The organism is Brevibacterium sp. AGC70 (genome assembly GCF_057334195.1).
In genome coordinates this window covers 64,803-109,068 of sequence record NZ_JBHFIH010000010.1, presented here as the reverse complement: position 1 = coordinate 109,068, position 44,266 = coordinate 64,803, and the positions used below count along the sequence as shown (strand labels likewise).

The 44,266-nt window shown below is 61.6% G+C and carries 41 protein-coding genes; 15 read left to right on the top strand and 26 right to left on the bottom strand.

Translation table 11 applies throughout. From position 1 onward, the window contains the following. The first annotated feature begins 78 nt into the window (after positions 1–78). Together ACE03M_RS08020 and ACE03M_RS08015 are read left to right on the top strand one after the other, a co-directional pair. Positions 79–603 carry a MarR family winged helix-turn-helix transcriptional regulator gene (locus tag ACE03M_RS08020; RefSeq protein ID WP_485933458.1) on the top strand — a complete coding sequence of 175 codons (525 nt, stop codon included), beginning with the start codon at positions 79–81 and terminating at the stop codon, positions 601–603. 11 nt (positions 604–614) lie between these two features. Further along, the gene (locus ACE03M_RS08015; RefSeq protein ID WP_143923618.1) at positions 615–1,037 is read left to right on the top strand and encodes an organic hydroperoxide resistance protein; all 423 of its coding nucleotides are present in this window, start codon (positions 615–617) and stop codon (positions 1,035–1,037) included. Positions 1,038–1,163: 126 nt separating this feature from the next. Here ACE03M_RS08015 and ACE03M_RS08010 read toward each other — a convergent pair whose 3' ends face one another. After that, positions 1,164–2,372 carry an NAD(P)-dependent malic enzyme gene (locus ACE03M_RS08010; RefSeq protein ID WP_485933457.1) on the bottom strand — a complete coding sequence of 403 codons (1,209 nt, stop codon included), beginning with the start codon at positions 2,370–2,372 and terminating at the stop codon, positions 1,164–1,166. 432 nt (positions 2,373–2,804) lie between these two features. Between ACE03M_RS08010 and ACE03M_RS08005 the strand changes: the two genes are divergently transcribed. Continuing rightward, the gene (locus ACE03M_RS08005; protein ID WP_485933455.1) at positions 2,805–3,347 is read left to right on the top strand and encodes a TetR/AcrR family transcriptional regulator; all 543 of its coding nucleotides are present in this window, start codon (positions 2,805–2,807) and stop codon (positions 3,345–3,347) included. Further along, a complete protein-coding gene (locus ACE03M_RS08000; RefSeq protein ID WP_485933453.1) occupies positions 3,335–4,006 on the top strand; it encodes an NAD(P)H-dependent oxidoreductase in 672 nt (223 codons plus the stop codon). The genes ACE03M_RS08005 and ACE03M_RS08000 overlap by 13 nt, the downstream gene beginning before the upstream one ends. 67 nt (positions 4,007–4,073) lie before the next feature. On the opposite strand, the gene ACE03M_RS07995 is transcribed toward ACE03M_RS08000, so the two are convergent. Both ACE03M_RS07995 and ACE03M_RS07990 read right to left on the bottom strand, forming a co-directional pair. Then, positions 4,074–4,886, bottom strand: a complete 813-nt coding sequence (locus ACE03M_RS07995; RefSeq protein WP_485933451.1) for a CoA-transferase subunit beta — start codon at positions 4,884–4,886, stop codon at positions 4,074–4,076. After that, positions 4,883–5,815: a CoA transferase subunit A gene (locus ACE03M_RS07990; RefSeq protein ID WP_485933449.1), complete on the bottom strand. Its 933-nt coding sequence runs from the start codon at positions 5,813–5,815 to the stop codon at positions 4,883–4,885. The genes ACE03M_RS07995 and ACE03M_RS07990 overlap by 4 nt, the downstream gene beginning before the upstream one ends. A gap of 224 nt (positions 5,816–6,039) precedes the next feature. Here ACE03M_RS07990 and ACE03M_RS07985 point away from each other — a divergent pair, with 224 nt between their 5' ends. From ACE03M_RS07985 to ACE03M_RS07975, 3 genes are read left to right on the top strand one after another with little or no spacing between them, the layout of a single operon-like run. Continuing rightward, positions 6,040–6,693, top strand: coding sequence for a histidine phosphatase family protein (locus ACE03M_RS07985; protein ID WP_485933448.1), 654 nt, complete (start codon positions 6,040–6,042; stop codon positions 6,691–6,693). A gap of 51 nt (positions 6,694–6,744) precedes the next feature. Beyond that, entirely contained in the window at positions 6,745–7,362 is a 618-nt protein-coding gene (locus ACE03M_RS07980; RefSeq protein WP_485933446.1) for a DUF4166 domain-containing protein, read from the top strand. 58 nt (positions 7,363–7,420) lie between these two features. Continuing rightward, on the top strand, positions 7,421–8,314 hold the full coding sequence (locus ACE03M_RS07975) for an oxidoreductase (RefSeq protein ID WP_485933445.1): 894 nt from the start codon (positions 7,421–7,423) through the stop codon (positions 8,312–8,314). Position 8,315: 1 nt separating this feature from the next. On the opposite strand, the gene ACE03M_RS07970 is transcribed toward ACE03M_RS07975, so the two are convergent. The 3 genes from ACE03M_RS07970 to ACE03M_RS07960 all read right to left on the bottom strand — a co-directional run bounded on the left by ACE03M_RS07970 (position 8,316) and on the right by ACE03M_RS07960 (position 12,398). After that, the gene (locus tag ACE03M_RS07970; RefSeq protein WP_485933443.1) at positions 8,316–9,182 is read right to left on the bottom strand and encodes a uroporphyrinogen-III synthase; all 867 of its coding nucleotides are present in this window, start codon (positions 9,180–9,182) and stop codon (positions 8,316–8,318) included. 100 nt (positions 9,183–9,282) lie between these two features. Continuing rightward, the gene (locus tag ACE03M_RS07965; protein ID WP_485933442.1) at positions 9,283–10,977 is read right to left on the bottom strand and encodes an SLC13 family permease; all 1,695 of its coding nucleotides are present in this window, start codon (positions 10,975–10,977) and stop codon (positions 9,283–9,285) included. 257 nt (positions 10,978–11,234) lie between these two features. Then, positions 11,235–12,398, bottom strand: a complete 1,164-nt coding sequence (locus ACE03M_RS07960; protein WP_485933441.1) for an enolase C-terminal domain-like protein — start codon at positions 12,396–12,398, stop codon at positions 11,235–11,237. Positions 12,399–12,513: 115 nt separating this feature from the next. Between ACE03M_RS07960 and ACE03M_RS07955 the strand changes: the two genes are divergently transcribed. Beyond that, positions 12,514–13,215, top strand: coding sequence for a GntR family transcriptional regulator (locus ACE03M_RS07955; protein ID WP_485933440.1), 702 nt, complete (start codon positions 12,514–12,516; stop codon positions 13,213–13,215). 30 nt (positions 13,216–13,245) lie between these two features. Here the strand turns inward: ACE03M_RS07955 and ACE03M_RS07950 are convergent, their stop codons facing one another. After that, complete coding sequence (locus ACE03M_RS07950; RefSeq protein WP_485933439.1) at positions 13,246–13,734, bottom strand: DUF2000 family protein; 489 nt, start codon at positions 13,732–13,734, stop codon at positions 13,246–13,248. A gap of 48 nt (positions 13,735–13,782) precedes the next feature. Here ACE03M_RS07950 and ACE03M_RS07945 point away from each other — a divergent pair, with 48 nt between their 5' ends. Then, positions 13,783–14,559 carry a helix-turn-helix transcriptional regulator gene (locus ACE03M_RS07945; protein ID WP_485933438.1) on the top strand — a complete coding sequence of 259 codons (777 nt, stop codon included), beginning with the start codon at positions 13,783–13,785 and terminating at the stop codon, positions 14,557–14,559. A 169-nt stretch (positions 14,560–14,728) separates the two neighbouring features. Here ACE03M_RS07945 and ACE03M_RS07940 read toward each other — a convergent pair whose 3' ends face one another. Continuing rightward, positions 14,729–15,337, bottom strand: a complete 609-nt coding sequence (locus ACE03M_RS07940; RefSeq protein WP_485933437.1) for a superoxide dismutase family protein — start codon at positions 15,335–15,337, stop codon at positions 14,729–14,731. A gap of 256 nt (positions 15,338–15,593) precedes the next feature. Here ACE03M_RS07940 and ACE03M_RS07935 point away from each other — a divergent pair, with 256 nt between their 5' ends. After that, a complete protein-coding gene (locus ACE03M_RS07935; protein WP_485933436.1) occupies positions 15,594–16,190 on the top strand; it encodes a TetR/AcrR family transcriptional regulator in 597 nt (198 codons plus the stop codon). Positions 16,191–16,247: 57 nt separating this feature from the next. On the opposite strand, the gene ACE03M_RS07930 is transcribed toward ACE03M_RS07935, so the two are convergent. The 7 genes from ACE03M_RS07930 to ACE03M_RS07900 all read right to left on the bottom strand — a co-directional run bounded on the left by ACE03M_RS07930 (position 16,248) and on the right by ACE03M_RS07900 (position 22,655). Next, positions 16,248–17,201, bottom strand: a complete 954-nt coding sequence (locus ACE03M_RS07930) for an alpha/beta fold hydrolase (protein ID WP_485933435.1) — start codon at positions 17,199–17,201, stop codon at positions 16,248–16,250. Next, positions 17,198–17,908 (bottom strand): TetR/AcrR family transcriptional regulator, encoded by a 711-nt coding sequence (locus ACE03M_RS07925; RefSeq protein ID WP_485933434.1) that lies wholly within the window; start codon positions 17,906–17,908, stop codon positions 17,198–17,200. The genes ACE03M_RS07930 and ACE03M_RS07925 overlap by 4 nt, the downstream gene beginning before the upstream one ends. 52 nt (positions 17,909–17,960) lie before the next feature. Beyond that, positions 17,961–18,986, bottom strand: a complete 1,026-nt coding sequence (locus ACE03M_RS07920; RefSeq protein ID WP_485933433.1) for a phosphotransferase family protein — start codon at positions 18,984–18,986, stop codon at positions 17,961–17,963. Further along, positions 18,983–20,206, bottom strand: coding sequence for an acyl-CoA dehydrogenase family protein (locus ACE03M_RS07915; RefSeq protein ID WP_485933432.1), 1,224 nt, complete (start codon positions 20,204–20,206; stop codon positions 18,983–18,985). Before ACE03M_RS07915 ends, ACE03M_RS07920 begins: the two co-directional genes overlap by 4 nt. Before the next feature lie 66 nt (positions 20,207–20,272). Next, positions 20,273–21,274: an NADPH:quinone oxidoreductase family protein gene (locus ACE03M_RS07910; protein ID WP_143923647.1), complete on the bottom strand. Its 1,002-nt coding sequence runs from the start codon at positions 21,272–21,274 to the stop codon at positions 20,273–20,275. Between the two features lie 83 nt (positions 21,275–21,357). Then, complete coding sequence (locus tag ACE03M_RS07905; RefSeq protein ID WP_260848212.1) at positions 21,358–22,134, bottom strand: glucose 1-dehydrogenase; 777 nt, start codon at positions 22,132–22,134, stop codon at positions 21,358–21,360. Between the two features lie 41 nt (positions 22,135–22,175). After that, a complete protein-coding gene (locus ACE03M_RS07900) occupies positions 22,176–22,655 on the bottom strand; it encodes a MaoC family dehydratase (RefSeq protein ID WP_114385142.1) in 480 nt (159 codons plus the stop codon). Between the two features lie 144 nt (positions 22,656–22,799). Between ACE03M_RS07900 and ACE03M_RS07895 the strand changes: the two genes are divergently transcribed. Both ACE03M_RS07895 and ACE03M_RS07890 read left to right on the top strand, forming a co-directional pair. Beyond that, positions 22,800–23,759, top strand: coding sequence for a phosphotriesterase family protein (locus ACE03M_RS07895; RefSeq protein ID WP_485933429.1), 960 nt, complete (start codon positions 22,800–22,802; stop codon positions 23,757–23,759). Between the two features lie 74 nt (positions 23,760–23,833). Next, complete coding sequence (locus tag ACE03M_RS07890; RefSeq protein WP_143923649.1) at positions 23,834–25,231, top strand: MFS transporter; 1,398 nt, start codon at positions 23,834–23,836, stop codon at positions 25,229–25,231. Positions 25,232–25,304: 73 nt separating this feature from the next. Here the strand turns inward: ACE03M_RS07890 and ACE03M_RS07885 are convergent, their stop codons facing one another. Beyond that, on the bottom strand, positions 25,305–26,099 hold the full coding sequence (locus tag ACE03M_RS07885; RefSeq protein ID WP_485933428.1) for an SDR family oxidoreductase: 795 nt from the start codon (positions 26,097–26,099) through the stop codon (positions 25,305–25,307). Positions 26,100–26,195: 96 nt separating this feature from the next. On the opposite strand from ACE03M_RS07885, the gene ACE03M_RS07880 reads away from it, so the two are divergent. Continuing rightward, positions 26,196–27,731: an AMP-binding protein gene (locus ACE03M_RS07880; RefSeq protein ID WP_485933427.1), complete on the top strand. Its 1,536-nt coding sequence runs from the start codon at positions 26,196–26,198 to the stop codon at positions 27,729–27,731. Positions 27,732–27,889: 158 nt separating this feature from the next. On the opposite strand, the gene ACE03M_RS07875 is transcribed toward ACE03M_RS07880, so the two are convergent. Next, positions 27,890–29,899, bottom strand: a complete 2,010-nt coding sequence (locus ACE03M_RS07875; RefSeq protein WP_485933517.1) for a SpaA isopeptide-forming pilin-related protein — start codon at positions 29,897–29,899, stop codon at positions 27,890–27,892. Positions 29,900–30,480: 581 nt separating this feature from the next. On the opposite strand from ACE03M_RS07875, the gene ACE03M_RS07870 reads away from it, so the two are divergent. Continuing rightward, the gene (locus ACE03M_RS07870; RefSeq protein WP_485933426.1) at positions 30,481–32,289 is read left to right on the top strand and encodes a sigma-70 family RNA polymerase sigma factor; all 1,809 of its coding nucleotides are present in this window, start codon (positions 30,481–30,483) and stop codon (positions 32,287–32,289) included. A gap of 244 nt (positions 32,290–32,533) precedes the next feature. Here ACE03M_RS07870 and ACE03M_RS07865 read toward each other — a convergent pair whose 3' ends face one another. From ACE03M_RS07865 to shiA, 3 genes are read right to left on the bottom strand one after another with little or no spacing between them, the layout of a single operon-like run. Then, complete coding sequence (locus ACE03M_RS07865) at positions 32,534–33,508, bottom strand: C-terminal binding protein (RefSeq protein ID WP_485933425.1); 975 nt, start codon at positions 33,506–33,508, stop codon at positions 32,534–32,536. Next, positions 33,505–34,398, bottom strand: a complete 894-nt coding sequence (locus ACE03M_RS07860) for an isocitrate lyase/PEP mutase family protein (protein ID WP_485933424.1) — start codon at positions 34,396–34,398, stop codon at positions 33,505–33,507. Before ACE03M_RS07860 ends, ACE03M_RS07865 begins: the two co-directional genes overlap by 4 nt. After that, positions 34,379–35,722, bottom strand: a complete 1,344-nt coding sequence (shiA, locus tag ACE03M_RS07855; RefSeq protein ID WP_485933516.1) for a shikimate transporter — start codon at positions 35,720–35,722, stop codon at positions 34,379–34,381. Before shiA ends, ACE03M_RS07860 begins: the two co-directional genes overlap by 20 nt. 172 nt (positions 35,723–35,894) lie before the next feature. Between shiA and ACE03M_RS07850 the strand changes: the two genes are divergently transcribed. Further along, positions 35,895–36,680: an IclR family transcriptional regulator domain-containing protein gene (locus ACE03M_RS07850; protein ID WP_143923654.1), complete on the top strand. Its 786-nt coding sequence runs from the start codon at positions 35,895–35,897 to the stop codon at positions 36,678–36,680. A gap of 47 nt (positions 36,681–36,727) precedes the next feature. Here the strand turns inward: ACE03M_RS07850 and ACE03M_RS07845 are convergent, their stop codons facing one another. The 6 genes from ACE03M_RS07845 to ACE03M_RS07820 all read right to left on the bottom strand — a co-directional run bounded on the left by ACE03M_RS07845 (position 36,728) and on the right by ACE03M_RS07820 (position 43,941). Continuing rightward, complete coding sequence (locus ACE03M_RS07845) at positions 36,728–37,438, bottom strand: response regulator (RefSeq protein WP_485933423.1); 711 nt, start codon at positions 37,436–37,438, stop codon at positions 36,728–36,730. Continuing rightward, the gene (locus tag ACE03M_RS07840; protein ID WP_485933422.1) at positions 37,425–39,098 is read right to left on the bottom strand and encodes an ATP-binding protein; all 1,674 of its coding nucleotides are present in this window, start codon (positions 39,096–39,098) and stop codon (positions 37,425–37,427) included. The genes ACE03M_RS07845 and ACE03M_RS07840 overlap by 14 nt, the downstream gene beginning before the upstream one ends. A gap of 78 nt (positions 39,099–39,176) precedes the next feature. Continuing rightward, positions 39,177–40,154, bottom strand: coding sequence for a LysR family transcriptional regulator (locus ACE03M_RS07835; RefSeq protein WP_485933420.1), 978 nt, complete (start codon positions 40,152–40,154; stop codon positions 39,177–39,179). A 9-nt stretch (positions 40,155–40,163) separates the two neighbouring features. Further along, positions 40,164–41,348: an acyl-CoA dehydrogenase family protein gene (locus tag ACE03M_RS07830; protein ID WP_485933418.1), complete on the bottom strand. Its 1,185-nt coding sequence runs from the start codon at positions 41,346–41,348 to the stop codon at positions 40,164–40,166. Between the two features lie 97 nt (positions 41,349–41,445). Continuing rightward, positions 41,446–42,567 carry a CaiB/BaiF CoA transferase family protein gene (locus ACE03M_RS07825; protein ID WP_485933417.1) on the bottom strand — a complete coding sequence of 374 codons (1,122 nt, stop codon included), beginning with the start codon at positions 42,565–42,567 and terminating at the stop codon, positions 41,446–41,448. Beyond that, entirely contained in the window at positions 42,568–43,941 is a 1,374-nt protein-coding gene (locus ACE03M_RS07820; protein WP_485933416.1) for an MFS transporter, read from the bottom strand. Between the last annotated feature and the right edge of the window lie 325 nt (positions 43,942–44,266).

Sequence of the window (44,266 nt, the reverse complement as noted above, 5' to 3'; positions counted from 1 at the left end):
GGGCCCCCGTTTTCGTGCTGAAATCAGCGATTCAAAATTTCAGTTGTGCACAACTTAATTGTGTGCAACCATTGCGGTATGGACCCGCTCGCACTCGACAGGCAGCTCTGCTTCGCCCTCTACTCCGCCTCTCGAGCGATGACCTCGACCTACCGTGATCTCCTCGACGACCTCGGCATCACCTATCCGCAGTACCTGGTGATGTTGGCCCTGTGGGAGCACTGCCCTTCGGGGAACTCGTCGCAGGACAACAGAGCCGAGACGAACCATGACCCCGGGACGAGGAGCACAGGCCTCTCGGTCAAGGATCTGGGTTCACGACTGCAGCTCGATTCGGGAACCCTTTCGCCGCTGCTGACTCGCCTCGAGGGTCTCGGGTTTGTCACCCGCCGACGCTCGACAGCGGACTCGCGCAGTGTGTTCGTCGATCTCACGTCGCGAGGAGCAGCCGCCAGATCCGATGCCGATTGCATTCCGCGCGAGCTGGCCGAACGCACGAAGATCGACACCGACGAGATGTCTGATCTGCTCGAGGCACTGCAATCGCTGACGCGCAATCTCCGCGAGACCCCCACGACACACCACACAATGCATCACCGATGAAAGGACTGATCATGAAGGCTCTCTACACCGCAGAGGCGCTGGCCACAGGAGAAGGACGCGACGGGCACGGACGCACAAGCGACGGGAAGGTCAATCTCGACCTCGCCACCCCAACCGAGATGGGAGGGTCCGGCAAAGGCACGAACCCGGAACAGCTCTTCGCCGTCGGCTATGCCGCGTGCTTCCACTCGGCCCTTCGCCTCGTAGCCGGACAAGCCAAGGCCAATATCGACGACTCCGCCGTCGGGGCACAGGTGAGCATCGGCAAGAACGATGAGGGCGGCTTCCAGCTCGCCGTCGCACTCGAGGTCACTCTCCCTCACCTGGAGCAGACCGAGGCCCAGGCGTTGGCCGACAAGGCTCACAAAGTCTGCCCGTATTCCAATGCCACACGCGGAAACATCGAGGTCACAATCACCGTCACCGACGACTGACCTCGTCAGCCTCGACCGATCCACCCTCCCAGGAGGGTCGCAGCGATCACAGACACCAAAAAGAGCTTCGGGCTCGGAGAGCATCTGCCCGCCGAGCCCGAAGCTCTCATCTCGTCGAATGCCGAGTCAGCGCCTCGCGACGCCTTCAGCATCCGCAGCGGCCTCAACTGCAGCAGCCACGGCTGGAGCAACTCGCTCGTCCATCGCACCGGGCACGATGTAGTCCGGGCGCAGGTCATCGCCGACCAGGTCGGCGATGGCACGCGCAGCGGCGAGCTTCATCGCATCTGTGATGTCGGTGGCTCCCACGTCCAGGGCACCACGGAAGATTCCGGGGAACGCGAGGACGTTGTTGATCTGGTTCGGGAAGTCGCTGCGTCCGGTGGCCACCACTGTGGCGTACTTCGCGGCGATGTCCGGCAGAACTTCCGGGTTCGGGTTGGACAGGGCGAAGATGATCGCGTCATCAGCCATCTGCGACAGGTGCGCCTCGTCGATGGTGCCGCCGGAGACTCCGATGAACGCATCGGCACCGTTCAGCGCTGTGTCGATTCCGCCGGAGATGGCCCGTGGGTTCGTCTCGGTGGCGAGTGCCTGCTTCGTTTCGGTGAGATCGCTGCGGCCAGCCTCCACAATGCCCTTGGAGTCGAGGACGACGACGTCGTCGACACCGGCATCACGCAGAATCTTGACGACGGCCACACCGGCTGCACCAGCACCTGAAACGACGACGCGCAGCGACTCGAATGGCTTGTCGACCACGCGCAGCGCGTTTGTCAGCGCGGCGAGGACGACGACGGCGGTTCCGTGCTGGTCATCGTGCATAACGGGCATGTCGAGGGCGGCTTTGACGCGGTCCTCGATCTCGAAGCAGCGAGGTGCGGAGATGTCCTCGAGGTTGACGGCTCCGAAGCTGGGAGCCATGCGCACAATGGTCTCGACGATCTCGTCGGTGTCGTTGGTATCAAGCACGATCGGGATCGCGTTGAGTCCGCTGAAGCTCTTGAACAGCGCGCACTTGCCCTCCATGACGGGCAGAGAGGCCTTGGGGCCGATATCACCAAGGCCAAGCACAGCTGAGCCGTCGGAGATGACGGCGACGAGGCGGCCGGTCCAGGTGTGGGTGCGAGCCAGTTCCGGCTCGTCCTTGATCGCGGTGCAGACCTTGGCCACGCCGGGCGTGTAGGCAATCGAGAGATCGCGCTGGGTCTCGAGCGGTCGAGTGAGCTCGGCGGAGAGTTTTCCGCCTTCGTGTGCGGCGAAGATCTCCCCATCGGTGATGGCAGGAGCAGAGGTCTGTGCCGACTCTGCGGCAGTTTCGGTCGTAGTCGTCATGATTGATCCCTTAAGGTCGTGTGACGGCCGGCTGAGAACCAGTGCTGTCATCGAATTTCGTCGATCACTGCTCGTGCACCGAATGGTGCTCAAGACAGCGCTCGGTCAGGACTGAAGGCCACGCGAAGGTTGGTGCGGTGACGTCTGCGATGATGCGTACTCTGACCCCTTTGTGAAGGAATCGGCGACCATGCGCAGTGCAGAAGCGGCACGCACAAGAGCGAGCTTCGACCTTGTGGGTCGCTTCCGGCAACTTGGCCAGCATAGACCAACACCGCCGCCAGGTCACCCGAAATCGTCACCGCCACCGAGGTTTACCCTCATTCCAGCGGCATGTTCATCAGACCTTTGACCACAGTTTGACCACCGCGCATCCGATCTCGCCGCCTCCGGGCGTGGCCAAAGTAAAACGTTCGTTGTACAGTTGCGATCATGCCCACTACACGCACCGACATCGTCGCCAGCTGTGAGCCCGTCTTCGACCGGAACGGCTTCGCCGCGACCGGCATGGATACCCTCACCGAGGCGGCCAACGTCTCCACAAGGACCCTGTATAAGCATCTGGGAAGCAAGGCCGGACTCACAATCGCCGTCCTCGAAGCCCGGATGGAGCGCTTTTTCAGCACGTGCACGGCGTCGACCTTCGACGAGCTGCTCGTTGGACTTGAACGATGGATCGAAGCAGAAGGTGCCCGCGGCTGCCTTTTCCTGCGCGCTCAAGGAGAAGCCGATGCACTGAGCGCCGGGGCTGAGGTCTCCACTGTGGTCGCGGAATATCGGCGACGACTACGTGAGCTCATCGGCCGCCTCGTCGTCAACGAGCTCGGCCGTGATGACGACACGCTGAGCGATGAGCTGCTCATCATTTTCGAGGGAGCAACATCGACAGCCTCATACCTGGGCCCGCGGACAATCGCTGCGGCCCGCAGCGCGGCGAGCGCCGTGCTGATGAGAGGAGATCCATGCACCTGCTGACCGTCTTCGCCCACCCGATCCGCACGAGCTACCCGGGAGCAGTGATGGATGCCTTCCACGAACCGTTCGTGGCCGCAGATCATTCGATCGATATCCTGGACCTCCACGCCGAGGACTTTGACCCACGATTCACCGAGGCAGACCACGGTCATTTCTGGGGCGGACCGATCCCGCCCGGCATCGCCGATATGCACCAGCGAGTTGAGGCCGCAGACCGGTTGGCGTTCGTCTTCCCGGTCTACTGGTGGTCGATGCCGGCGCTGATGAAGGGGTGGATCGAACGGGTCTTCACCGGTGACTGGGCCTATCAGTACGGTGCGGGTGTTGCCGACAGAGGCAAGGAGCCGCTGACCGGGCTCCTCCCCCGCGTACCGACAGCACTCCTCGGAGTCGGCGGTTCCAAGCAGCGCACGTATGACAAATACGGGTATGGGGAAGCGATGCACGCCCAACTCGACATCGGCATATTCGCCTACTGCGGCATCACGGATGTCGAAAGCCACCTCATCTACGACGTCGAGGGTGAGCACAACGCCGATAACCGAACCGCCGGAATCGCCCAGGCGCGAGACATCGCCACCGCATTCGCGCCTGAAACCCGCACTCCGAGAAACGCCAAAGAGGAGTATCTCGAGAATCGCTCAGGCCGTTCGGCCTGAGCATCATCCTCGTCCTGCTGTTCCACGATCCGCGGCTTGCCGCCTTGTCCGTCGACGGCAGTTCGACTCAGCGCAGATAGATGCGGGTGGGGTCGAGATCGTCTCTGAGCACCGCCAACTCTTCGGGCGTAGGTGCCTGAGTCGTTTCGAGGTCAGTCGCGACCTGCAGGTCCCATCCGGTCTGTCGGACAACCTCGGCGGGGTCGACTCCTGGGTGCACCGCCGTCAGCGTGAGCTCCTCGTCTTGGGCGAATCGGGTCATGATTCCCAGGTCCGTGATCACGTGTGTGACTCCCGCACCGGCGGGCATGGTGCCGACTTCAGACTGTGCCGCCCGGTGGGGGCTGGGCGAGGTGACGAAGTCGAGAGTCTCGACGAAGGTGCGCGGGGTGTGCCGACGCATAACGAGGAAGATCTCGGCCGCCCCGGCCATGGCCTCGATTGCTCCCCCGGAACCGGGAAGCCTGCTGTCAGGGTGTTCCCAGTCATCACCGATCAGAGTCGAGTTGAGGCTGCCGTAACGATCGACCTGCGCAGCACCGAGGAATCCGACGTCGATCCGCTGCCCCTGCAGGACATAGTTGAACAGGTGGGTCATCGGAATCACCGAGGCGGCTCCCGGCACCAGCACAGAGTCGGAGATGGTGCGCGGAAGGTCCGGTGGCCTGGCTCCGGTGACGCCCGATTCGTAGACGATTTCGATCTCCGGTGCCACGGTGCGCTGAGCCAGTGAGGTGGCCAGCGTCGGCAGTCCGTGTCCGGCGAAGACGACTCGGCGTCCGGCGAGGGCTCGAGCCGAATGGATCGTGAGCAGTTCACTGCTCGTGATGTCCCCACCAACGCTCTTCGTGTCGGTGTGTTCAGGTGTGCCAGCGGTCATTGCCGACCTCCATAGTTGACGGGTGTCGAATAGGCGTCACGGATGCCCAATTTGTCGAAGTGGTCGGCTCCGAGCAGGGCAAGGAACTCCTCATGGTCTGCAGTGTCATGGATGTTGGTCTGCAGCCACTGCTTGACCGACTCGGCATCACGGGCCATTGCCGACCAGTCGCGAGAGAAGGCGTCGTCGCGGTCGTAGTATCCCTGCACTGCGTGCGGGTGCGCGCCGCGTGGCACCTCAACGACAGCGTCGACGACGTGGGAGGGAACGATCGTACGGTTCGGGTCGGACCGGATGATGGACTCATCGACGATCTCTTCAACGGTGACGATGAGCTTGCGGCCCGCGAAGGCTGCCTCGGCCTGGATCCCGAGCATTCCCCAGGCCTGCACATTGCCGGCGGAGTCGGCACGTTGGGCATGGATGACTGTGAGATCAGGGTTGAGAGCGGGGACGACATAGATCGGCGGGCCGCCGAATGGATCTTCCACGGCCTTGATCCGAGGATTCTTCTGGGCGAGATCGCTTCCTCGATAGGAGGCGATCGGCTGGAATGGCAGCTTCGAGGCCCCGGCCTGGTATCTGGCCACCATTCCGCCGTGGCTGTATTCGTCGAACCACAGCGGCTCAGGATCCGAATGCTCGACTCTCCGGCGAAGTTCATAGAGGGAGCCTGCCGAGCTGTTGGCCACGAAGGCAGCGATCAGTCCCGTGAGACAGTTCGCGCCGAGGAGCTGGTCGACGATGACATCACAGGACATGCGTGCGAGGGTGAGATTCGAGAATTTCTGACGGATGATCTCGTGTGCAGCAGCGACTGGCACGAGGTGGCCGAAGCCCTCCAGCGCGACCGTGTCTCCATCATTGAGATGGGCGCTGATCGCCTCTGACAGACTCATCGTCTTGTCCATCGCGTCCTCCTTGAGCATCGATTGACTGTGACCTCGATCATCCTGCCAAAACAATTTATGCCAGTCCAATGCAGAAACTGTCCACCATTCATACATTTTGAGCATTATTTATAATTGGTCGCTGCCTCGCGAAAATGTTTCGACCGAACGATCGCTCAGGTTCAATCGGCACCGTAGACTCGAACTCGATCGGCAATTGCGCGCACCGGCTCCGATGGCGGACGGTCGAGATGAGGAGAAACATGAGTGTTCTGTATCTGGTCCGACATGGCCAAGCATCATTCGGCACCGATGACTATGACCGGCTGTCCGACCTCGGCAAAGATCAGAGCCGCATCACCGGCAAGCATCTCGCAGCACAGAGAGTCGCGCCGGTCCGCATCGTCCACGGTGAGATGCTGCGCCAGAGGCAGACTGCCGACGGCATCCAGGCCGGGCTCGGCAGCGCCCTGGATCCTCACATCGACTCGGGCTGGAACGAGTATCGGGCCTGGGAACTCACCGGAGCACTGAGTGACCCCGATCCTCGTGCGCCGAAGGATTCGAAGATCTTCCAGGCCGAGCTCGAACGCGGGGCTGCCCGCTGGGCCGGAGGAGACTACGACGGCGACTATACGGAGACGTTCACAGAGTTCACCACCCGCGTCAACACCGCCCTCGATGACGCGTGCGCGGCGATGCATTCTGGCGAATCCACGATCGTCGTCTCCAGCGCCGGGGCAATCGCGTGGACGGCGGCCAGATTGCTCGGCGGCGACTTCGACCAGTGGATGGCATTCAACCGGGTGACCGTCAACACCGGAATCACGCGCATCATCACCGGTCGCAGCGGCACCAGCCTCAGCTCCTTCAACGAACACGGCCACCAGATCCCGGAGCAGGTCACCTACCGATAATCGGCCCGGAGACAAGCTCACCCGACCTGAGCGACACATATACTCGCTGGCATGGAGCCTGAGACGAGATCACCATACGAGCGGGCCCTCGGTCCCCAACTGTCTGAGCTGCATCCGGTGCTCCAACGCTACTTTGCAGCGATTCCCGCGGGCTCCGTCGGCATCGGCGAAGGCATCTTCGAACGCTTCGGCACCGAACGCTGGTGGCTGCGGCCGCTGCTTGGGTGGTTGGCACGATGTCATGTGATTGTGCCCGGGATGCACTATAAGGTCCCGTTTCGGATCGAGAACCGAACTGTTGCGGACCAACAGACTGCGGCCCGCACCCTGGACCTGGAGTCGGGCACATGGACGATGGTCGACGCGGTCTCTGTGTCCGAGTCGGGCCACGTCATCGATGTGCTTGGCCGACCGGCCCTCGTGGAGGCTGCCTTCGATGTCGCGGCAGATGACGGTGGGCTGAACCTGACCAGCCGTGGTGTCACCGTGCGGTTGGGGGCTATTCGTCTGTCTGTCCCGAAGGTCCTTCGTCCGGTGATCGCCCTGAGTGAGCGCTTCGACACCGAGGCGGCTCGCCAGCATGTACGACTCACCGTTGACGTCCCTGTCCTGGGTCGGGTCTATGAGTACACCGGATCGTTCACCTATCGATTTGAGAAGGAGACGTGAAAGCGGAGACGTCCGTCTCTGCCTTGTTCGTGCGACGTCCACTGCGTAGCCTCGGGTGATGGTGAAATATCGATGGACCGCAGCGAACATGCCCTCAATGGATGGCCGCACGGTGGTCGTCACCGGGGCGACCAGCGGAGTCGGTGCCGCCACCGCGACCGCGTTCTCACGCGCGGGAGCGCATGTTGTTCTGGCCGTCCGCGATGTGCAGCGCGGTAGGGATGCCGCGCACACCATGGGCGGCAGCACTGAAGTCCGAGAACTCGATCTTGCCGATCTGTCCTCAATCAGATCATTCGCGCAGTCCTGGGGCGGTCCACTCGACATTCTGATCAACAATGCAGGAGTCGCCGGGCGCCGAGGTGCTCGCACCAAGGACGGTTTCGACCTCCAGTTCGGCACCAACCATCTGGGTCATTTCGCACTGACGAACCTCCTCCTGCCACATATTTCCGATCGAGTGGTGACTGTGGCGTCTGGCGCGCACAAGGCAGGTGAGATCCATTTCGACGACTTGACCTTGAGCAGACGCAGATACGGATTCGCCGAGGCATATGGCCAATCCAAGCTGGCCAATCTGCTGTTCGTCCTCGAACTCCAGCGTCGCCTGCGCAGTGCCGGTTCGAGGGTTCGCTCTGTGGCCGCCCATCCCGGCTACTCGGCGACGAACCTCGGGACCAAAGATCAGCCCACAATCCTCGTTGCCGCGGCGAATCTGGCAGGACGCCTCTTCGCCCAAAGCGGTGAACACGGTGCCCTGCCCACACTGTTCGCCGCGACTCAGGACCTCCCGGAAGCAAGCTATGTCGGCCCGGACGGTCGCGGGGAGCTGCGCGGCTCCCCCACCTTGGTGGGACGATCAGCGAGGGCCAGCGACCTCACCACCGCCTGCCGGCTGTGGGAGGTCTCTGAGGAGCTCACCGGCGTCAGCTTCGGACTCCGTACGGATTAGCTCAACCGCGGCTCTCGGCCTTTGCCTGTTTCCGGGCCGTGAGTTCGGCCACCAAGGCGCGCACCAGCGCACCGAGGCGGAATCTGTCAGGGACCAACGGCGTTATTCCGTGCTCCACCAGCGGTGCCGCCGTGACGTTGCCGACCACCGCGGCGAGCACGCCGTTCTCGTCGGCGAGAGCAGCAAGGACTTCCGGCAGCAGACCCTGGTCACGAGCTGCGTCCAGAAATGCGCTGACCCCGGGCGCCGAGGTGAAGGCCACGGCATCGCAGCGACGGTCCGCGATGAGGCCGACGGCTGCAACCACGGCCTCCGGATCGGGCGCGGGGCCCCACCGGTAGACCACCAGCGAACTGACCTCGGCGCCGGCCGCCGCGAAAGCTTCATCTAGACCATCAGCGCCGGCACCATGGTGCTGCACCGCAATCCGAAGGCCGCGCACGCCTTCTTCGAGCAGGACGTCCTGGATCTCGGAGTTGGTCTCTGATTCGGCAACCCAGGCCGGTGTCAGCCCAGCGGCTTGGATTGCGCCGCGTGCCTTGGGACCGCGGGCGATGATCCGGGCACCGGCGAGCATGGCGTGCCACTGTTCGCTGAGGCCCTCTGCCTCGGCGACTTCGGCCCAGCCGTTGAAGCCGACCCCGGTCGTGACCACAACGACATCGGGCTGAGCGTCGATGAGGGCACGCGTGCGTGCGACGAGCTCAGGGTCATCGATGTTCGGGATGACCGACAGTGTGGGCGCGTGCACGATGGTCGCACCGTGCCGTTCGAGGGCACCAGCAAACTGTTCGGCCTTCCGCTGGGCCGTCAGAACCACACGGCATCCGGCCAGCTGACTGCTGCGGTCACTTCGAGACTCGTCCATGCACACATCCTTGCTTTCGCAGGACGTCAGGGCAACTCATGGTTCGAGGCCAGGGACGCTGAAATCGGCTCGGCTGATCTCTCAGAGTCACAACGGCCTCTCACATAAATGCGGCAGGCGTCGAGAGCAGGTCAATCCCCCACAGCCAGGGAAGCACGAGAAACACTGCTGCAATAATGAACGCCAGGGCGAGTATGTTGATCCAGAATCCGGTCCTCACCATCTCCAGGATTGTTATTCTCCCGGTTCCGAACATGATCGCATTCGGTGGCGTCCCCACTGGGAGCATAAAAGCGCAGTTGGCCGCCATTGCACATGGCACCATCAGCGCGTACGGGTGGATGCCAAGGGCAAGTGCGAATGCCGCCATAACCGGAAGGATCATCGTTGCAGTTGCCGCATTCGAAGTGATCTCAGTGAGGAACAGAACGAGCGCGGTGGAGATGACGATCACAAGGAAGATGTTGATCCCGTCCAGGGTACGCAGCTGTTCGCCGATCCACTCGGAGAGACCACTGTCGACGAAGCCTGCGGCAATTGCCAGCCCGCCGCCGAACAACAGGAGAATGCCCCACGGAATCTTGGTGGAATCCTCCCACCGGAGAATTCGCTTCTCTTGGGTGCCGCGACTCGGCAGCGTGAACAGAACAATCGCGCCCATGATGCCGATGACGCCGTCGCTGATACCCGGAAGCAGGCCCTCCCAGATGAATGAGCGAGTGACCCACATAAAGGCAACACCGATGAAGACACAGAGAACTGTCTTCTCCTGACTCGACATTGCTCCGAGGGCAGCCTTTTCGTCCCTGATGAGTTCTTCTCCGCCCGGCAGCTGCCTGAAGCGGACCTTGAACTTCACGCCTGTGAGGTAGAGCCAGGTGAGAGTCAGCAGAATGATGACGATGGGGACTCCGAACAGCATCCATTGCGCGAACGAAATGGTCTCGTCGAACAACTCTCCGACCGTTGCAGAGAGTACGGCGAGGGGTGGCGTGCCGATCAGAGTTCCCAGCCCTCCGATGGTGGCCGCGTACCCGATACCGAAGATGATCGATTTCTCGAACTTGGGGAGTTCGTCGTGGTACTCGCCTCCACGCAGTGACCGCGCGGCCTGGTAGGCGACAGCCAAGCCGACGGGGATCATCATCATTGTGGCCGCAGTGTTGGACACCCACATGGAGAGGAAGCCTGTTGCCACCATGAAGCCGAGCACAATGCGGCGCGGGCTCGTTCCGATCGCTGCGACGATCGAGAGCGCGATGCGTTGGTGCAGATTCCACTTCTCCATCGCAATCGCCAGGGTGAAGCCCCCGATGAACAGGAAGATGATGTCATTGCCATAGGCGGCAACGACCGAATCTCCGTCGAGCGCTCGAGTGAGAGGAAACAGGACCACCGGAAGCAGAGACGTAGCAGGGATCGGGATCGCCTCGGTGATCCACCATGTCGCTACCCAGAGCGTGCTGGCGAGGACTGCCTGCGCCTCAGAACTCAGCCCGTCAGGTTTGAAGAAGACGAGAGTGAGTGTGAAGAGCAGTGGTCCGAGAAACAGACCCGTCAGGCGTGCAGGCGTGTAACCGGGTCCAATGGGGCCCGGAGCCTTCTCTGCCCCGGCCTCGTCGGTGCGGTCGGAGCGGTCTGTGGTCGACGTGCCCTCAGCTGCGCCGCTCATTGCCATGGCTTGGATACCGGCTGGCTTCCGGACATTTGAGAACGTGAGGATCTTCTTGATCTCATAGTGCGACGCCCACAGGCTTCCCCATATGGCGTTGAGATGAGAGTGTGCTTTTGCCATTGCTGTACCTTCTTTGGTCTCTTGCTCGGCGTATGTATTGCAGTGTCAGATCGTGAGTCACGCGCGAAGCGCTGTCCGACTTCGTCATCAGATGGAACTGTGATGCCGGGTGTGTAGAGGCCGGTCGGTGTGAGAGGAAGAGCCGGCGGCGTTGACGGCGATCGGTTGGCGACCCGGTAGAGGCAGAACGTTCCTAACAGCTGGCGGCCCCGTTCTGCCGAGAAGGCCACGGGGGCCGCCAGTCGGCTGTGGTGAGATCAGGCGTGCAGGCTCCGCAGCACCTCGTAGAACGCGGCCTTTCCTTCCAGCCCGATGCCCGGCAGGTCTCCGGGTGATACACGGCCATGGGAGATGACAGCGTCGTCGGTGAATCCGCCCGTGGGCTGGAATTCCCCGGGATATGATTCGTTGCCGCCGAGTTTGAGCGCGGCGGCAATGTGCAGTGAGAACTGGTGACCGCCGTGCGGGATGCAACGGCGCGATGACCACCCGTGCTGGGAGAGCATGTCGAGGACACGCCTGTACTCTGTCAGCCCATAGCTCAGAGCGGGGTCCACTTGGATGTAGTCACGGTCGGCACGCATGCCCCCGTATCGAATCAAGTTGCGAGCGTCTTGGACAGAAAAGAGGTTCTCACCGGTGGCAATGGGATTGCGGTAGTTCTCCGACAAAGTTGCATTGAGTCCGTAATCGAGTGGATCGCCTACCTCCTCGTACCAGAACAGGTTGTACTGGTCGATGGCTTTGCCGTATTCGAGCGCGGTGTGGAGGTCGAACTTGCCGTTGACATCGACCATGAGCCGCGAGCCATCCCCGTCGAGTACGTCAATGACGGCTGCGATGCGTTCGAGGTCTTCGGCGAGGTCGGCACCGCCGATCTTCATCTTGACGTTCTCATAGCCGGAAGCCAGGAAGCCTCGCATCTCGTCCTGCAGGTCGTTCAGTGTCTTGCCGGGGGCGTAATAGCCACCAGCTGCATAGACGAAGACGTCATCGTCGGGATTGCCATCACCGTAGTGGTCGGAGATCCAACGGTACAGAGGGACTCCAGCGATCTTGGCGGCCAGGTCGTGGAGTGCCATATCGGCAACGCCCACGGCGACAGAACGTTCACCGTGACCGCCCGGCTTCTCGTTGGCCATCATGATGTCCCACGCCTTGGCTGGGGAGAGCTCGCCGTCGTCGGTGAGCTCGTCAATCGATGCGTTTTCGAGTCGTGGCAGGATGCGGTCGTTCAATATGGCAGTGGCGTTGTACCGACCGTTCGAGTTGAAGCCGTAGCCGACCACCGGCTTGCCGTCGACAATGACATCGCTGACAAGCGCCAGGATCGTGCAGTCCATCTTGCTGAAGTCAATGTAGGCATTGCGCATCGACGAACTGATCGGAATGGTGCCCGCATGAGCAGAGACAATCCTCATGGTCCTCCTTCTTCGGATTTATATCTTATAAGACTCTTATAAGATGGTTATACCGTACACTGGCCGGACGAGCGGTACAAGGCCGAAAGGCCTTTTCTTGGGAAAGGGGGTCACCATGAATGGCGCTGGCGTAATGCCGAGCAAAGGTTCGCAGGCGTACGCGGAGCTTCGGCGCCGGATCACATCAGGCGAGCTGGCTCCCGGGTCGCGCTTGTCGCAATATGAACTCGCAGAGAACCTGGGAATGAGCATCACCCCACTTCGTGAGGCAATCCGACGGTTGGCGAGCGAAGACTGGCTCACAATAGACGCTCATCGGGACGCACGAGTCGCCCCGATGAGCGCATCCGAGGCCCGTCATCTGCTGGAGGTTCGCTACTCGCTGGAACCATCAGCCACCGAACTGGCCGCCAAACGCAGAACCGAGAGGGACATTGCCGCAATGAAGACCGCGGCCGACAACCTGCTGCCTGTGACTCGGGACTGGGGGGAGGAAGCCATCGGTGCGCACAGGGCCTTCCATCGGTCCATCTACGTCGCCTCGCACAATGACGTGATGGTCAAGCTCTTAGACGACCTGTGGGACAAATCCGATCGATACAGACGCATAGGCCTCGAGCTTCCCGCTGGCGCCAAGCCCCGCACCATCGATCAGAATCAGCACCACCAGATCCTCGAACTCGTCATCGCCGGCGATGGAATCGCAGCCGCCGATCTCGTCCGCACCCATGTCAGGAACAGCCTCGGTGCCGAAGTCACGGGAGCTCTGGAGAACCAAGAGTTCGGCTATTTCCCGTTTGCAGAGCATTTCGCCTGAGAGTCGGGAGCCACCCACCTCGGCCCCACCTCACCCATGCATCCGCGCGCCTTTCACCACCCGATCCACTGCGTTCTTCGGCCCCCGCAGAGCAATCCCCACCAGGTTGAGATCCTCAGCCGCAACCGAGGCCACGGCCTCGCGGTTGGCGGCGTCGTGTCCGGTCGAGAACAGTTCCTCCGTATAGATCGCCAGAGGAATCCCGCGGCCGATCGCTTTCTCCCGCGCTTTCGCCAGCAGCCCTCCATCTGCCGTCAAAACAAGGACCGGTTGGCGCAGCAACGGAAGATAGTCGTTGCCGTCGGCATCTCGGTAGCTCTCCCCCACCAGGTTCGGTTCGCTGGTGGCGATACCGCTGGTCAGGAACGCCGTTACGTTGAGCTCCTGCCAGGGCAGCAGGTCATCGCGGAGGACCACGACGACCTTCGTGTCGAAGCGGACCACCTCGGTGCCGGTTGCTCCGACCGTATCGGTGGAGGTGCCTGCAGCTGTCTCTGCTGTGTTCGCGGTTTCGTGCATGCTCCCACTCTGGCCGGTTTCCCCAGGTGGGTCTTGTACGTTTGTGACATGGCTGATGTGATCCATGCGTGGCACCCGGATGTGCCCCTGGTGCAGGAGGTGCTCCACGCACAGTTCGAACATCATGCCTATCCGTCGCACACTCATGACTCATGGACCGTTCTGCTCGTCGATCAGGGAACAGTGACCTACGATCTGGACCGGCACGAGCACCAGACGACGAACTCGACGGTGACGCTGCTGCCGCCCCGAGTGCCCCACGATGGCCGCTCGGCGACTCCTGATGTCCCGTTTCGCAAGCGTGTGCTCTACCTCGAACCCGAATGGCTGCCCCTGGGCGCCATCGATGCCGCAGCGCAGACACCGATGCTCGTCGACCCGAGCGTCACCTCGACGGTCGGCCAGATCCATGCCGCGTTGAATGACCCGGCCGATGTCCTCGCCGCCGAGTGCGGAGTCCTTGCGCTGCGTGACCTCGTGCAGCCGCAGCTGAAATCACCAGTCGACACGGCTTCTGACGCACCTCTTGCCCGTCGTCTGCGCTACCTGCTTGATGATCGTTTGGAAGAGACCTTCACCATCGCCGAGGCGGCCGCTGACTTAGGTGCCCACCGTAGTCACCTGGTCCGAGTGTTCACCCAGACTTACGGGATCGCCCCGCACCAGTACGTCATCGGCCGTCGCATCGACCGCGCCCGCAGGCTTCTCCTGTCCGGGTTCTCCCCCGCCGAGGCGGCCGCCCAGTCCGGCTTCCACGACCAGTCCCATCTCACTCGGCACTTCCGCCGGACGTTAGGGACGACCCCGGGGGTCTTCGCGGCCTGATCCGAGTTCTCCCAAAGACTGACAGACTCCTATGATCCGTTTCATCTCACCTGACATGCACCACCGGATGCCAGCACAGAGTCGCATTCACACCGTCAGCAGTCCACCGTTCAGTGACTCCCCGTGCACGCTGCAACCCTTTCCGCGTGAAGCGGTTACAGTCGTGGTCCTACTCGACGACTCCGCAGGCCACGCGCATCTTGGCGTCACCAGCACCCGCTGTTTCCTCATCCGCGCCCTCGGAGGCGTAGCGTTCGGGAATGTTGGCGAAGTTATCCGTTCCTGAATGAATCATGACTGCACTGCCATCGTCATCAGCCAAGTCCTCCGGGCTGAACCGGTCGGTGGTGAAAGACAGCTCACCGGTGCCGTCCTCATTGACGAGCAGGCTGGGCAGATCACCAGCGTGGTTCGGGTGCTTGGCCTCGTCGGAGCCCATATGCCCCCCGGCGGAGAGGAAGTCGCCCTTCTTCTCGGGCTTGTCCGCAGCCACGCTATCAGGTTCGCATTTACCCGTGGCATGAACGTGAAATCCATGGAATCCTGGCTCGAGTCCCTCGACTTTCACTGAAACCTCGGTCCCGCTCTTGGTCCGACCAAATGATGCGGCGCCGGCTGCTGTACCGTCAGATTTCTTCAAGTCCGCCTTAGCCTCCGCCGCGCTGGCGGAGGTGCTGGCATTGTCCGATGCGCCCTCATCGCTCGCCTGTGCTGAACATGCGGCGAGCAGCAGCGTCGCTGATGCCAAGGCGGGAAGGGCAAGGGTTCTCTTGTTCATCATGACTCCATCATCATTCGAGGCGGTATTCAGCGTCAGTGACCAATACTAGGTGGACTGATAAGGCCCGAACAAAACAAGCCGTCCTGTAATCTGCCCGAGGGAGAACGATTCGACCATCCGGGGCGCGCAAGACTCGAATTCAGGCAGGTTACGTTGCTGCAAAATCACAAAAACACCGCTCCGGCAATACAGTGTACTGGTGACTTGATGGTCACTAGCGCAATCGAACAATACGGAGTAATGGAGGGGGGTGATGGAACTTCAGCCACCAGAGGGCATCGGCAGCAGAGACAAAATCCTGTGGGCTGCCGCGACGATGCTCGGAGAAGAGCCCGGAGCGATGATGAGCGTGCGGGCAGTTGCCAAGCGGGCCGGAGTCAGCACGGGGTCGCTCCAACACCACTTCCCCACCAAACGTGCGCTCATGGATGAGGTGATCGCTCGGGTGTATGACCTGATCATTCCCGCCGACGCGATGCACGACACGTCAATACCTGCACGGGAGAGACTCGTGGCATGCCTGCGACGACTTCTCATATCGGCCGGAGCCGATCCGCGAAACGCGTGGCGTGAGACCTTCGACCGTTACATCGCAAACGAACCCTCCGAAGGCGCCAGGGCACAGTTTCTGGCCAGCGAACGAGAGCTTCACCGCCGCATCGAATACTGCCTGAATACCCTCGAGGACGAAGGCGCATTGCAATCAGGTGACAACGCTCGACGAGCCCGTATCCCCTTCACCTTCGTCAACGGGCTCTCGATCGCACAAGCACTGCCCTCTGACGACTCACATCTGCCCACCGAAATCGACGCGCTGTATGCGGTCGCCGATTGGGTGTTATCGCAATGACAATTTGGCGCTGGCGGCGCGGACACCTTCGATCGGCGCCTGCCCTGCCTGCACCTATCAAGCCGAGTGCTCCCGCGCCAAAGCGATGGCCTCACGCGCAATCTCGGCGGGGTGCGATTCCGGTAGCCAATGGGATGCACCTTCGAGGGGGACAAACCGGTAAGGGCCTTCGACATACTCAGCGGTCAGCTCCGCAGTGGCACGAGGGAAGGCGATATCTTCACTGCCCCACACGAAGGTCGTCGGCACGGTGACTGGAGTGCTCGACAATCGAGCACGACCATCCGCGGCCTGGTAGTACTTCAGCACCGAGTCCATTGCTCCAGGCGTGCTCAAGCGCGCTGCGTAGGAGGCCGCCATGTCATCAGGGACGTCACCGGTGTAGAGAGCGATGAGTATCTCTCCGTCGTTGCGCAGCAGAGTGCGGGCAACTCCGTCCGGATGGGCCTGGATCGCGCGCATGTATTCCATGCGCTCGTACTGGTCCGGGTCCGCCTGCACCTGCTTGGCATGGGCGATCGGATGTGGTGTCGAGACGACCGTGTTCGTCAGCAGACGCTCTGGATGGTTCGCAGCGTAATGCCACGCGACCATCCCACCCCAGTCGTGGCCGACGAGGTGGAAGCGGCCCAGTCCCACCGAGCGTGAGATCTCGTCGAGATCCGCGACCAGATGGGGCATCGTGTACTCGTCAACAGATTCCGGGCGCGCTCCCTGCGAATATCCGCGCTGGTCATAGGCGAACACGCTCATCCCCTGCTCCAGAAGCAGCGAGGCTGCCTTCTCCCAGCAGGACGCGTATTCGGGCCACCCGTGCAGCAACAGCGCATCTCCCAGCTGCGGATCTGGACGGGCCGGTGTCGCCTGGAAACCGGCGAACTCCCCGCCCGAGGTGCTCACCGTCAGCGCTCGCGCATCCGCAACGAACGGCAGTTCGACCAGGCGAGCGGCCACCGAAGCGTTGTCGAACGGAGCGCCAGTGCTGGCGGCAGGTGTCGCTGTTGATGTCATGGAGACTCCTCGGCGCGACGGGAACCGTCGGCGGGGATGCCCAGTGCGTTGACCCACAGCTTCGTTGCGGTCTCCACGAGGAGGTCGTCCGAGCCCCAGTCCGGTTCGTCCAATGCGTATTTGTAATAGGCCATGCGCCCGACCATGAGTGAGAGTGCACTTGCCGACATGACCGGGTCGAGACTCGGATCGGCGTAGCCCTCTGCCTGGAGCTTCTTCACCCATCGGCAGTTACGTTCGGCGAAGGCCTTCCCCCGATCCAATCGCAAGCGCCTGAACTTCGGGTCGATCGCTGCGACCTGCTCGAGCAGGAGCATGAGTTTGGCGTTGCGTTTGTATGCGTCGACATAGGCCCGATTGCCGGCCTCGAGTGACTCCACGACGGTACGGTCCGCGTGTTGTTCCTGTGGCGGCCCGGGATGGAGCATGTCTTCTTGAGCCTCGTGCAGAACTGCGGCCAGAGCCTCTTCCTTGCTGTCGAAGTAGGTGTAGAAGGTGCCGGTGGAGCACCGAGCCTCCTTCGTGATGTCCGTCAGTCGCGAATCGATGTACCCATCGCGTTCGAAGACGGTGCGGGCCGCAGCCAACAGGGACGCGCGTGTGCGGATGCCTCGTGGGGTGGACGGGAGCTCGCGGGTCAGGGTGGGGTCGACCAGTGTGGGGACGTCCTCGCCCTGCCTCTCGCCCTGTTCTTCAGTCTTCGCCATGGTCAGCCCATCATACAATCCGCCGATGCACCGACGACCGGCACCGAGGCGGTCATGAACCCAGTCCGTTCTCTCTGGCCACGTCCCACCCATGGTCGATCACCGCTTGGATGTTCTCGGGTGTGACGGGGACTCCGGCGGCGTTCTCCGGGTTGTCGAGCACCCTGCGGTAGACCCCCTCGGCGATGATGGCGACCTTCCACACTCCCAGCACATGCCAGAATCCCAACGCCTGCCCATCACGCCCCGAGGCGCGCAGATACTCTTCTGCCATCTCTGCCCGCGTGGGGAAGCCGTCCAACGCAGAGGCTGCGAACATTCCGGCGGGCATCTCACCGGCCTGTGTCCAATACGCGAGTGCGCTGCCCATATCGGCCAGCGGATCTCCCAGGGTCGACAGCTCCCAATCGAGGACGGCTCGGATGTCGCCCGTGCCCTCATCGATGATGACGTTGCAGATATGGAAGTCGCCATGGACCAGTGCGATCGCGTCAGGGTCCGGAACGGTGTCGCGGAGCAGCTCGGTCAGTGCGTCGAGGTCGGTTCTGGCCTGAGTTCTGCTCTCCTCCAGCTGTCGGCTCCACCGTTTGAGCTGCCTCGGCGCGTACGGCTTCGTCGACGCCAGATCGCCGAGCCCGACGGCGTCGATGTCGACCGCGTGGATCTTCGCCAGTGTCCGTGCCAGGTCGAGGCCGAGCCTGCGGCGCACCTCAGGGGTGAGCGACCGGGCGGTGTCCTCATCATCGACGACCGTGCCCTCCACATGGGCCATGAGAAAGACGGGGACGTCGGCAACGGCTAGATCCGTGCACACTCCGATGGTGTCGGGGACCGGCACTCCTGTTCCCTGCAGCGCCGAGATGATCCGGTACTCACGTTCGACGTCGTGGGCCGAGGCCAGCAGCCGCCCCAGCGGGGGCCGACGCGCGATCCATGACCCTCCGGCCTCGTCGTCGATGCGGTACGTGAGATTCGACTGCCCGTAGCCGACTCGAGTACCCGTCAGCGCGCCGTCGACGCTCTCCCCCGCCTCGCGCATCCAGGCGGCGAGCGCCCTCAGGTCGAGTTCGACGCTCATCCGGCTTCCCGAGCATTCTTTCGCCGGCGCAGCTCCCGCCGGGCGATCGAGCGCTTGTGCACCTCGTCGGGTCCGTCGGCCAGTCGCAGGGTGCGCAGGTGAGCGTAGAAGCCTGCCAGCGGGAAGTCGTCGGTGACGCCACCGCCGCCGTGTACCTGGATGGCGCGGTCGACGATCTTCAGCGCCATCTCGGGTGCTTTGACCTTGATGGCCGCGATCTCCGTCGCCGCTTCCCTGTTGCCCACGGTGTCCATCATCCACGCCGCCTTGAGCACGAGGAGACGGGTGGCTTCGATCTCGATGCGCGCCTCGGCGATCCACTCTTGGATGTTGGCCCGCTCGGCAACTGGCTGCCCGAAGGTCACCCGCTGTTGAGCCCGGTCGATGAGCAGGTCGAGGGAGCGTTCTGCCATACCGATCGACCGCATGCAGTGGTGGATGCGGCCGGGCCCCAATCGCGCCTGGCTGATGGCGAAGCCTTCGCCTTCACCGGAGAGCAGCGCGGACTTGGGCACCCGCACGTCTTCGAAGAGGATTTCGGCGTGACCTTCGCGGTCCATGTACCCGAACACAGGCAGTCCGCGGACAATCGTGATTCCCGGAGTGTCTTTGGGCACGACCAGCATCGACTGCTGGCGGTGGGTCTCGGCGCTGGGGTCGGTCTTGCCCATGACGATGAAGACCTTGCAGTTGGAGTGAAGCGCATTCGAGGCGAACCACTTCCGACCATTGAGCACGTAGTCATCACCGTCGGAGGCGATGCTCATTTCGATGTTCGTCGCATCGGAGCTGGCCACGGCCGGCTCTGTCATGCAGAAGGCTGAGGCGATCTCACCCGCCAGCAGGGGCTTGAGCCACTTCTCCTTGTGCTCGTCGGTCCCGAAGAGGGTGAGCACTTCCATGTTTCCCGTATCCGGGGCATTGCAGTTGATGGCTTCGGGCGCGATCTCCGGGCTTCGGCCCGTGATCTCAGCGAGGTGGGCGTACTGCACATTCGTCAGTCCTGCGCCCCATCCCTCGTAGGGCAGGAACAGGTTCCACAATCCTTGGCTCTTCGCCTCACGTTTGAGGTCGTCGAGGATCGGCGGGTGGAAGTTCGGATCTCCGGATTCCGCACGCTGCTGGTGGTAGACCGACTCTGCCGGGTAGACGAATTCGTCCATGAAGGCGTTGAGCTTGTCTTGGTATTCGCGGGTCTTCTCATCGGGTGCGAAGTCCATGGTTCCTGCTTTCTGATCAGTTCTGTTGAGTGGTGCGACGTGTATCGAAGGCGCCGAGGCGGCTGGTCATTGCGCGGCAACGGCGCCGTCATCGCCCTCACCGTTGACCTCGAGGAGCACCTTGCCCCGCACGGAGCGGGAGTCTATGATCTCGAGTGCTTCGCCTGCCTTCTCCAACGGCAGGACAGTGTGGACGGCCGGGTTGAGATCACCGGCGGACAGATGAGGCCAGAGCGATTCCCATTGCTCGGCCACCATCCCCGGGCGCACGGCCACAGCAGCACCCCAGCCGACTCCGGCGACGGAGACGTTGTTGAGCAGCAAGCGGTTGACCTTGACCTCCGGGATGGAACCAGCCGTGAAGCCGAGGACCAGGAGGGTGCCGAACGGTGAGAGACAGCGCAGGGAATCGGTGAAGCGATCTCCGCCGACGGGGTCGGCGACGAGGTCGACTCCGCGCGGGAAGATCTCCTTGACGGAGTCCTTGAACCCGTCGGCGAGGACGACATGCTGGGCGCCGAGCTGAGTCACCGTCTCCGCCTTCTCCTGAGTGGAGACGACGGCGATGACTTCCGCCCCGTAGGCCAGTGCGACCTGCACCAGTGCACTGCCGAGGCCGCCGGCAGCACCGTGGATGAGGACGCTCTGTCCTGCTTCGAGCCGCCCTCGCACACGAAGTGCGAAGTCTGCCGTGAGGAGGTTCATCGGCATTCCTGCTCCGGCTTGCAGCGAGACGGTCTCCGGCAGCGGCAGGACGCTTGAGGCGGGAACGGCCATGACCTCTGCGTACGCTCCGGTGCCCGCGACGCCGACGACCCGGTCTCCGACGGCGAAGCCGGTGACCCCTTCTCCCACGTCACGCACGGTTCCAGCGACCTCCGAACCCATGGTGTAGGGCAGAGGCGGCTTCATCTGATACTGCCCGCGCGATTGCAGCAGTTCGGGGAATGTCACTCCCGCGTAGGCGACGTCGATGAGGACTGTGCCCTGTCCTGCCGAGGGGGTGTCGACGTCGGCGAGCGCGAGTGAGCCCGGTCCGTCTGTTGCGTTGAGCTGTACTGCCTTCATGGTGTCTGCTCTTCCTGTTTCTCTGTGTCTGAGGGGCGGAATGTCTGCGGGGCGGAGAGTGCCAGCGGCGGGTTCTCGCCGCCTCAGATCCCTGTTGATGCGACGACGCCGCCGTCGACGACGATCGTTTCGCCGACCACGTAGTCACCGGCGCGCGAGGCGAGGAAGGTCGCGGCTCCTGCCATGTCCTCGGGACCGCCGATGCGCCCGGCGGGGATGCGCTGCTGCACCTCGTCGCCGTTATCGCGGGCATCCTTGTTCATTCGTGAGGGGAAGGCTCCGGGAGCGATTGCGTTGACGATCACTCCGTCCGGGGCGAGTTGAGCCGCGAGTCGCTTGGTCAGGTGGATGACTCCGGCCTTGCTCGCGTGGTAGCTGTACGTCTCGTTCGGGTTCGTCCGGATACCGTCGATGGAGGCGATGTTGATGACCTTGGCGAGGTGGTCTCCACCGGCGGCGGCTGCACGCAGCTCGGGGGCGAGTTTCTGGGTGAGGAAGAACAGTGCCTTGAGGTTGAGGTCCATGACCTTGTCCCAGCCGTGTTCCGGGAACTCGTCGAAGGGTGCACCCCAGGCGGCCCCGGCATTGTTGACGAGGATGTCCAGGCTCGACTCATGCTCTCGCAGTCGCGAGACGACGGCGTCGAGTCCCTCCGGGGTGGAGATGTCGCCGGGGATGGAGGTGCAGGTCCCCTTCTCAGACATCTCAGCTGCCGCTGCGTCGCATTCTTCGGCCTTGCGGGCGGTGATGTAGACGCGCACGCCGAGTTGGACGAATCCTTCTGCGATCATTCGGCCGATGCCGCGCGAACCTCCGGTGATGAGAGCGCTGCGTCCGTCGAGGCTGAATAGTGTTGACATGTTCATGCGGATTCCTTCAGTCGTGTGGAGAGGCTCGGGCGTCAGACTTCGGCGCCGTGTTCGGTGAAGAAACCGATCGATTCGGCCACGCACACGGGCTTGTCGATGCCTTCGGCTTCGAAGACCTGAGTCGTCGTGATCTGGGCGGACCCGGTCTTCTTTCGCTCCACCTCGGTGACGGTGGCATGCATGCGAACTCGTGAGCCCACTGGACGGGGGTTCGGGAAGCGGACCTTCCCGTACCCGTAGTTGAGGCTGTGAGCGAAACCGTCGAAGGCCATCAACTCCTCCATGAAAGCCGGGCCAAGGGAGAGCGTGAACAGGCCGTGGCCGATGGTTCCGGCAAACGGTCCTGCCGCCGCGCGCTCCTCGTCGACGTGGATCCACTGATGATCATTCGTCAGATCGGCAAAGGCGTTGATGTCGTCTTGGACCAGCACATGCCAGCCGGTCGGGCCGAGCTCTTGGCCGACGAGTGCCTCGAGGTCGGCGATCGAGGTGGGGCGAATGGGAGTTGTCATGGTCTGCCTCTCTGTGGGTGCCAAGCCACACTTGAAATTGAGTTCATATTCGATAACGTAAGAGTAGCCGTGTGAGCCGCATCACTTCAAGTGGCAGTGGCATCTGGTGCACGGTCGAGCCACGTATGCGAAGGAGCAGCACCTATGGCACAAGTGCAGACTGTCACCGGTCCCATCGACAGCAGCAGCCTCGGCAGGACCCTCGTCCACGAGCACATCTTCATCGTCAACGAGGAGATGCGGCAGAACTACGACATGGGGTGGGACGAGGAGGAGAAGATCGCCGACGCCGTGGCGAAGCTCAACGATCTCAAGGCCGCAGGCATCGACACGATCTTCGACCCAACCGTCGTCGGACTCGGACGCTACATCCCCCGGGTTCAGAAAGTGGCGGAGCAGATCGATCTCAACATCGTCGTGGCCACGGGACTCTACACATTCAATGATCTGCCGCATAAATTCGATCACCACGGCCCGGGGCTGCTCATCGATGAACCGGAGCCGCTCGTCGGTCTCTTCATCGCTGATATCGAGACCGGCATCGCAGACACAGGAGTCAAGGCGGCGTTCCTCAAGTGCGCCATCGAAACGCCCGGCCTCACTCCTGGAGTCGAACGCACGATGCGCGCCGTCGGTCAGGCGAGCGCGCAGACCGGTGCGCCCATCACGGTCCACACGAACCCGAGCACCGAATCGGGCCTGGTCGCACAGAGAGTCCTCAAGGAGGAGGGCGCGGATCTGAGCAAAGTGGTCATCGGGCACTCCGGGGATTCGACCGATATCGACTACCTGATGACGATCGCGGACAACGGATCCTTCCTGGGAATGGATCGCTTCGGAATCGATGCCTATCTCCCGACCGAGCAACGCGTGAAGACAATCGTCGAACTCGTCCGCCGCGGATATGCCGAGAAGATCACTCTCGCCCATGACGCGTCGTGCTATATCGACTACTTCACGCAGGAGGAGAAGGAGACAGCGCAGCCCAACTGGCATTTCCGTCACATCAGCGACGAGGTCATTCCGACTCTGCTCGAACGTGGCGTGAGCGAGGACGACATCGACACGATGCTGGTGAAGAACCCGCGCCGCTATTTCGAGTGACATCGCTGCCACGACGGACATCACCACGACACACATCACCCACCGAGCAGCCTTCAACGAACAAAGGACGCCACATGCCCCCAAACTCCACCGCGAACCTCAGCCGCAGAGACTCAAAGGTCCACGCCGGAAAGCACGGCCGACTCCGCGCGGCCGGACTCATCGGCTCATCGATCGAGTGGTACGACTTCTTCCTCTACGGCACCGCCGCCGCACTCGTCTTCCCGCACGTGTTCTTTCCGGACGCGGAGGGCATCAACGGCGTACTCCTGTCGTTCTCAACCTTTGCCACCGGCTTCATCGCCCGACCGGTCGGCGGGCTGCTCGCCGGCAACTACGGGGACAAGCTCGGCCGCAAACCCATGGTCGTCATCTCATTGCTGGCAATGGCGATCTTCACGTTCGCCATCGGATGCCTGCCCGCAACCGCGACCATCGGCCTCACAGCACCGATCCTGCTCGTGACGTGCCGGTTCCTCCAAGGCATCGCCTGTGGGGCGCAGTGGGGTGGCCTTGCGCTGCTGCTCAGCGAATCAGCCGGGCCCAAACATCGAGCGTTCTCGGGTTCCTTCATGCAGGTGGGAGTCCCCTGTGGAGCACTGTTGGGCAATCTCGTCTTCGTCATCGTCTCCACGTCCATCAGCCATGAAGCCTTCATCTCCTGGGGATGGCGGGTGCCGTTCTGGGCCACAGCACTCCTTGTGCCGGTCGTCATGTACATCCAGCTCAAGATCGAGGACTCTCCCGAGTTCGAAGCGCTCAAACGCGAAGTCTCGGAAGTCTCGGCAAGCAAACCCGCTGTCGTGCGTGCACCGCTGTGGCAGGCAGTGAAGTCGAACTGGAAGACGATCCTGCTCGCCTCCGGCACACTGTCGGCCACGAACTGCGTCTTCTACATCACGATCGCCGGTGCCCTGTCCTATGGCACGACGTACCTGGGCATGGATTACAACAGCATGCTCATCGCCGCCATGCTCTCCACCGTCGTCGCGATCCCAGTGACCCTGCTCGGCGGCAGGCTGGCCGATCGGATCGGACGTCGACCGGTCATCATCATCGGCGGAGTCGGGATCCTCATCTGGGCCTTCCCCTACTTCGCTCTCATCAACGCAGCGAACATGGCCATGTTCACGATCGCGGTCAGCGTGGCTGCCGTATTCCAGTCACTCGTCTACGCTCCGGTCGCCTCGTATTTCGGGGAGTTGTTCGCACCGCAGATCCGCTTCTCCTCGGTGTCCTTGGCTTATCAGCTCAATGCGATCATCGTGTCGGGCTCGACGCCCATCGTGATGACTTGGCTGATCGCGAAGATGGATGGTTCGACTGTGGGCATCGCGCTCTTCGTCTGCGCCACGGCGTTCATCACCATCGGCTGTGCCATCGCCCTGAGAGAGACCAACCCCAAGGTGGTCAGGCAGTCCCCGACGGCCGTTCCCGGCGAGCACCTGCACGCCAACAGCATCGGAGGCTGAGGTCTCAGACGCAGAATGAGCGGCAGGGACGGATCCCTGCCGCTCAATCATTTCCGCAGTGGCGTTCAGCTCATCAGTGCCCCTGCAGCTTCGCCTGGTAGCGGCGCATGCCGCGCAGCCATCTGTCGTAGTCCGAGCCCTTCATGCGGTACATGTCGAGGACTTCGGGGTGGGGCAGAATGAGGAAGGTCTCGGCCTCGATGGCGGCCATGACGGTGGTGGCGACGTCTGCCGGCTCGAGGACGTTTCCTGCCTCGGCGACTGCTCGCTGCCCGGTCAGCGCGTCCCCGGTGATCGCCTTGGGATCCTCACCCCACAGGATCTTCGTGTTCACACCCATGGGGGCCAGCACTGACACGCGCAGACCCTCGTCGCCATAGGACACGGACAGCCATTCGGCGAAGGCGAGCGCGGCGTGCTTGGTCACCGAATATCCTGCCTGTCCGATCTGAGTGAGCAGTCCCGCCGCCGAGGCGGTGGCGATGAAATATCCTTCCCCACGCCTAGTCCACTCGGGGACGAGTCGTTCGGCGGCTCGGATGTGGGCCCGCAGATTGACGTCGATGACTCGGTCCCAGTCGTCCTCGCCGCCGAGGCCGGTGGCTCCGGTGATCCCGGCATTGGCGAAGTAGAGATCAACCTGCCCCAGTTCGCCTTCGGCGGCGGCGAGCAGCCCGGTCACACCCTCTGCCGAGGACACATCCCCGGTCCAATGCGGCTGCCCCAGCGTTGCCGCGGTGTCGGCGACCTCCTCGGCGAGGTCAGCGAGGAGCACTCGCGCCCCGCGTTCATGCAGGGCCGCTGCGATCGCGGCACCGATCCCTCCGGCCGCGCCGGTGACTACCGCGTTCCGTCCTTTGAGCTCCATCGACTTCCCCCTTCACCACAATGCCCCACCTCATTGTGTGCAGGGCCACATCCATCTATAGTTGAACCCGCACTCAGTTTCAAGTAAAGGAGTCTCATGGACGCGACCCTGCGCACGTCAATCATCGATCTGCTCATCCCCTGGGCACAGACGATCCCGGACTCCACTGCAGTGCGCACTCCCCCTGGCCCGGACCGGGTCTCGCTGTCCCATCTGCGCTTCCTCGGCGAGATCGAAGCCGCACGCGATCGTTGCCGTGCCTCCGGGCTTCTCCCGGGCGATCGGACGGTGCTCATCGCCCCGTCGTGCCCGGAGTTCCTCATCGAATTCCTCGGCGCCCACGCCGCCGGACTTGCGACCGTCGCCGTCAATCCGCTCTCGACGGCCCGGGAGCTGGACTACATCCTCGAAGATTCGGACGCACGTCGGCTTGTGGCCCACCCAGCCATGGCCGAGGCCGGACGCAGCGCTGCAATCGGTCGCGGCATCGACTTCGACACCCTGCCGCTGGTCGGCAACGAGGGGCCGAGCCTTCGGCTGAGAGAGGACAGCGTCGCCGAGTTCGATCGTGTCGACTTCGACTGGGATGACCTGGCCGCCCTGCTCTACACCTCGGGCACCACCGGCAAACCGAAGGGCGCCATGCTGTCCCTGGGCAACTTCATCGCCACCACGGACATCGTCAAGGAGATGACTCAGACCTCCCCTGATGACCGGTCGGCCACCGGCCTGCCGCTGTTCCACGTCTTCGGGCTCGCCGACATGGCCCTGCCCGCGCTGAGTGCCGGCGCCCCACTCACGCTTTTCCCACGGTGGGATCCGCAGGCCTTCGTCGATGCATTGGCGAAGGACGAGGTCTCCATCATCTCCGGCGTGCCCACCATGTGGATGTCGGTGCTCACGAACGCCGATGGGGCCGCGACACCGAACCTGCGGCTCGTGAGTTCCGGCGGTGCAGCGATCGCCGGAGAGGTGCTCCGCAAGGTCGAAGCGCGATTCTCTGCACCCGTGGCAGAGGGATACGGGCTCACGGAAACGGCGGGGCTGGGCACGTTCAATCCGCTGTTCGGGACGAGGAAGGTCGGAAGCGTCGGCCTGCCCACTCCTGGCTTCGAAGTCAAGGTCATCGACTTGGAAGGATTACCGCTTCCTGCAGGTGAGGTCGGCGAAGTTGCCCTCCGCGGCCCGGCAGTCATGCTCGGGTATTGGAAGAAGCCCGAGGCCACCGCCGAGGTGCTCGATGACGAAGGGTGGTTCCGCACCGGCGATCTGGGTCACCTGGATGAAGACGGATACCTCTTCATCGTCGACCGGATCAAGGACCTCATCATCCACGGCGGCTACAACGTATACCCGCGTGAGGTCGAAGAGGTCCTCTACGAGATCCCCGGAGTCGCTCAGGCCAGCGTAGTCGGCACCCCCGATGAGAAATACGGGCAGCAGGTCACCGCTGTCATCGCCCTATCCCCCGGCGCCCACCTCGGCGCTGAAGACGTGGAGAGATTCGCCAGGGAGAACCTGGCCGCCTACAAGATTCCGCGGATCATCGAGTTCGTCGAGGAGCTGCCTAAGGGACCGAGCGGGAAGATCCTTAAACGCGAGATCGTGGCGATGTATACGAAGAGTTCGTGACCAATCGGACGAGACGATGATCCGTTACCTGTCCGCCTCGGCTTCCGGGTCCATCACGTCTGATTCCCCACCGAATCGATGAATACCCGAAGGCGTCGCCGAATCTCCCAGTGGAGAATTTGACGACGCCCTCGGGGTACGACTCAGAATCATCTAAATCATGCCTGACGAGTGCTCCGCCGTTTCGAAACAATGATGGCGACGACGCCACCGATGACAAGCAGCAGCCCCAGGCCGCCGAATGCCATGGTCCCGGCTGCGCCGGTTCTCGGCAGGTGGCCGCCGTCACTCCCTTCATCGGAGTCCTCGTCACCTGACGCAGTGCCCTCTGCAGATGCACCGTCAACATTTGCAGACTCGTTCGAACCCGAAGTACTCGTCGAGTCGTGATTCGAATCCGAACCGGTTTCGGCATTACTCGACGGGTCCGCACCAGTCGCAGCGTCGCTTTCCGCACCTTGATCAGTCGTCGCACTGGCATCGATGCCCGGGTCAGACGAGCCGTCAGCCTCAGCTTCCGGATCAGAATTCGACGCAGCGTTCGCCTCCACGCCCGGGTCAGACGAGCCTGTTTTGTCCCCTGTGTGGTCGGAAGTGGCATTGACGCCGCCCTCCGGGTCAGCAGCTATGTTCGCATCCGCCTCCGCACCTGGATCAGAAGAAGCATCGACATCCGCTTCCGGGTCGGTGGAGGAGTTCTCATCAGCCTCCGGATCGGACGAGGCAGCGGCATCGGCGCCCGGGTCAGTTGCGGTGTTTGCGTCAGCGTCCGGATTCGCCGATGCACCATCGCCTGCGTCGGCCTCTGGATCAGCCGATGCGTTCAAGTTTGCATCGGAGTCGGACGTAGCAGTCTCTGACTTCTCATTGACGACATCGGCGAAGACCTGTTCAAGATCGTCACCGTTGACTGCCACCGTCTGCGTTTCTTCGGAGATTTCATAACCGTCAGGAGCCCGGGTCTCCTGCAACGTGTACTCGCCCCAGGCGAGATCAGTGACTTCGAACTGACCGTCGGCGTCGTTGACATCGAGTTCTCCGTTGTCGGCCACGACGAAGTCTTGCCCGTTTGGACCGGTGAGGGTGAACTCTGCTCCGGCCAGGACATCCCCACTCTCATCGGTCTTCTTCCAACTCAGAGAACCCGGGATCTGCTCATTGACGAGCTGACACGAGATGATTGCATCCGTGTCGACCGTTTCTGTCAGTTCGAACCCGTTGTCGATGTTCTTCGTTCCGACTTCTCGCCCATCTGCGGTGCAGACGGCATTCGCTCCCGATTGTTGTTGCAGCCGATAACCGTCCTGCTGCTCTTCGATTGCCTGAACACCGTCGGCGGGTGTCTTCAGTTTGAAGCTCACGGTGCCATCAGAGTTGGTCAGTTTTTCAACTCCATCGACTGAATCCGGCGAGGAGATGGTCCAGCCCTCGCCACGGTATGTCGCCGTCTCAGCGCCATGTTCGCCAACTCCTGGGTCAATGAGTTTGGTGACGTTGAGAGAGCCGCGACAGCTCTTGGCAGCGATCTCACGGAGCTGTTTGGTCAATTCTGAATAGTCGGAGATGACATAGTAGTCGTCGTTCGCCGCAGGGCCTGAAATCAACTTGATGTTGTCTTCGTTGATTCCGCTCCCGACACCGAGCCCGACGACCTTGGACCCCTGAGATTTCAGAGAGTTCGAAGATTCCACGGCCTTGTCGACATCGATCTGGTCTGTCCGCGTACCCCGATCGCTGTTACCCCTTTCGGAGCCAGGCTCTCCGTAGGCTGTGGGTTTGCCATCCGTCACGAAAAGCACCAGATCGTGACTCTTGCCGTCGAGCTGGCCAAGTCCACGATCCCAGTTCGTTCCGCCCGAGTCCTGCGGCACGCGTTGCAACGCACCTATCTGCTGATTCAGAGAATCGACGGATTCGGAGGTTGAAACAGAGCTGCTGGCAATCGGTTCGTTGGTGCCATCTGGTCCGAAAGTCGCAAAGGTATTGACGGACACTCTGCTTGGCGTGCCTGAAAGGCCACTTGAGACAGCTTTCGCGGCCTCTTTCGAGTCGTTGACATCGGAGTCGGACAACGAGTTCGACAGGTCGAGAACGACGCTGATGTCCAGACCACATTTCTCAGGCAATGAGGGATTAGGCAACGGTTCGACTGCAGCCTGGGCGGGCACAGTCGAAAAGCCGAACAGCGCTGATGAGGCAAGAACAGATGCCGCCAGTATCGTCGCACCGTGCTTTCGCAAGTGACGTCGTAAGAACAAAGGGGTACTCCTTCATGTGAACCACCCAGTCTCCGAAACCGGAAGCGCTCTGGACAACGCCACCGAAACGATCGGACACCGGCAGTGGAAAAGCACGGGCCAGTCAGTTGTGGGGTCCTGCAGGCACCTAAACCTGCAGGACCTCACTGGGAATGAGTTCAAGACTCAGAGGGGGTTGTCGAGGCGAGCCGCATCCCAGCCGCCGTCTCGACATTGAAGCGGCGGGTGATTCTTTGCCTCTTCATTAACTGAGACCCACGAGCAATTGCTTTCGTTCGCGAGTTAGAAGTTTTTCTTCTTCGGAACAGAAACCCACTGCCGAATCCTTTCGGATCGGTCGGCGTCGAACAGAATCTTGTTTGACACAGGAGTAGTCCTGTAGAGTCTCATCACCCCTGATGTACCCCGTACTGTTATCCCCATTTCTTCGAGGTCTCCAACATGTTGGTTCGACAGACGTATCCTGACCCTGCCAATCTCGAGTGGCACGCATGAGCGAGGCGTGGTCTTCCCCACTCCACGACCTTGGCTCCTCTTTCGAGCACTCGTCCGACACCGCTCAGCGCAGTGACTCCGAACTGTGCGCGCAGATCCGGCAGAGTTCTCCGAATTCGCCAGCCGGTCGGGCGGCCTTCGGAGAGCTCTACGCCCGGCACAGGTTGCCTGCGCTTCATGTGGCTCTGCGGCTCAACCGAGATCGCAGCCGAGCAGAGGACTCCGTCTCCGAGGCGTTCGCCAAGATCTGGCAGGCCTGGGGAAATGGAAACGGGCCCGATGACTCGTTCAAGCCCTATCTCATGGCCGCGGTGCGTTCCGAATCGTACAGACGTAAGGCCACGACTCGTGCGACCACCGCTGTTGAGCCCGACGTGCTGAGCTTTCTCGCAGGCCCGGAATTGCTCAACTACGCCGACGAGGTGGCTGAACGCGATCAGCTGGGCCGAGCGTTCAAAACTCTGCCTGACTCGTGGCAGTCTGCGATCACGATGATCGACATCGACGGGGTCCCGGTCTCTGCTGCGGCGGAGTCGATGGAGTTATCGTCAAACTCTTTCAGTTCGCTGCTCCGACGTGCCAGGGAGGGGCTGCGCCTGGCCTATCTGCAGGAGCATGTCGAACCGAGCCGCCCCGAGTGCAGTGACTATGCGGCGGATCTCGCACGTTATGTTCGCGGACAGCTGGGCCAGAGACGAATTGAATCCCTGGAAGAGCACCTGAGCTGGTGCGCACAGTGCGGCTCTCAGGCAGTCAGGCTCCGAGGACTCAATACAACTTTCCAGGCTTGGATGACCCCTGCGGTGATTGCGGCCGCGCTCATCACAATCGAGTACTTCCCCACCAGTGCAGTGCCGACAGCAGACGGAAGCATGTGGAACCTTGTGCTCGGATCGCCCTCAGGCGAAGGAACCGGGGCAGGGACGAATACCGGATCCTGGGCATCAGCAGCCCCGGCAGACATCACGGCTGGCGTAGGCGCAAGCGCTACCGGTGCCAGTCTGGGTGGTCTTGCCGGGGGCACTGCCACAATGAAGGTCGCTCTCGCCTGCATCGCAGCCGCCGCGACCATAATCGCAACCTCGGCCGGCATCGTCGCGATGCAGAACGATTCTGCTCCGCAACCAGCGTCCGCTTCTGGTGATTCCGCTGTTCCAGCGACCGCTTCCACCCCGATAACCGAATCTGGTCGGGACGACGGGGTTCCGCAACCGCGGCCATCAGCCGCTCGAAGCAAGAATCATGGTCCGCGGATTGACAGGCCCTCAGCAAAAGCATCTCCTCATGACCCGTCTAGCGTCGAGAAACCGGTTGGCGTTCCTTCGGCTGAATCAGAGCAGCCACCGCAATCCGCGGGTGCCGATGACCAGGTAGCGGATTCGAAAGAACCTCGTCCGGAGCCGAGCGCGACGCCCTTGCCACAGCCGGGCTCGGATTCAGACAGCGCTGCAGACAAGCCGCAGGAATCCCCTGCCGATGCCGAAGAGCCGACTCCACCTTCCAAGGAAGTGGTCGATGCCAGGGACAGTAAGGCAACCAGCGAAACAGACTCTGACAGGCGCCCGAACGGTGACGACGGCGAGGCACCCGCAGAGAAGCCCGATTCGGACGGAGAACCCAGCCCAGGTGACGAGCCGGAATCGAATGAGGACGAATCCGGTTCCGGGGAGGAGTCGCCCAGTCCCAGCGAGCAGCCGAACCCGGGTGAAAAAGAGCCTGGCTCTGACGACACGACAACTGGCTCGAACGACGAGGACGAAGGAATCCACTGCCATGACTTCGGTCGGTGGCACTACTGCCACTGACACATCTCTAGGTACCTCCGCATCGTCACCGAATGTCGTGGCTACCTGTGCCCGTCAATGTCTCCTCTACCTTCGCTTCGATCACTTCGGAAGACTCGCTTCGGGCCACTAATTGCGCGCCCGTTTGTCAACTGCAACCTGAAAACCTCGCGGTGACCACCCGATCACACCGCGAACTATTTGTTCATTTGCCTCGGGTGATGCAAATCTTCTGCCACAAGCTTTGGTCAAATGCTGAGGTCCGTCACAGAGCCCCGGAACCAACCCTGTTGACTAGCCGGGAGCAATTGCGACCATCGAGAACCTCAATTGCGTTCTCGACGGCCTTGCGCCGAATCTCCACTTCCGAGTCCTTGGAGTACCAGGCAGTGTGAGGACTGAGTACCACGTTAGGAAGCGAGCAGAGAGGGTGCTGCGCCGACAGCGGTTCAGATTCGAATACGTCCAGCCCTGCACCCATGATCTGCCTCGAACGCAGAGCGGCCACCAGAGCAGACTCATCGACCACAGGACCACGTGAAGTGTTGATCAGTACTGCATCTGAACGCATCATTTCAAGCTCCCGAGCACCAATGAGGTGTTCAGTGGCCGGAATGAGCGGGACATGGATAGACACGAAATGGGCTGCGGCGAGCACCTCATCGAGAGAAAGAAGATGCACTCCGCAGGCAGCCGCTACTGCGGGATCAGCGTACGGATCATAAGCGATGACATTGAGCCCGAACCCAGAGAGCTTGCCAACCAGTTTCTGCGGAATATTGCCGAATCCGATCAGCCCCAGGGTTCGTCCGCAAATCCGAAAAAGATCGCCCGCGGCTGTGTAGTCCCACCCGCCCGAGCGCACAGAGGTGCCGAGCTCTCCTAATCCACGACCCAGAGACAGAATCATGGCTGCCGCATGCTCCGACACTTCATTGAGTGATCCGTCAGGCACATTCGCAACGGCGATACCAGCCTTCGTTGCTGCGTTCACATCGATTGTGTTGACGCCGATGCCGTAGCGCGAGATCACCTTGACCCTGTCCAGTCCTGCGATCACTTCTTTGCTGATCTGCGCATATTGATTGATGACGCCATCGGCTGGCGCGCACACCTCAATGAGATCAGCGGCAGTGCGGGCCTGGGCGGGGATCATTTCGTACCCTGCACTATTGAGAATCCCCATCTCAAGCTCCAGATCTGCGAATTCATAGTCTGTGACGACGACGGTCCCTTTCATTTTCTGCCTTCTATTCCATAGTCATGATCGAGTCGCTCGAACGCTGGCAAACCGACCACTTGAGCGAACTCCGGATAGCTCGCTGCTGTGGGGCCGTGTCCCGGTGACCCGTTGACCGCCAACGCAGCCAAGGCGTCTGAAACCGCTTGGGTTGCGGTGAAAAGTGCAGTGACCGCGTAGAACACCACGCTGAATCCCAGATCCGCTAGGTCGCGTTTGGTCAAAGCCGTAGTTTCGTTACCGTCGACGATGGAGACCACTTTTGGTCCGGGGACCTTCGCCGCCACTTCTTCCACCTCGCGGATCTTCGTGATGCCGTCGACGAACACAAGGTCCACTCCGGCCTCTTGATATATCGACGCGCGTCTCACCGCCTCGGCGGTCCCCAATGGGCCGATTGCATCGGTTCGACCGATGATCAATAGATCGGCATTTCCCCGGGCCTCGATCGCACAACGCAGATTTCGGGCGTGAGTCTCCGCGTCAACGAGGCGTATACCACCAAGCTGACCGCAGCGCTTCGGCAGAGCTTGGTCCTCGAGGTGAATCGCTGCGGCACCCGACTGGACGTGCTCTTGGATGGTACGTTCGATATTCGCAGGACCTCCGTAGCCGGTATCAGCATCGGCGATGACTGGAATCGAAACGGCACGAGTCATATTTCTCGCGTGCTCAGTCATCTCTGTCTGCGAGAGCAGCCCTAGATCGGGCGCACCTAGTCGACTCGCAGTCGCTCCCAGACCGGTCAGGTAGACAGCGTCAAAGCCTGCCTGCTCGACAAGCCGCGCGCTCAACGAGTCGTATGCCCCGGGTGCCGCAATGATGTGACCGTCTTCGATGTGACCCCATAGCCGGCGGGCGGGACTCAACTCAAACCGATGTTGGTTCATGTGCTACTACTTCCTTCTGCGTAGGGGTGCGGATTTTCAACGCCGCGAAAAACGAGATCAGGCATCCAAGGCCCAAGTAGACCGCCACCAAATACCAGGACCCGCCGGTTGCGGCGACGAGGGCCGTCGCGATAAACGGGGTGAATCCGCCAGCGACGGCACTGGCGACTTGATAGCCGACCCCAGCACCGCTATAGCGAAACTCGGCTCCGAACATTTCGGTGAATAGCGGTTGCTGAGCACTGACCACCATGTCGTGGGCGATATTGAAAAGCACAACGGCCGCGATGATGACAGCGATAGTCGACCCTGACTCGATGGCAAGGAAGAAGGGCGCTGAACCGGCAACGCCGACAAGTGAACCGATGAGATAGACATTGCGCCTGCCGAAACGATCGGAGAGATAGGCAAAGGTCGGGATTGTGACGATACCGAGAGAACCGACTATGAGACCTATGTTGAGCATGAAGTCCTCGCTGAATCCGCCGTAAGTCGATCCATAGGAAACAGCGAAAGTGATGACGATGTAGCCCGAGATCAATTCGGCCAAGCGCATTGCGAAGATCCGCAAGAAGGTTCCAGGGTGTGCCCGCAGTGCCTCGAACAAGGGGATTCGCCTCTTGTGAGTTTTCTCCGCCTCGCGTTCAGCGGCTGCCACCCGGGCGGCCACCCCCGCGTCGTCTTCCACCTTTGCACGGACGATGAGTCCGACGACGACGAGGACGATGCTTGCGATGAAGGGGATCCTCCACCCCCAGGTGACAAACTGCTCATCAGTAGTGAAATGACGCACTGCGAGCACCGAGCCGGTAGCCAGGATCAGGCCGACGGAATAGCCGACCTGAACTCCTGAGCTATAGAAGGCCCGCCTGGTTCGAGGAGCGTTCTCCACCGCCAGCAGTGCGGCTCCGCCCCACTCGCCGCCGACAGCAAAACCCTGAATAATCCGAAGGGACACCAACAGCGCCGGCGCCACCCAGCCAATGGACTCATAGCCGGGCAAAAACCCGATAAGAGTAGTTGCTGAGCCCATGATGATCATGGTGAGAACCAGCATTCGCTTCCGGCCGATACGGTCGCCGAAGTGGCCGAACACGATTCCGCCAAGAGGACGGAAGAGAAAACCGACTCCGAAGGTAGCGAATGCCGCAAGTGTTCCAGCTACGGGACTGATATCCGGAAAGAACTCCGTGTTGAATACCAGTGCGGCGACCAAACCGTAGAGGATGAAGTCGTACCAATCTATGACAGCTCCGGCAAAACTGCCGAATGCTGCCCGGCGCGCCGACTTCTGCGCTGCCGAAGTGAATTCTGATGTGGCCATCATGATTCCTTACGTCTTTGAGGGAACCTTGGACAAGTTTCTCTGAGCGAACTATTATTCGTATAGCGCACAGGATCATATTCACACTTGCCCGGGTTGTCAACGTCGGACTATGAACTGTTCGTTCCGTTGCTGATCCATCGTCTCCCGACGACGTCTCAAGGAGCCTTCAATGCCCGACCCCACCCGACCGGACTATTTTCTGCAGTCCCTTGAACGCGGACTCATCGTCCTACGCGCCTTCGACGCCGATCACCCTGATCGCACCCTCACTGAGGCTGCCGAAGCGACTGGGCTGGGTAAGGCTACAGTTCGTCGCATCCTGCTCACATTCGTCGACCTGGGATATATGAGGCAACGGGGACGACGCTTTGCCCTGACTCCACGAGTGCTTGACCTGGGGTTCTCCTACCTCTCCAGCCTCGAACTCGTGGGATTGGCGGAGCCCCACTTGCAGGCGCTCAGCCGCGAGCTCGGGGAATCAGTTCTATTGGCGGTTCTCGACGATTTCGACGTTCGCTACATCGCACGCGCCACCGCTCCACGCCCGATGCATGTCAACGTTCCTGTAGGGGGTCGCTCCCCGGCGCATGTCACCTCGGCAGGGAGAATCTTGCTCTCGGACCTGAACGTCAACGATCTGGAGCACTATCTCGTTAACACGCCCTTCCAGCAGTACACGCCGTGGACCGTCACGAACAAGGCAGAGTTCCGGTCGCAGATCCAGACAGCAAAGAGCAGCGGCTGGTCGAACTCGGCTGATGAGCTCGACATCGGAATGGGAGGCGTCGCCGTCCTCGTCCCTAGGGTTCACTCGCCCTCGATCGCCTTGTCCACGGTCTTCCCCACCTCCCGATTTGATCGGTCACAATTGGAATCAACCGTTGTCACACCTCTACGCGAGTGCGCCGAAAAGATCGCTTCAAGCCTGCGCGGTCCGGCTAAACACTCCGAGTGAGCGACTCTCGGCCATTCGATGCTCGAGGACCAGAGCAGTACAGGCTCTCACACCCACCGGTACTCATACTCGGGCCGGCCTGGCGTCCCGTGTCGTGGCTGTTTGACCGCCTGCTTCGTCTTCACCAGATGCTCCAGATACCGGCGCACCGTCACGCGTGAAAGATCCAATGCCGTCGCAACCTCGGTCGCGGACACCGGCGAATCAGCGTCGCGCACCTGTGCCGAGATTGCTGTCAGAGTCTCCTCGATCAACCCCTTGGGCAAGCGGCCCGAGGAGACCGAGCGCAGGGCACTGAGCGCGTTGTCCACCGAGGCCTGTGTGGCCAAGGAACCGGCGCCGGAACCGTCGAGGTTGAGGCGGAAATCCCGCTGGTTCTCCAGCTTCTCGCGGAAGATGGTGAAGGTGAACGGCTTGATCAGATACTGCGTCACCCCGCTCGAGATCGCCGAGCGGATTACCTGCAGGTGGCGCACCGCAGTGATCGCGATGATGTCGGCACCGTAGCCCTTGGCGTTCATGCGCTTGGCCACGTCGAGCCCGTGCGAATCGGTGAGATTCATATCCAGCAGCACGATGTCGACCGGCTCCCCACTCACTCCGAAAGACTCAAACTTTTCAAGCGCATCGTGACCGGACAGGCAGGTACCGGCGACGACGAATCCGGGCACCCGGCGCACGAAGTCCGCGTGAGCCTCGGCAGTCATCGGGTCGTCTTCGACGATGAGCACACGCAGGTCGCGTTCATCGGCCATCATCGCCTCCTCCCTGTTCGTTCCCGGCATCTTTGCCACCCTCGCCGAGGCTATCGGCAGTCAGCGGCAATGTCACCGTGAAGATCGCTCCCCCGTCGGATTCGACCTCGAGATCACCGCCGAGTCTCGTCACAGCCTGGCGCACCAGCACCAATCCGAACCCGCGCCCACCGGATCCAGCCGGAGCGGCCTTCGCAGAGGTGCCGAGATGGAAGATCGCGTCGATCTCCTCCGTGTCGATCCCCGGCCCCGAGTCCGCAACCGTGATGATGAGTTCCCCGTCGGCGGCAACGAAGTCCGCCCACACATGTCGCTCTTCAGAATCCGCTGCAGCATCGAAGGCGTTGTCGAGGAGGTTGCCGGCCACGGTGACCAGGTCGCGGGCGTCCAGGCTGCTCGGCGGAAGCTCACCGACAGCGGTGACGGTCAGTTCGATGCCGCGCTCGTGAGCCTGGGCGGCCTTGCCGATCATGAGTGCCGTAATAAATGGTTCGTCAAGGGAATCGACGAACGAATCGGTCAGCCGCTGCGACTCCTGCTGATCCCGAACCGCGAAGTCCAGGGCCTCCCGCGAACGCCCCAGTTCAATCAACGTCGCCACGGTATGCAGACGGTTCGAATGTTCATGAGTCTGGGCCCGCAGCGCCTCAGACAGGGTCCGCATCGTCTCGAGCTCACCAGTGAGTTCCTGAATGTCCGTGCGATCACGCAGGGTCGCCACGGTTCCCCCAGAACTGGAACTGGAACCGAGCGCACCACGATCGGGCTGGCTCGCCTGCTTCTGGTTGACCACGAGCACCCGGTCACGGGTCAGGTGGATCTCATCGACGGCATCCCGACCCGACGACAACAACGATGACACGGACTGAGGCAGGGCCACCTCGGCGAGGGGAATGGGGGGGCGCTCGTCGGGCTCGGGCAGACCCAGCAGCTCAGCAGCCTCATCATTGTAGAGGACCAGTTGCCCATCATCGTCGACGAGGATGAGGCCCTCGCGCAGCGAATGCAGCGCGGAGTCGTAGAACGCGAACAGGGACTTGAGCTGCTCGGGCCCGTAGCCGAGGGTGACTCGGCGCAGGTAGCGGCTGAGTATCCAGGAGCCCAGTCCACCGAGGCCGATCGCGGCGAGGCCGACGATGATGATCTGCGGCAGTGCGGCGGCCCGGGCCACCGACAGGGTCTTCAGCGTCACCCCGACCGCGACCATGGCTGTGACCTCGCCAGATGAGTCCGTGACGGGCACGATCGCGCGCACCGACTCTCCCAGCGTGCCCTCATACTCCTCGACCTGACTCTCACCGGACAGTGCCTGATCGATGCTGCCGATATAGTCCTTGCCCAGCTGCTGGGGGTCCGGGTGGGTGTAGCGGGTGCGGTCGCGGTCCATGATCGTCACGAAGTCGACCTCAGCGGTGTCGATGACGGTCAGCGCATAGGGCTGCAGCTTCGCCGAGGCATCGGCGTCCTCCACCGAGGAGATGACGAAGGGGTCATGGGCGAGAGTCTCGGCGATGGAGAGCACCCGCTCCGAGGTCGCCTGCCGGGCAGAGCCCAGCGTCGAGACGTAGCTGGTGATGGACAGTGCGACGCAGACGACGGCGATGAGCGCCAGCTGCATGAAGAAGAGCCTGCGCGCCAACGGCATCAGCTTCATGCTCCTCATGAGTCGTCCATCAAGCTCTTCGCTCCTGTTCTCTTCAGCGGGTCAGGCGACCGCGCTGCAGACACAATCTATGCGAGCCTACCCTCGGGTTGCCAGATCTCGGATCGCAGCCGCATATGACCCGTGCTTGGCGAACCCGTTCTCTGTCGCATCGGTCCAGCCTTTCAATGACTGTTGGCACGATTCCATGAGCTGGTGGGCGGCCTGGCTCAGTCCGGACCGTCGGAAGACGAAGCCGAAGGGGCTTTCGATGAGGGGATCCGTGTCGAAGATCGTCGCGCCCTGCCGATATGCAGTAAGTGCCATGCGCAGCGGGAGGAACGTGAACATGTCTCCGCTGAGCACGAATGCCAACTGGGTCGAACGGTTTGGGCAGATGGCCTGCGGGGTGAATTTCGCTCCACATTCTTCGAACATTTTTGCCACTGCGGTGTTCTCCCGGTTTGCCAGGTGGGAGACCGCAATGGGAATCTCTGGGAGCTCTGAAATCCTGACGACGTCCATCTCAGAGACATCAGCCAAGGAATGAGCAGACTTCGGTGGTGCTACGAGCAGGAGTCTCTGCGTCCCAATCGTCAAGGAAGATAACTGTGGGTGTTCGGCTATCGGCAATGAAGTGAACCCGAGTTCCGAATGCCCGGTTTCCACCGCAGCCGCCAGGCCCGCAGCACTATCAGCCTCTGAGATGGAGTATTGGAGTTCAGGATTGCTGCGCATGAAGGCCGATGCCCACGAGACGAGCGCGTCACTGGAGAGCTCTGGCATCGTGGTGATGGTCAGGATCCCCGTTTTTGCATCCTGGATCTCTCTGGCATGATCCGACACCGCTAAGACACCCCGCAGCGCCCTGCGTGCATCGGAGACCAATGCCAGTCCGGCCGGAGACGGAGTCAGCCTCCGGCCAGTCCTCACGAACAGATCGACTTTGAGTTCTCGTTCGAGAACCCTCAGCACTTGAGAAATGGTCGGTTGTGCGACGTGCAGTGCCTCTGCAGCTCGGCTGACTCCGCCGTGATCGACGACAGCGACGAAATACTCAAGGTGCCTGAGTTCCATCCTCCAATTCTATTTCACACGGTAGGAGTCGGGCAGCGTCTCGTACTTCGCCATCTGTTTGATCATCGCTCGACCGAGGTTTCTGCGATGGATCGGCGACGATCCTTCGTAGATCCTCAGGCCTCGAACGTCTCGCCACATTCGTGGAACAGGGTGGGGGCCGACGATTCCTTCACCACCGAGCAGTTGAACGCATTCGTCGGCGACTCGGCTGGCCATTTCTGTACAGTACAGTTTTGCGGCCGAGATCCGATGCCGGGCGATGATGCCTTCGTCGAAGGTACGGGCACTTTCCAAGGTCAGAGCTCGGCCGGCTTCGAGCTGCGCGAAACACTCGCCCAGTGTGTTCTGCACGACGCCGAGGTCTGCCAGCGGAGCCCCGAACTGAGCGCGTTGGCTGACATGGGCAACGGTTTCTTCCAGCATCCGTGTGGCTTGCGCGACAGCGGTCGCTGCCACGTGCATTCGGGCGTGATTGATTCCCCGCAGCGCCATCTTCATTCCGGTTCCTTCGGCGTCTCCGACCAGCGCGTCGGCAGGTACCGCGACCTCATTGAGTTCGATTTCCGCAACTGGGCCGGTTTCATGACCGTTCATCATGTCGGCGGCCCGCGTTGTCACTCCCTCGCTCAACCGGTCAACGATGAAGCAGCTGGGGTCCTCCGCCTCGTCCGTGTTCGCGAAGATGAATAGCTGGTCTGCCCAGGCGGCATTGGTGATGTATCGCTTACCGCCGTTGAGCACCCACCCGTCAGCGGTCTTCCGCGCGTGAGTGCCCAGCGCCTTGGCATCCGAGCCTGCCTCCGGTTCGGTCAATCCGAATGCGGTGACCGTGTCGCCCCCGGCCATCGCCGGCAGCCACTTTTCCCGTTGTTCCTGTGTTCCGAATTCGTTGAGCCCCTGTGAGCAGAGGCCGATGACGGTGGAGAATCGCGAACGGTACACGGCCGATGCTCGGGTGAATTCCAGGGTCAGCTTGACCTGTTCTTCCATGGACCAGGCCAGACCACCGAGTTCTCGGGGGATGGAGATTCCGAAGAGTCCCAAGGATCTCATGTCCTCGACGATCCGTTCGGGTACGGCCCCGGTCCGAACCATTTCGGCCTCGCCCGGGATGAGCACCTCGCTTGTGAATGCGGCGACTTGTTCCAGATACTCCGAGAAATTCAGTTCTTTGATAGCTGGGTCAATCATTTCTAACTCTTTCTAAAACGGTCGGGAGGGGCTGTGGAACAGCGTTTGAGGGCCTGGCAGGCAGGCCTATTGGTGCGAGCGTGGTTGTGGGAGTGCGTCAGTTCGTCACGCGGATGCCTGCACCGACGGGCGGGGCGCCCTGGGTCGAGTTGCCACGCTCGCCATTGAAGACAACGGGAAGGGTCGGTAGCAGCAGCCATTCTCCAGCCGATGATTCGACCTCAGACAGCATCCCGCCTGCTTGCAGATCCGGATCCTCGCGGATCTCGTCCAGGGTCCTGATCAGTCCGCATACGATCCCCGACTCACGGAGCATGTCCACCGCGGCGACCGCGCTCATTCCGCTCAGAGCATCGGCGATTGCTTCGAGTAGGGCCGGTCGGTTCTCTACTCGGCATCTGTTCGTGGCAAACCTGTCATCGCCGAGGAGATCTTCTCGGCCGATGGCCCGACACAGAGCAGACCATTTCGCATCCGTGTATGCGGAGAGGACGAAGCTTGACCCGTTCACGGTGATGACTTCGGCAGCGGGGGCAGCATGCGGTTGGCCATTGCCTTTGCGAGTCGGTGCTTGCCCCGTCATTGCGTACTCGGCCCATTGGGCGCCCTGGGCATGAACGGTGGCTTCCATCAGAGAGGTCTCAACCAAAGAGCCATGCCCGTCACGGTCACGAGCGACGACTGCGGCGAGCACTCCGCTGGTCAATGCGTGGGATGCGAGTACGTCGGCGACGGCGAAGCCGACTCGCTGAGGCTCTCCGTCGGCTTCGCCGGTCAGGCCCAACACCCCGAATTCGGCCTGGGCCATAATGTCCAAACCTGGGCTTCCGGCGTGTGGGCCCAAGCGCCCGAAACCGGAGACCACTCCGCAGATGAGCTGAGGGAAACGCTGCGAGAGTGTCGACCAATCAACTCCCAGTTTCACTGCGGTTCGAGGCAGGAAGTTGTGGATGACCACATCGGCGGTGGCGGCCATGTCGTAAAAGGTCGCTCGACCTTCTTCAGTGCTGAGGTCAAGCGCGCAACTGGTCTTCCCGCGGTTGCACGCTTCGACCATCGTGTCTCCGAAGAGACCGATGTTACGGGCCTGCTCACCATGTGGTGGTTCGATCTTAATGACCTGGGCCCCCATGTCTGCGAAGTTCTGACCTGCGAGTGGAGCAGAAATATACTGTCCGAGGTCGAGAATCGTCAGACCCTGCAGTGGCTGCGTACTCATTCAGTTCTCCTTGCGGCTTGCGTATATAGCGCTCGCAGCCAACAGCTTGCGACGCGATTTCTCTGGATCTAGGAGACTTCCGCCCAGTAGTGCACAGACGATGATGGCGACCCCGACGACGCGGAACGCCAGACCGTATCCGGCTTCAACACTCGAGGCACTGTCGACCAGAAGTCCGATCACGTAGGGAGCCGAGATCCCCGCGATGCTGTAGAAGCCGATGATGCACCCGAAGAAGGGAACTCGCTGCTTGGCAGGCAGAAAGTCCGCTGCACCGGCGAACGCAATCGAGAAGGCCACGCTATTGATCGAGAAGGCGGCGACGACGAAGATACTTTGGATGAGAACCGAATCGATGGAGCTGAAGATGATGAAGCTGACACCAGCGAAGATCAGGGCGAATGCGGTGAGGTAGCTGCGGGCGAACTTCGAGGAGAAGCCTCGTTTGATCAGCCACCCGGACAGTGCGCCCGAAGAGATGAGGACAACGACGGCGAAGGCGTAAGGCAGAGTCACCAGTGTGCCCGTCAGTTCCTGGGAGTACCCCAAACCTTCGTGCATGAACACAGGCAGCCAGGAGGTCTTGGCGGAGGTGATGATGTAACCGCCGAAGCTCAGTATTCCCAGACCCCAGAACGAACTCAACCGGAAGTAATAGTAGAACGGAACCGTGATGCCCCCATTAGGGTCGGCTCGGCCGCTGGTATCTTCGAGGCGGATGCGTTCACCGGCAGGCAGATTGGAATTGAACATCTGCATTTTTCCCCGGTTGACGAACCACCAGATACCGACCCAGATGAGTCCGACCGCGATCAGGACCATGAACGCAGCGTGCCAGTGATATTTGACGATGATCCAGGTCAGAATCGGCGCGCTGAGCAATGGGCCCAATGATGATCCCGCGTTGACGATGGCACCGGCCAGTGCGCGCTTCTCTGCAGGGAATCTCAGTGCGACGATTCCTTGGCACAACGCGTGAGCGGGCCCCTCGAAGAATCCCAAAACCATCCGGGAGAGGAACAGAACCAAAAAGCTGGTTTCCATGGTCAATGGGATCATCGTGGCAACCCAAGCGAGCATCAGGACGGGCGCTGCCCACAAGAGGTTGATCCACTTGAAGAGTGCGGCAATGCCGACGGCACCGGCTGCGAAGAGCCAGAAGAAGCCGCTGCTGAGAAGCCCGTACTCCGAGTCACCTATCCCCAGGTCTGTTTTGATCTGGGTAGCGCTGAAACCAATCGAGGCTTTGTCTGCGAAGTTCAGGGTGAAGAACACCAGGAGCAGCGCGACAATGACCCAATCCCGCCGGGTCGGGGTGATGCCGACCGACGGTTTTGTGCCGGTCGGAATGTCTGAAACCTGTGTTTTGTGCATGGACTCATCTCCGTTGACGATTGTTGTTTCAGAATCTCAACTTCGATGAATGCGAACAAGACGAAACCATTGCTAGAAGCTATAGGCCGTACCTATATCAGTGATCAGCGGGAAACTACGGCGCAGACTTGAGCCAGCAGCATGGGTGCGTTCCTTGACGAATGCCCGCGGCCGCGCCTGGCCGGGGCCACGACGCCGCCGTAGGTCTGTGGTCGCGACGGCAGCGTTCGTCCGCGTCGTCACATTGCTCGTAGCCGACGTTGCGGGGCAATCAAGGGCGATGAGCGCCAGCTGCATGCGGAAGAGGGGGGGGGGGGGGTGCAAC

Excerpts from the sequence above, each read along its gene's own strand:
- ACE03M_RS08005 (WP_485933455.1), top strand. The coding sequence starts at position 2,805 with ATGCCCACTACACGCACCGACATCGTCGCCAGCTGTGAGCCCGTCTTC.
- ACE03M_RS07890 (WP_143923649.1), top strand. The coding sequence starts at position 23,834 with ATGCCCCCAAACTCCACCGCGAACCTCAGCCGCAGAGACTCAAAGGTC.
- ACE03M_RS07975 (WP_485933445.1), top strand. The coding sequence starts at position 7,421 with ATGGTGAAATATCGATGGACCGCAGCGAACATGCCCTCAATGGATGGC.
- ACE03M_RS07945 (WP_485933438.1), top strand. The coding sequence starts at position 13,783 with ATGGCTGATGTGATCCATGCGTGGCACCCGGATGTGCCCCTGGTGCAG.
- ACE03M_RS07985 (WP_485933448.1), top strand. The coding sequence starts at position 6,040 with ATGAGTGTTCTGTATCTGGTCCGACATGGCCAAGCATCATTCGGCACC.
- ACE03M_RS07935 (WP_485933436.1), top strand. The coding sequence starts at position 15,594 with ATGGAACTTCAGCCACCAGAGGGCATCGGCAGCAGAGACAAAATCCTG.
- ACE03M_RS07905 (WP_260848212.1), bottom strand. The coding sequence starts at position 22,134 with ATGTCAACACTATTCAGCCTCGACGGACGCAGCGCTCTCATCACCGGA.
- ACE03M_RS07880 (WP_485933427.1), top strand. The coding sequence starts at position 26,196 with ATGGACGCGACCCTGCGCACGTCAATCATCGATCTGCTCATCCCCTGG.
- ACE03M_RS07940 (WP_485933437.1), bottom strand. The coding sequence starts at position 15,337 with ATGAACAAGAGAACCCTTGCCCTTCCCGCCTTGGCATCAGCGACGCTG.
- ACE03M_RS07930 (WP_485933435.1), bottom strand. The coding sequence starts at position 17,201 with ATGACATCAACAGCGACACCTGCCGCCAGCACTGGCGCTCCGTTCGAC.
- ACE03M_RS07900 (WP_114385142.1), bottom strand. The coding sequence starts at position 22,655 with ATGACAACTCCCATTCGCCCCACCTCGATCGCCGACCTCGAGGCACTC.
- ACE03M_RS07885 (WP_485933428.1), bottom strand. The coding sequence starts at position 26,099 with ATGGAGCTCAAAGGACGGAACGCGGTAGTCACCGGCGCGGCCGGAGGG.
- ACE03M_RS07840 (WP_485933422.1), bottom strand. The coding sequence starts at position 39,098 with ATGAGGAGCATGAAGCTGATGCCGTTGGCGCGCAGGCTCTTCTTCATG.
- ACE03M_RS07870 (WP_485933426.1), top strand. The coding sequence starts at position 30,481 with ATGAGCGAGGCGTGGTCTTCCCCACTCCACGACCTTGGCTCCTCTTTC.
- ACE03M_RS07950 (WP_485933439.1), bottom strand. The coding sequence starts at position 13,734 with ATGCACGAAACCGCGAACACAGCAGAGACAGCTGCAGGCACCTCCACC.
- ACE03M_RS07820 (WP_485933416.1), bottom strand. The coding sequence starts at position 43,941 with ATGCACAAAACACAGGTTTCAGACATTCCGACCGGCACAAAACCGTCG.
- ACE03M_RS07895 (WP_485933429.1), top strand. The coding sequence starts at position 22,800 with ATGGCACAAGTGCAGACTGTCACCGGTCCCATCGACAGCAGCAGCCTC.
- ACE03M_RS08015 (WP_143923618.1), top strand. The coding sequence starts at position 615 with ATGAAGGCTCTCTACACCGCAGAGGCGCTGGCCACAGGAGAAGGACGC.
- ACE03M_RS07860 (WP_485933424.1), bottom strand. The coding sequence starts at position 34,398 with ATGAACCAACATCGGTTTGAGTTGAGTCCCGCCCGCCGGCTATGGGGT.
- ACE03M_RS07980 (WP_485933446.1), top strand. The coding sequence starts at position 6,745 with ATGGAGCCTGAGACGAGATCACCATACGAGCGGGCCCTCGGTCCCCAA.
- ACE03M_RS07965 (WP_485933442.1), bottom strand. The coding sequence starts at position 10,977 with ATGGCAAAAGCACACTCTCATCTCAACGCCATATGGGGAAGCCTGTGG.
- ACE03M_RS07845 (WP_485933423.1), bottom strand. The coding sequence starts at position 37,438 with ATGATGGCCGATGAACGCGACCTGCGTGTGCTCATCGTCGAAGACGAC.
- ACE03M_RS07830 (WP_485933418.1), bottom strand. The coding sequence starts at position 41,348 with ATGATTGACCCAGCTATCAAAGAACTGAATTTCTCGGAGTATCTGGAA.
- ACE03M_RS07970 (WP_485933443.1), bottom strand. The coding sequence starts at position 9,182 with ATGGACGAGTCTCGAAGTGACCGCAGCAGTCAGCTGGCCGGATGCCGT.
- ACE03M_RS08010 (WP_485933457.1), bottom strand. The coding sequence starts at position 2,372 with ATGACGACTACGACCGAAACTGCCGCAGAGTCGGCACAGACCTCTGCT.
- ACE03M_RS07960 (WP_485933441.1), bottom strand. The coding sequence starts at position 12,398 with ATGAGGATTGTCTCTGCTCATGCGGGCACCATTCCGATCAGTTCGTCG.
- ACE03M_RS07910 (WP_143923647.1), bottom strand. The coding sequence starts at position 21,274 with ATGAAGGCAGTACAGCTCAACGCAACAGACGGACCGGGCTCACTCGCG.
- ACE03M_RS07955 (WP_485933440.1), top strand. The coding sequence starts at position 12,514 with ATGAATGGCGCTGGCGTAATGCCGAGCAAAGGTTCGCAGGCGTACGCG.
- ACE03M_RS07925 (WP_485933434.1), bottom strand. The coding sequence starts at position 17,908 with ATGGCGAAGACTGAAGAACAGGGCGAGAGGCAGGGCGAGGACGTCCCC.
- shiA (WP_485933516.1), bottom strand. The coding sequence starts at position 35,722 with ATGGCCACATCAGAATTCACTTCGGCAGCGCAGAAGTCGGCGCGCCGG.
- ACE03M_RS07835 (WP_485933420.1), bottom strand. The coding sequence starts at position 40,154 with ATGGAACTCAGGCACCTTGAGTATTTCGTCGCTGTCGTCGATCACGGC.
- ACE03M_RS07990 (WP_485933449.1), bottom strand. The coding sequence starts at position 5,815 with ATGCTCAAGGAGGACGCGATGGACAAGACGATGAGTCTGTCAGAGGCG.
- ACE03M_RS07825 (WP_485933417.1), bottom strand. The coding sequence starts at position 42,567 with ATGAGTACGCAGCCACTGCAGGGTCTGACGATTCTCGACCTCGGACAG.
- ACE03M_RS07995 (WP_485933451.1), bottom strand. The coding sequence starts at position 4,886 with ATGACCGCTGGCACACCTGAACACACCGACACGAAGAGCGTTGGTGGG.
- ACE03M_RS07865 (WP_485933425.1), bottom strand. The coding sequence starts at position 33,508 with ATGAAAGGGACCGTCGTCGTCACAGACTATGAATTCGCAGATCTGGAG.
- ACE03M_RS07850 (WP_143923654.1), top strand. The coding sequence starts at position 35,895 with ATGCCCGACCCCACCCGACCGGACTATTTTCTGCAGTCCCTTGAACGC.
- ACE03M_RS07920 (WP_485933433.1), bottom strand. The coding sequence starts at position 18,986 with ATGAGCGTCGAACTCGACCTGAGGGCGCTCGCCGCCTGGATGCGCGAG.
- ACE03M_RS08000 (WP_485933453.1), top strand. The coding sequence starts at position 3,335 with ATGCACCTGCTGACCGTCTTCGCCCACCCGATCCGCACGAGCTACCCG.
- ACE03M_RS08020 (WP_485933458.1), top strand. The coding sequence starts at position 79 with ATGGACCCGCTCGCACTCGACAGGCAGCTCTGCTTCGCCCTCTACTCC.
- ACE03M_RS07915 (WP_485933432.1), bottom strand. The coding sequence starts at position 20,206 with ATGGACTTCGCACCCGATGAGAAGACCCGCGAATACCAAGACAAGCTC.